This is a genomic window from Brevibacterium luteolum, assembly GCF_013004595.1.
In the GTDB taxonomy this organism is placed as follows: Bacteria; Actinomycetota; Actinomycetes; order Actinomycetales; family Brevibacteriaceae; genus Brevibacterium; species Brevibacterium luteolum.
Map to the genome: position 1 here is coordinate 57,672 of NZ_JABEMC010000008.1, position 49,678 is coordinate 107,349.

A 49,678-nucleotide genomic window follows, 5' to 3' on the forward strand; every position below is an offset into this window, starting at 1 on the left:
AGCACCGACAAGACCAACGGGCGCATCAAGTCCGAAGGCGATTCGCCGGTGGTGCTGCGCGAGAAGAACTTCCCCGCCAACCCGATCGGCATCGAGGAGGCCCTCAACCGGATGGAGATGGTCGGCCACGACTTCTACATCTTCATCGATGAGGAGACCTCCAAGCCCTCGGTCGTCTACCGCCGCCGCGGCTGGAGCTACGGCGTCATCACCCTCGACGAGTCGCTCAACGACACCGCCGAGGCGCCGGCCGAGCAGCCGGCAGCAGCGGAGGGATGATCGAGCAGAGCTGAGACCCCGATGAGGGTTCCGACACTCAGCCCGGAAGCGGCCAGGCGATGCGCCCTGGCCGCTTCCGGCTTCTCCAAGCCCCGCCCGTTCACCGTCAACGCCGGGCACCTCAGACGCACCTTCGAACGCCTCGGCGTCGTGCAGATCGACTCGGTCGCGCGGCTCGTGCGCGCCCACTACCTGCCGTTCTTCTCCCGGCTCGGGCCCTATGACACGACCCGGCTCGACCGGCTCTTCAACTCCGCTCCGCGGATGGGCGTCGAATACTGGAGCCACGAAGCCGCCTACGCACCGATCGAGATCGTCAACGGCTGGCACCGCAGGCGCGCCGAATGGTTCCGCCGCGACCTCGGCCAGCGGCACCCGGACACCGGCGCGGACTTCGTCGCACTCATGCACGACGTCGAAGACGCGCTGCAGGCCGGACCGGCGACCGCCCGGCAGCTGGCTGAGCGCGTCGACCACGCGATCCCCGAACGCCCCAAGGACCACTGGGGGTGGAACCACAGCCACACGAAGCGGGCGGCCGAGGCGCTCTTCCACGCCGGGCGGATCTCGGCGGCCGGGCGCAACCAGCACTTCGAGCGCCTCTACGCCCTGCCCTCATACGTCGACCCGAGACTGACCCGGCCGCCGCTGCGCTTCGGCCCCGACGACGACCCCACCCTCGGGCTGCGTCCGGGCACCGGACGGATCCCGCGCGGCATCACCGGCATCAGCGATGACATGCTCACCCCGATGCGCACCGCCGCCCGGGCGCTGGGCGTCGGCACGCTCGACTGCTTCGCCGACTACTACCGCGCCGGCCGCGCCGACACGGCCGCCGCGATCGCCGCGCTGACCGGCGCCGGGGAGCTCATCGAGGTCGAGGTCGCCGGGCAGCGCGCCTACCGCTGGCACAAGGCCCCGGTCCCGAGGCGGGTCGAGGCCTGTGCACTGCTGGCGCCCTTCGACCCGCTGGTGTTCAACCGCCGGCGGATCAGCTGGCTGTTCGACTTCGACTACCGCATCGAGATCTACACACCTGCCGATAAGCGCATCTACGGCTACTACGTGCTGCCGTTCCTGTGCGGCGACCGGCTGGTCGGCCGCGTCGACGTGGCCGCAGACCGGCAGCGCGGCGAGCTCAACGTCCACGCCGTGCACTGGGAGGACTGGCTTGAGGTGGGCCAGCGTGCTGCGTGCCGGCAGGCGCTGGAGGCCGAACTGGAGCAGATGCGGCACTGGCTGGGCCTCACACGCACGGTGTTCGGCGTCAGCGAACAGGAAAGCGCCTGAGGTTTGCGCCGCCGTTGAGCTCTCAGGCGCTAAGCTAATGGACGGACGACAGTCAGAAGCAAGAACCACACCCCCTGCACACCGGGTGGGTGACAAGGAGAATCGTGGCCAATTTCCTGGAAAAGCTGCTGCGCACCGGCGAGGGCCGGACGCTGAAGAAGCTGCGCACCTACGTCACGGCGATCAACAATCTCGAAGACGAGTTCAAGGAGATGACCGACGCCGAGATCCGGGAGGAGACCGACCGCTTCAAGGAGCGGATTGCCGATGGCGCCACGCTCGACTCGCTGCTGCCTGAGGCGTTCGCGGCAGTCCGCGAAGCCTCTGTGCGCACCCTGGGCATGCGCCACTTCGATGTCCAGCTCATGGGCGGCGGCGCCCTGCACCTGGGCAACATCGCTGAGATGAAGACCGGTGAGGGCAAGACGCTTGTCGCCACCGCGCCGGCCTATCTCAATGCGCTGACCGGCAAGGGCGTCCACGTCGTCACCGTCAACGACTACCTCGCCAGCTACCAGTCCGAGCTCATGGGCCGGGTGTTCCGGTTCCTCGGCATGGAGACCGGCTGCATCATGGCGCAGATGTCGAACACCGCCCGCCGTGAGCAGTATGCCGCCGACATCACCTACGGCACGAACAACGAGTTCGGCTTCGACTATCTGCGCGACAACATGGCCTGGAGTGCTGAGGAGATGGTCCAGCGCGGCCACAACTTCGTCATCGTCGATGAGGTCGACTCGATCCTCATCGATGAGGCGCGCACCCCGCTCATCATCTCCGGCCCAGCCGAAGGCGATGCTGACCGCTGGTACGGCGAGTTCGCCAATGTCGTCAAGCGGCTCAAGTCTGAGCGCGACTACGAGGTCGATGAGAAGAAGCGCACCATCGGCATCCTCGAATCCGGCATCGAGAAGGTCGAGAACTACCTCGGCATCCAGAACCTCTACGACCCGGACAACACCCCGCTCATCAGCTTCCTCAACAACGCCATCCGCGCCAAGGAGCTGTTCAAGCGCGACAAGGACTACGTCATCCTCGACGGCGAGATCCTCATCGTCGACGAGCACACCGGCCGCATCCTGCGCGGGCGGCGCTACAACGAGGGCCTGCACCAGGCGATCGAGGCCAAGGAGAACGTCGACGTCAAGCCGGAGAACCAGACCCTGGCGACGATCACGCTGCAGAACTACTTCCGGCTCTACGACAAGCTCTCCGGCATGACCGGCACCGCCGAGACCGAGGCTGCGGAATTCATGTCGACCTACAAGCTCGGCGTCGTCCCGATCCCGACGAACAAGCCGATGCAGCGCGTCGACCAGTCCGACCTCGTCTACAAGACCGTCGAGGCGAAGTTCGATGCCGTCGTCGACGACATCGTCGAACGGCACGCCGACGGCCAGCCGGTGCTCATCGGCACCACGAGTGTGGAGAAGAGCGAATACCTCTCCAAGCAGCTGTCGAAGCAGGGTGTGCGCCACGAGGTGCTCAACGCCAAGAACCATGAGCGTGAGGCTGCGATCGTCGCCCTGGCCGGACGCAAGGGTGCGGTCACCGTCGCCACCAACATGGCCGGCCGCGGTACCGACATCATGCTCGGCGGCAATGCCGAGCACATCGCCGTTGCCGAGATGGCTGAGAAGGGCCTCGACCCGAAGGAGAACGAGGAGGAGTACGAGGCGCTGTGGCCGGAGGTGCTCGCTGCTGCCGAGGAACGCGTCGAGGCCGAGGCCGAGGAGGTCCGGGAGGCCGGTGGCCTCTACGTGCTCGGCACCGAACGTCACGAATCGCGCCGCATCGACAACCAGCTGCGCGGCCGCTCCGGCCGTCAGGGCGATCCTGGTGAGTCCCGCTTCTACCTGTCGCTGCAGGATGACCTCATGCGCCTGTTCGGCTCCGGGGCCGCCGAGCGGATCATGTCGATCGCCGATGTGCCCGACGACGTGCCGCTGGAGTCGAAGATGGTTACCCGTGCCATCCTGTCGGCTCAGACGCAGATCGAACAGCGCAACGCCGAACAGCGCAAGAACGTCCTGAAGTACGACGACGTCCTCAACCGCCAGCGCACCGTCATCTACGGTGAGCGCCGCCGCGTGCTCGATGGCGCGGACCTGGCCGAGCAGGTGCAGCTGTTCCGCGACGACGTCATCGACGCCTATGTCTCCGGCGCCACGAACGGTCCTCCTGAGAAGTGGGAGATCGACAAGCTCTTCGAGGCCCTTGAAGAGCTCTACGACCCCTCCATCACTCCTGAAGACCTGGCCGATGACGCCGGCGGCAAGGAGAACCTCACCCGCGAGAAGATGCTCAAGGAGATTCGCGCCGACGCCGACCTCGCTTACGACAACCGCGAGGAGGAGCTCGGCGAGGAGGCGATGCGCGAGCTCGAGCGCCGCGTCGTGCTCTCGGTCATCGACAAGCGGTGGCGTGAGCACCTCTACGAGATGGACTACCTCAAGAACGGCATCGGCCTGCGTGCGATGGCCCAGCGCGACCCGCTGGTCGAGTACCAGCGCGAGGGCTTCGAGATGTTCAACACCATGCAGGAGGGCATCAAGGAAGACGTTGTCCGCCTGACGAACAAGCTCGAAGTCCAGGTCCGCATCAACCCGGGCGAGGACCCTGAGGATCCCAGCGACGACTTCGTCGAGGTCGAAGCCGAAGAGCTCAAGCCGAAGAAGCCGAAGATGCAGCTCTCCGCCCCGAGCGAGACCGGCGACGCCCAGGTCATGCGCTCCAACGGCCAGACCAGCGGCGGCTCTGCCGCCGGATCCGACGAAGACTCCGCACCGGCCCCGGCCAACCGGGCTGAGCGCCGCAAGGCCAAGAAGAAGCGCTGATCACCAGCTCGTGATGGCGGTCTGTCGGCAGCATCTGCTGCCGCAGGCCGCCATCAGCATTCACGGACGAATCGACGGTTGCCTCAGGCGGTCTCCAGCGGTTCAGGCGGTTTCCAGCTGGGTGACGAGCCACCGGTTGCGGATGTGCTCCAACCGCAGGGCGACCGCACGGTGGCGCCGGCCGGTGTTGACGACGACCGCCGCCTCGGCCACGCGCGGGCCGACAAGGCACACCCGCGGGTTGCCAGCAGAGAGCATCGCAGGACGCGGTGGTGCCGCCTTGGCCAGCTGCTGCCGGTATGCGGCATGCGCGCGGATCCGCTCGAAGAGATCCGGGGCCACCCATTTGCCGACCGATGACGGGGCACGCGTGCCGCCGAAGATTTCGATGATCGCCACCGACAGTGACGACGCGGCCGCCTGCAGCGCTTCGATGAGGTCCTGTTGCTCGGCCTCCGCTGCGCGGCTGGTCTCGGGTTCCGGTCGCCGCGTGGCAGCCGGAACTGGCGACGGTGCCTGTCTCGGTGCAGTCTCGGCGCGCGGCCTGGGGCGGGTGAGGGTCAGTTCGCCGGGTGCGGCGTCGGTCATCATCGTGGTCATGGCATCTCCAATCGCTGTCCAGGCATGATGAGGTTCGGGTCGGCACCGATGATGTGCCGGTTGGCGTCGTGGATCGCATCAACGCGATCAATGAGCTCTGCGCTCTCGGCCCCGGCGTAGTGCTCGGCGGCGATCGTCCAGAGGGAATCTCCTGCGCTCACCGTTGCAACGTCAGGCGAGGCCGGGGTTCTGTGATCATCTGAGTCCCTGCCGTGGTCCGTTCCCGAGGTGCCGGGCTGCTGCGTGGGAGCGTCCGGATAGGGAGTGGTCGGGTCCTCGTCATCGGCAGTCGGTGACGTCGATTCCTCCGATGGCGGAGCCGGGCTGTCAGTCGGGCCGGCGGACGGTGAGTCCGGCGACCGGGTCGGCCAGCCAGGGGAGGAGGGCGCTGTCGTGCTCGACTCTGCAGGGCGGGTCGGCCAGCCGGGAGACGGCGCATCGGGTGCTGCCGCGGCGGCCGTCGCGAAGCCGGTGCCTGTCAGGATGAGGCCGGCACACGAGGCGGCGACAACACGCCGGAACCTGGCCGGGCTCATCGCAATCGCCGCCTGGGCGCAGCGGTCGGCAGCCACGTGACCGAACAGCCGAGCCGCATGGGCGAGACCACTGAGCACCGTGGCGCACGTGAGACGCGCACCGGCGAGGACTGCTGCACTGCCGGCGATGAGCACCAGACCGGCGCCGATGTCACCTTGACCGAGCGCCACCATCAGCTCCGGGGCGCTGGCACACAGCCACAGGGTCATGACGATGTGTGTGAGGCTCAGCAGCCGTGTCAGCCAGATCAGCATTTCAACTCCTATCAATGTGCTTATAAGAATGACAAAGAACAGCAAACGAAGTCAATAGATACTAAAAAGTAGTATTGAGATTCGACTGGATTCGAATGACAGAGATTGAGCTGAGGTGTGTGCGGAACCCGTGCCCGGCGTTCGCTGTTCTGCGATCATGGGCTCATGACTGAGCCGACATCACCGCGCGGAGACGACACCTCAGGTGCCGATCGCGTCGAGGCGCTCTTCGCCGACCTCGCCGCTGAGGAACAGGGGCGCACCGCTCATGAGCGGATGGGTGAGCTCGGGGATCTTGTCGCAGGAGAGTTCGCCGATCACGGTCTCGCCCACCGGCTCGCCGGTGCTGTCGGCGCTCCGGTCGAGGTGCATGTCGCGCGCACATGGTTCGACGGCATCATCGATGCAGTGGGGCAGCAGTGGGTGCTGCTGCGCGGACGGGTGCCCGGCGCCCCACGGGCGCTGGTGAACCTGGCTCGGGTCGACCATCTGCGCATGCGCCGGGTCGCTCACGGCTCTGATGCCGTCATCTCCCGGCTGTCGATCCGCTCCCCGCTGCGCAGGTTCGGCGAAGGCCGACGCGAATGCCGGGTGTTCTGCGGATCCGACGGCCAGGTGTTGGAGGGAATGGTCGATGCCGTCGGCGCTGACTACCTGCAGATCCGCCGCGGAGCCGCCGTCGATCTTGTGCCGCTGCATGCGCTGGCAGCAGTGCAGGACCTCACGCCAGGTGACAGTGTCTGACGCTCAGACGTCGACGCGGCCTTCCCGGATCTCCTGCTGAGTCTGGGAGTACATCCGCTGAATGTAGTCCTCCAGCTCAGCCTTCTCGATCCGCCACTGCCCGCGGCCACCGACCTTGATGGCGCGCAGCTCACCGGAGCGCACAAGAGCGCGCGCCTGCGTGACGGTGACATTCAGGATCTCCGCGACGTCGGTGAGGGGGAGGAAGCGGACTTCGGCAACCATGATCGGCACTCCTTTGCAGCTGCGCACGCAGGCGCTCGCGCCCGGTGCTCTGCAGCTCATTGTGATCGCCTCCATCATAGACGACTTTGCTGTCAGATCGTGGCGTTCGCTGTGACTTGTGGACAGTGGTGTTGTCCACAGCCCTGTTCCCATGCGTCGCCTTATATGTAAGGTAGTCGGAGATGGCGGGCCGGCATCGACCGACCCGCCACTGCAGTCCCCTCGAGCAAAGGAGCTCCATGTCCTTCCGCGAACCCAAGCGCGCCGAACGGCTGCGCCCACCGCGCTGGCGCGACCCCAAGCTCATCATCGGAGCGCTCATCGTCGCCGCCTCGATCCTCGGCACCTGGTTCATCGTCAACCAGGCAGCCAACACGATGACCGTCTGGACCGCCTCCCGCCCGCTCGTGCCCGGCCACGCCATCACCGCCGATGACCTCAGCGCCACAGAAGTGCGGATGACCGAGGCGGAGGAGCACTACCTGCCGACCAGCGCAGAGATCCCCGCCGGAGCGACCGTGCTCTCCAGCATCGCCCCCGGCGAACTCATCCCGGCCTCCCAGGTCGGCACGGCCGACCAGCTGGCCGGCCGCGTCATCGCCCTCGATGTGCCAGGCGGACTGCCCGGTCAGGTCGACGCCGGGTCGACGATCGACCTGTGGGGCACCGACACCCGCATCGAAGACTCAGCACCCGAGCTCATCCTCAGCAGTGTCGCCGTCATCTCCGTCGATCGCGACAGCGGCGGGTTCGCCGGTGCGAACACCAACCGGATCGAGGTCTTCGTCCCCACCGAGGACATCGACGCCGTGCTCACGGCCCTGGCCGGTGAGCATCACATCTCCGTCGCGGCAGTCCCGGAGCATGGATGAGCGCCCATCCGCCTGTGCCCACCGGCGTCATCGTCGCCGTCGACCGGGACCACGAACCGACCGTGACCGCACGGCTGAGCGACGCACCCGATTTCACGATCGTGCGCCGCCCGGCCGATGAGGTCGAGCTGCTCGCCGCAGCCAGTGCGGGGATGGGCGCTGTTGTCGTGCTCGGCCGCGAATTCCCGGGTCTCGACGCCGAGGTGGTCCGCCGCCTCCATGGCACCGGCGCCCGCCTGCTGGGCCTCGGGGACGACGAGGAGCAGTTCCGCGCCTGGGGTGTGCGCAGCCACGTCTCCCCGTGGGACCCGCCCGAGGTGTTCCTCGCCGCGGTGCGCGACTGCGCCCAGTCGGTGGCCGTCCCGCCCAGGCCTGCCGAACCACCGCGGGCTGCCCAGACCCGCGAACCCGGACCGGTCATCGCCGTGTGGGGAACCGGCTCAGCCCCGGGCCGCTCGACCGTAGCTGCCGGACTTGCGCATCTGCTCAGCAGCCAGGGCACCTCCGTCGTCCTCATCGACGCCGACACCGTCACCGCCGGACAGGCGGCCATGCTCGGCATCGTCGACGATGCCCCGCAGCTGGCAGCACTGTGCCGCCGCGCAGCCAGCGGCGTCCTGACCCCGGAACTGTTCAGCCGGCACCTGACGGCGATCAGCCCGCGCCTGCATCTCGTCACCGGTCTCAGCCGCGCCAGCCGCTGGCCGGAAGTCCGCCCAGCGCTGCTGAGCACGATCCTCGATGCCGCAGCCGCCACCGCCGATGTCGTCATCGTCGACATCACCGATCGCATCGACCCCGATGACGAATTCGCCGACCCGCACTACGACCGGCACGCCGCCACCCGGGCGGTCCTCGACCGCGCCGACCACACGCTGCTCATCGCCCAGGCCGACCCGCTGGGCATTCAGCGGCTGGTGCGGCTGCTGGAGACCGAGCGCGGTGAGGAGCTGCGCGAGACCGCCACGATCGTCATGAACAAGGCCCGCGCCTCAGCGGTCGGTGCTGACCCGCAGACGGCGATCGACGCGACACTGTCCCGGTTCCTCGGACTCGACGGCTGCCACTACCTGCCCGATGACCGAGCGAATGTCGACGCTGCGGTGCTGGCCGGGCAGGCGATCACCGAACACTCCCCGCGCAGCCCGCTCAGCCGCGCGCTCGGTCAGCTTGCCGCAGCCCTGCCCGGGCTGCCCGAACCGCAGCTGCGCCGCCGCGACCGCAGCTCCAAGCCGGCGGCCGCGCGTCGGGTTCGCCTTCCGCGGCTGCGCCGGAGGACAATGGCCACATGAGCTCATATGTGCGCGCATACGTCCCCGTGACCTCTCACCATCTCGTCTCCGCCTGGCCGGCGATCACCGATGTGCTCGCCTTCGCCCCTGACGCCAATGGGCGCGCACTGCGCTCTGATGCCGGTGAAGAAGCCGAATTCACCGCACAGATGACAGCCGCCGAAGCCTGCCTCGACGAGGCGTTGCGCACCGGCGGCTCCCGCGTCGTCATCGCCTGCGACATCCCGATACTCGGCACCCAGGTTCGCTCCGTCGGCGCCGGCCTGGAGGCCTTCGGCCCGTTCAGCGTCGACCGGAGCCGGGTTGTGAGCTTCCACATCGACGACCCCGAAGTCGTCGCGGCCCTGCCGGACGATCAGGAGGCGGCTGCTGCGCTGCTGCGGTCCTCGCCGCTGCTGTGGTTCGACGCCTCAGAGGTCGGCGATCTCCTCGAGGCGTTCGCCCAGCAGCCGTTCGACGGTCGGGACGATCGCGGCCTCGACAGCTGAGCCGAACAGCGGAATCGACGAGGTCACCTCGGCGACAACGGAGATCTCGGTGCCCGAACCGCTGATATCGGCAGGATCGGCGGCAGCGAAGTCGATGACGGCGCTGACCGCGACCGGCACCCCGGGCACCTCGGTCGACTGCTGAGCCCGCGCTGAGGACGCATCGGCAGCGGTCGCCGGGAGTGAGAAGTCCTGTTCGATGCGCGCCGTGTCCGGCAGGAACCGGCGCGCGGAGTCCGGCACTTCGTCAGCCGGCAGCGGAGCCGAAGTGCGCACCTGCAGACCCTCGGCGACCGAACCGGTGACCGTCGCCTCGGCGGTGGCATGCTCCCATATCTCACGTGATTCCAGGCGAGCGAGAATACGGTGCAGCGGGGCGGTCGAACGGCGCTGTGCGGTGATCGTCTTCATGGTGTCAGTCTGCCATGTCGGGTACTGGCGAGCCGACCCGGCTGCGGGCATGAAAACCGCCTCATTCGCGGTTAGGGTAGAGGCGGGCGGCGAGGACGCTGCCCATCGCCTCATGTACTGACCAATGAGAAGGTGACATAGTGACCGAGGTCCGCTCGACCGAGATTGCACAAGCGTGGACAGACCTGACGGGATCCATTCCTCCCGCCGACCTCATCCCCGCGTACTTCCCCCGCATCAGCGACGCCGAGTATGAGACCTACGGGCCCAAAGCCCTCGCCGCGTCCGCCGCCCGGCACTACGACGTCGCCCGCGGCTTCGACGGCACCACCCCCGTCGTCTCCCTGACCAACCTCTCAGCCAGCGATGACGACTACGCCGGCAACCGCACCGTCATCAACATCGTGCTGCCCGACACCCGCTACACGCTGTCGTCGATCATCTCCGAGCTCACCGGCGCCGGACACAACATCCGCGCAGTGCGCCACCCGATCATCGTCACCGAGCGCGCCGGCGACCAGCTGCAGATCGTGCCCTCGGCCGAACTGTCCCGGACCACCACCTCGACCTCGGCGCTGCCGACCATCACCCCGGGGATGTCGTCGACGACCCGGGCGAAGGAGTCCTGGGTACACCTGGAGATCGACCAGGTGCCCGAGGAGCAGTTCGACGAGCTGCGCGCCCAGATCGCCCGCGTCCTCGAATACGTCATCGCCGCCGAAGCCGACCGCGAGCAGATGCGCTCACGCGCCCATGAACTGGCCGAACAGCTGCGCAGCACCCCACCGCGGCCCGAGCTGGCCGACGAAGCCGCCGAATCCGCCGAGCTGCTCGACTGGCTCTCCGGCCGGTTCGCCTTCCTCGGCTACCGGGAGTACTCGCTCGACACCACCGGCGAGCAACTCGCCCTGCACCCGATCGAGGGCACCGCGATGGGCATCTCCGCGCTGCGCCCGGCCCGGTCCTCGCAGCTGTCGAAGAACGTCGCCGCCCGCGCCGAAGAGTCGCGTGTGCTCGTGCTGACGAAGGCGAACTCGCGCTCGCACGTCATCCGCCGCAGCTACCTCGACTACCTCGGCGTCAAGACCTACGACGAGAACGGGGCGGTCATCGGTGAGCGCCGCTTCGTCGGCCTCTACACCTCGGGCATGTACAACGCCTCCGTCCTCGACATCCCGGTCATCCGGCAGAAGGTCGCCTGGGTTCTGCGCGAATCCGGCGTCGAACGCGACACCCACTCCGGTGACGAGCTGCTCTCGATCCTGGAGACCTACCCGCGCGATGATCTCTTCCACGCCGATGTCGAGGAGATCTTCGAGGTCGTCATGCAGGTCCTCGACCTGAAGGAGAAGCGCGAGTCCCGCGTCTTCATCCGCCGCGACCCCTACGCCCGTTACGTCTCCGTGCTCGTCTACGTCCCCCGCGACCTCTACGACACCGACTCGCGCCTGCGGGTGGAGAAGGTGCTGCGCGACGCCTACCAAGCCGACACCGTCGATTTCGATGTGCTGCTCAGTGAGTCGGCGCTCGCCCGCCTGCACTTCGTCGCCCGGGTCCCGCGCAACATCAGCCTGCCCGAGGTCGACGCGCACACCGTGTCCGAGCGGATCACCAGCGCGCTGCGCTCCTGGTCCGAGGACGTGTGGGAGTACCTCGCCCCGCACAACGCCCGCCACACCGCAGCAGAGCTCGACCGGGCGCGCACCTGGTCCGAGGCGTTCCCGCCGTCCTACATCGAATACAACACGCCGCAGGACGCCGTCGAGGACATCGCGCTGTTCGAAAAGCACGACAGCGATGACGAACCGCTTGTCAAGATGGCCCGGCCCAGGGGAGTGCCGCGCAACCAGGCCCGCCTGTCGTTCTACCGGCTCAACCCGGCCGGGCTGTCGGAGATCCTGCCGTTCCTGTCGAACCTCGGCGCCTCCGTGATCGACGAGCGGCCCTACGTGATCGACCTGCCTGATGGCAGCTGCCGCTACATCTACGACTTCGGTCTCGAGTTCGAAGACGAGATCTCCTCCCAGGACTTCGAGCGGATCGAAGAGGCCTTCGCCGCCGGCTGGAAGGGGCTGCGCGAGACCGGCAGCATGGACCGGCTCATCGTCGCCGGCTTGCCGTGGCAGGACCTCGCCGTGCTGCGCGCCTTCACCCACTACCTGCGCCAGGCCGGCTTCTCCTACTCCGACAAGTACCTCGGCTCCGTGTTCACCTCGAACCCGGACCTCTCGGCGCTGCTGCTGGGCTACTTCCACGCGAAGTTCGACCCGGACCTGACCCCGGCCGTCGGCACGCGCGACGAGCACATCTCCCAGATCCACGACCGCATCGAGCAGGCGCTGTCCGAGGTCACCAGCCTCGACGCCGACCGCGTGCTGCGCGCAGTGCTCTCACTCATCGACGCCACCGTGCGCACCAACGTCTTCCAGCCCGAAGACGGCTCGCTGCCGCGGGCGGCGGTGTACAAGATCCTGCCCCCGCAGCTCGACTTCGTGCCCAAGCCGAAGCCGGCCTACGAGATGTGGGTGTACTCACCCGAGGTCGAAGGTGTGCACCTGCGCTTCGGCAAGGTCGCCCGCGGCGGCCTGCGCTGGTCGGATCGCCGCGATGACTTCCGCACCGAGGTGCTCGGACTCGTCAAGGCGCAGATGGTGAAGAACGCACTCATCGTGCCCACCGGCGCCAAGGGCGGATTCGTGCCCAAGCAGCTGCCGGACCCGGCGCAGGACCGCGATGCGTGGCAGGCTGCCGGACAGGCCGCCTACGAGGTGTTCATCAACGCTCTGCTCGATGTCACCGACAACCTCGAATACACCCCCGAAGGCAATGTCGTCGTCCAACCCGAGCGCACCGTCATCCACGATGACGACGACTCCTACCTCGTCGTCGCCGCCGACAAGGGCACCGCCCGGTTCTCCGACGTCGCCAACGGGATCGCCGCCAGCCGCGGCTTCTGGCTCGGCGACGCGTTCGCCTCCGGCGGCTCGGTCGGCTACGACCACAAGGCGATGGCGATCACCTCCCGTGGTGCCTGGAAGTCCGTCGAACGGCACTTCCGCGAACTCGGCGTCAACACCGCCACCGACGACTTCACCGTCGTGGGTATCGGCGATATGAGCGGTGACGTGTTCGGCAACGGCATGCAGCGCAGCGAGCACATCAATCTCGTCGCCGCCTTCGACCACCGCGACATCTTCATCGATCCGGACCCGGATCCAGCCCAGTCGTTCGCCGAGCGGCGGCGGCTCTTCGAGCTGCCGCGCTCCTCCTGGCAGGACTACGACCCGGAGCTCATCTCCGCAGGCGGCGGCGTCTACCCCCGCTCTGCGAAGTCGGTGAAGCTCAGCGAGCAGGCCGCCAAGCGTCTCGGCATGAGCCCCGGCCAGTACCGGCCCAACGACCTCATCCGCGGCATCCTTTGTGCCCCGGTCGACCTGCTGTACAACGGCGGCATCGGCACCTACATCAAATCTTCGCAGGAGACGGCCGCTGACGTCGGCGACAAGGCCAATGACGCCATCCGCGTCGATGGTGCTGAGCTGCGCGTGCGCGTCGTCGGAGAGGGCGGCAACCTCGGCGCCACCCAGCTCGGCCGCGTCGAGGCGGCACTCGGCGGCGTCAAGATCAACACCGATGCCGTCGACAACTCCGCCGGAGTCGACTCCTCTGACCAGGAAGTCAACATCAAGCTGCTGCTCGACACCCTCATCAAGAACGGGGCGTTCAGCTCCGATGAGCGCGTCGACGTGCTGCTGTCGATGACCGACGAGGTCGCCGACAAGGTGCTGGCGAACAACTACAGCCAGAACGTCCTGCTCGGCGAGGCCCGCGACGGAGCCGACGTCATGTCCGGCACCCACCGGCGCCTCATGCGCTACCTGGAGAGGAACGCCGACCTCGACCGGGCTGTCGAGTTCCTGCCGACGACCAAGCAGCTGGCCAACCGCACCTCGACCGGCGGGGGCCTGACCTCGCCGGAACTGGCCGTGCTGCTGGCCTACGTCAAGATGAACGCCGCTGATGCGATCCTCGACAGCGACGTGCCGGGCGAGGAGTGGATGAACGAGCACCTGCTCGCTTACTTCCCGGCCAGCCTCGCCGAGCGCTTCGGCGAGCACTTCGCCGAACATCCGCTGCGCCGCCAGATCGCCACCGCACGCCTCGTCAACCGGATGGTCGACCGCGGCGGACTGACGTACATCTTCCGGATGGTCGAGGAGACTGGTGCGACGATCCCGCAGATCGCCCGCGTCTTCACCGTCGTCAGCGAAATCTTCGACCTCGACAGCCACTTCGACGACATCTGCGCACTCGACAACGTCGTCGACTCCAGCGTCCAGGTCAAACTCCAGCACGGCTACGTGCGGCTGCTCGACCGCGCCTCCCGGTGGCTCGTCCACCAGGCGCCGACGCACCTCGACGTGCCCTCGGGCATCGAGCGCTACGGCTCGATCCTCGAACAGCTGCGCCCGCAGGTCCCGCAGCTGCTCGAAGGCACCGACGCCCGCGAGCTGGAGTCCAACGCCCAGGCGTTCATCGCCGAAGGCGTGCCGGAATCGGTCGCCTACCGGGCGGCGGCGCTGCTCGACGAGTTCGCGCTGCTCGACGTCGCCCAGATCGCCAACCGGCTCAGCATCCACGGCGAGGACGTCGCCGAGGTGTACTACCAGGTCACCGACCTGCTCTCCGGTGCCGAGCTGCTGCAGCTCATCGGCGAACTCGACCGCTCCGACCGCTGGTCGGCGCTGGCTCGCGGTGCGATGCGCGATGACTACTACCAGGCCGTCTTCGCCGTCGTGCTCACCGTGCTCTCGGCGACCGAGGCGGAGGGGGCGACCCCAGCCGAGCGCGCCCAGCACCGCATCGCCCAGTGGCGTGAGAACAACGAGGCATCGCTGGGCCAGGTGCTCGAGACGATCGATGAGATCCGTCAGCTCGACACCGTCACCCAGACGCCGCTGTCGGTGCTGCTGCGCATGATGCGCGGCATCGTCCGCTCGACTGTCTGGCAGTCAGAGGAGAGCTGAGACCGGGGAGAAGACGATGCACCCGCACAGCGACATCGACGCCACTGAGCACTTCACCGACCAGCGGGATTTTGAGTGGCTCAGCACCCTCGTCGGCGACTGGCAGCTGTTGGCTGACCTGTCGTTCGCCGACCTGCTGCTGTGGGTTCCCGCCACCGAGGCGCCGGGCAGGTTCCGGGTGGCCGCCCACTGCCGGCCGACCACCGGGGCGACAGCCTACCCCGAGGACGTCGTCGGGCTCATCAGCGTCGGCATCGAAACAGAGCTCATGCAGCGGGCGTGGGACAGCCAGGAGATCATCATCGCTCCCGGCCAGGACGAGATCCACGATTCCAGCGCTCCGATCGCCGGTGCCGAGGTGGTGCCGGTCGTGCGCGAGGGCCGGGTCATCGCCGTGCTCACCCGGCACACTGAGGAGCTGCGCCGCAGCGTGTCCTCGCGGCTGGAACGCAACTACCGGGCATGCGCTTCGATGCTGCTGACGATGATCGCCGAGGGCGACTACCCCAACCTCGACGACGATGCCGCCGGCCACCACGGCGACTCCCGCGTCGGCGACGGGATAGTCGTGCTCAACCGCGAGGGGCGGGTGCGCTATGCCTCGCCCAACGGCATCTCCGTCCTCCACCGCCTCGGCCACGATGACGAACTGGAGGGCCGTTACCTCAACGAGGTCGTCGCCGGCCTCGTCGAGCAGCTCCGGCCGGTCGATGAGACCCTCCCGGTTGTGCTGACCGGTCGCGCACCGTGGAGCACCGAAGTCGAATCCGGCAGCGTTATCGTGACCCTGCGCGCAATCCCGTTCACCCGTGCCGGCAACCGGATCGGGGCGGCGATCCTGCTGCGCGATGTGTCCGAGATCCGCCGGCGGGACCGGCAGCTGCTCAGCCGTGACGCGATGATCCGTGAGATGCACCACCGGGTGAAGAACAATCTGCAGACGGTTGCGGCGCTCCTGCGCCTGCAGACCCGCCGCATCTCGTCGGCCGAGGCGAAGGGTGCGCTGGAGGAGGCGACGCGCCGCGTGTCGATCATCGCCGTCGTCCACGATGTGCTCAGTCAGGGCCTTGACAGCGAGGTCGATTTCGATGAGATCGTCGACAAGGGCCTCAAACTCACTCCCGAGCTCGCCAGCCCGCACGTCGAAATCACCCTGCAGCGCACCGGCAGCTTCGGCAAGATCTCCTCGGTCGATGCGACGTCCCTGGCACTGGCGCTCACCGAGCTGGTGACCAATGCCGTCGAGCACGGCTTCCCGCTCGATCTCAAGAAGCCCGCCACCGATGAGCGTCTGCAGGCCACCGTGTGGGTCGAACCCGAACGCGTCGGCAACCGGCTGCGTGTCACCGTCGCCGATGACGGCGTCGGCCTGCCGGAGGAACAGGGGCCCGGCAGCGGACTCGGCACCCAGATCGTCAAGACGCTCGTCTCCACCGATCTGGGCGGGGAGATCACCTGGCAGGCTCGCAAAGGAGGCGGCACCGCCGTCATCATCGACGTGCCGCTCGGCCGCGACCGCTGAGTGAACATACAGCAGCGCCCGCCGTCGATGAACGGCGGGCGCTGCTGTCATGTCTGTCGAGGTGGCGGTTCTGACCGGCGGGCTGCGTGTCAGCCGGCGCGGCGGGCGCGAGCGGCACGGCGCTTGAGGGCGCGGCGCTCATCTTCGCTCATGCCGCCCCAGACTCCGGCATCCTGGCCGGATTCGAGTGCCCACTGCAGGCAGATCTCGGCGACTTCGCAGCGGCGGCAGACACTTTTGGCCTCTTCGATCTGCAGGAGCGCAGGGCCGGTGTTGCCGATGGGGAAGAAGAGTTCGGGATCCTCATTGAGGCAAGCCGCGCGATGGCGCCAATCCATGGTGTCCTTTCCTGGAGCGGAGGTCGCCGGAGCCCGGGGAGCTGGTGGGCCCAGATCGGCACACAGCAGGCTGGCGACAGCAAGTGGTCGCTATGTCAACCAGATTCACATATGAGACAGGACAGCACAAGAGGGTCGAAGTGTGAAATCACCGACAATCTTTTATTCTGCGGGGTCTGCCGCAGCATCGCAAATCGATCCTCAGCCTTGCCCGCTTCGCACCGTTCTGCTTGGCTGAGGACATGGAGAACATCAGCGACCTGCGCGACGTGCGCATCATTGCCATCGGCGATCTCAAGCCGCAGATCCACACCACTGCCTTCGTCGCACCCGGCGTCACGCTCATCGGCGACGTCCGCCTCGGGGCCGGCAGCAGCATCTTCTACGGCACCGTGCTGCGCGCCGAATCGAGCCCTATCACGATCGGTGAGGGGACCAATGTGCAGGACAACTCGGTCATGCACTCCGATCCCGGCCGTCCGGTCACTGTCGGCGCCCGCGTGTCGGTCGGCCACCGCGCGCTCGTGCACGGCTGCACGGTCGGCGACGACTGCCTCATCGGCATGGGCGCAACCCTGCTCAACGAATGCGTCATCGGCTCCGAGACCCTCGTGGCAGCCGGCGCTCTCGTCCTCGAAGGGATGGAGGTCCCCTCCGGCTCCCTGGTGGCAGGGATGCCGGCGAAGGTGCGCCGCGAGCTGACCGCGGAGAATATCGAGCACATCCGCACCAACGCCGCCTCCTACTCCGAACTGTCGGCCGCGCACCGACAACAGGGCCGCATCGTAGGTCCCGCAGACGTGCTCACCGAGGCGATCGGCTGAACCAGCCTCCCCCTTTTCCGGCGAACGAAGGTTGTCCACGCCTTCCTAGCCGCCCGCGGCGCCGTTGGGCATGATGGCCGTATGGCTTTCATCCGTGCTCTGCGCCGCTACCCGCTCGCGGGGCTGGCCGTCGTCGCCTTGGCGACGACGCTCATCCTGCTCGCCTCAGGGTTGCCCGGCGTCGCCCAGATCCTGGCGACGAGCGTCATCGGCATCGTCGTCCTCCTCACCGTCTGGGACATGATCAAGGACATCATGGCCGGCAAGTGGGGTCTCGACATCCTGGCCGTCGTCGCGATGGTCGCCACCGTGCTCGTCGGCGAATACGTCGCCGGCCTCATCATCGTGCTCATGCTCACCGGCGGCGAAGCGCTCGAGGAGATGGCCGCAGGCCGGGCCGGGCGCGAACTCGATGCGCTCATCAGCCGCGCCCCGCAGTTCGCCCACCGGGAGGGCGCTGACGGCCAGCTGACCCAGATCCCGGTCGACGAGGTGGCCATCGGCGACATCCTCGCCGTCCGGCCGAATGAGACGCTGCCGGTCGACGGAACCCTGCTCGACGCATCGGCGACCATCGATGCCTCGGCGATGACCGGCGAACCGCTGCCGGTGACCTTCAGGACCGGGGACACCCTCGCCTCGGGCACGGTCAACGAGACCCGCGCCTTCCGCATGCAGGCGACCGCCACCTCGGCGGACTCCCAGTACGGCTCGATCGTCAAGCTCGTGCGCGAGGCCGTCGAATCCCAGGCCCCGATGGTGCGCCTCGCCGACCGCTATGCGGTGCCGTTCACGATCGTGTCCCTGGCGATCGCCGCCTTCGCCTGGTTCATCAGCGGCAACCCCACCCGGTTCGCCGAGGTCCTCGTCGTCGCCACCCCCTGCCCGCTGCTCATCGCCGCCCCGGTCGCATTCATGGGCGGGATGAGCCGGGCTGCGCAGATCGGCGTCATCATCAAGAACGGCGGCGCGCTCGAAACGCTCGCCCGCGTCCAGTCCGCCGCCCTCGACAAGACCGGCACGCTCACCCGCGGCAATCCTGAGGTCCGCCGCGTCATCCCCGGCACACACAGTGAAGACGAGCTCATCGCCCTGGCTGCCGCGGCCGAGCAATTCTCGCTGCACGCCTTCGCCCAGTCGATCGGCGCGGTGGCCAGCGAGCGCGGGCTGACCCTGCCCGAGGTGGCAGGCGCCGACGAGACAGCGACCAACGGCGTGCGCGCCTACCTGGCCGACGGCACCGAGGTGCGGGTCGGCAAGATCACCTACATCGAAGAGGTCGCAGGCCCCCTCGAACCGGCCGAGCTGGCACCCGGGGAGACCTTCGTCTACGTCTCCCACGGCAGCGACCTGGCCGGCATCATCATCCTCGCCGATGAGCTGCGCGCCACCGCCGCCGGCACCGTCGCCCGGCTGCACGAGCTCGGCGTCACCGACATCGCGATGCTCACCGGCGACAACGCCGCCACCGCCCGGGCGATCGCCGGTGAGGTCGGCATCGACGAGATCGAAGCCGGCTGCACCCCGCAGACGAAGGTCGAGCACCTGGCCTCGATGCGCAACCGGCCGGTGCTCATGGTCGGCGACGGCGTCAACGACGCCCCGGTGCTCGCCGCCGCAGATGTCGGCATCGCGCTCGGTGCGCGCGGGGCGAGTGCGGCCAGCGAATCGGCCTCGGCGGTCATCACCCAGGACGATATCGCCAACGTCGCCTATGTCATCGAGATCTCCCAGCGCACCGTGCGCATCGCGCTGCAGAGCATCTGGCTGGGCATCGCGATCTCGATCGGGCTCATGATCGTCGCAGCCCTCGGCTACCTGCCCGCGGTCGTCGGCGCGATCCTGCAGGAGGGCGTCGACCTCGTCGCGATCCTCGGGGCCCTGCGGGCACTGCGTGTCAGCCACACGCCCGTGCCCGAGGCGGTCGAGACTGCCGCGGGCCGCCAGGCCGCTTAGGGCAGCCGGTGGCCCAGCCACTAGGATGGGAAGCGAACGACAGGGCGGCCGCAGCGCCGCCGCTGTCATGCCATCGACTTGCCTGCCGCTGAGAGAATGAGACTGTGAAGAACGTACTTGATCCCTCCCAGAACCGCGTCGTCATCATCGGCGGTGGTCCCGGCGGCTACGAGGCCGCACTCGTCGCCGGCCAGCTCGGCGCCGATGTCATGCTCATCGAACGCAACCGCTGCGGCGGATCTGCGGTGCTCACCGATGTCGTGCCGTCGAAGACCCTCATCGCCACCGCCGAGCTCATGGGCCAGATCGAGGTCTCCGGGCCGCTGGGCATCCGCCTGCGCGGCACCGAGGACGGTGAGCCCGCTGCGATCGAACGCGGCGCCGCCCGCGCCGACCTCGACACCATCAATAAGCGGATCAAGCACCTGGCCAACGCTCAGGCGACCGACATCTACGACGGGCTTGTGGCCGCCGGCGTCAAGGCGATCAAGGGAACGGCCCGGATGTCGGGCCGGCACACCGTCCACGTCGTCGAGGAGGAGGGCAACGAGTACGAACTCGAAGCCGATGTCGTCCTCATCTGCGTCGGCGCGCACCCGCGCGAGCTGCCGAGCGCCCAGCCCGACGGTGAGCGGATCCTGACGTGGACGCAGCTCTACGACCTCGACGAGCTGCCTGAGCACCTCGTCGTCGTCGGCTCCGGTGTCACCGGTGCTGAGTTCGCCTCCGCCTACCATGCTCTCGGTTCGAAGGTCACGCTCGTATCCTCCCGGGACCGGGTGCTGCCCGGCGAGGACAAGGATGCTGCCGATGTGCTGGAGAAGGCGTTCCGCTCCCGCGGCATGAACGTGCTCTCCCGTTCGCGTGCCGAATCGGTCACGCGCACCGACGATGGTGTGCTCGTCACCCTTGACGACGGGCGCAAGGTCAATGCCAGCCACTGCCTCATGGCCGTCGGCTCGATCCCGAACACCAAGGACCTCGGTCTCGAATCGGCCGGCGTGCAGCTGGAGGACTCCGGGCACGTCGTCGTCGACGGCGTCTCGCGCACCTCCCGGCCGGGCATCTACGCCGCCGGTGACTGCACCTCGGTCATGCCGCTGGCCTCGGTGGCCGCGATGCAGGGCCGAATCGCGATGTGGCACGCCCTCGGCGATGCCGTTGCTCCCCTCAAGCTGCGCAATGTCGCCTCGAACATCTTCACCAGCCCGGAGATCGCCACCGTCGGCTTCTCCCAGAAGGACTTCGAGGAGGACCGCAAGGAGATCGACTGCGTCACCCAGCCGCTGAGCACGAACGCACGGGCGAAGATGCAGGAGATCAGCGACGGCTTCGTCAAGATCTTCTCCCGCCGCGGCTCCGGTTCGATCCTCGGCGGTGTTGTCGTCGGTCCGAAGGCCAGTGAGCTCATCCTGCCGATCACCCTGGCCGTGGAGAACCGGCTGACCGTCGACCAGCTGGCCTCCAGCTTCACCGTCTACCCCTCGCTGTCGGGCTCCATCACCGAGGCGGCGCGCAAGCTGCATCACCACGCCAGCTGAGCCAGCCGGCGCAGCCGGTGCCTGCCGGGCAGGACCGGCGGCTGAATACACGACTGCGGGTGCACTCGATTCGAGTGCACCCGCAGCTGTGTTTCGGGGGATCGGGAGCTGGCGTCACCGGCAGACTCACTGTCTCATGCGCACCGAGTCGGCACAATTGGACTTTGGTGCAGTCGACTACGACTTTCGTCTAGGTCTGCCTGAAGCCGGCCCGCTGACCTGCGGCTGTGCGCGGCTCAGTCCTCGAACTCGATGAGCACGGTGCCGGCCTTGACGGCCGAGCCGGCCTCGACGGCGATCTTCGACACGGTGGCGGGACGCGACGCCTTGAGCGGCTGCTCCATCTTCATCGCCTCGATGACCGCCAGCGTGTCACCGGTCTCGACGACAGCACCGGGCTCGACATCGACGGACACGATCGTGCCCTGCATCGGTGCGGTCAGCGCTGAGGCGTTGTCGGTGCGGCTGGAGCCGCGGCGGCGCAGCCGGCCCTTGCGGGGGCGGGCGCCGGCTTGCGCCGGGCGGGCCAGCTCGGCCGGCACCTTGACCGTCAGCCGGTGGCCTTCGACCTCGACGACGATGTCGATGACGTCGCTGCCGTCCTGCGTCTGCTGTGCCATGGGATCCTCCGGATCGTCGAATGTCGGCATGTATGTCTGCTGCAGCCAGTGGGTGGAGACGCTGAATTCCTCGGCGAAGGCCGGTTCGTTCACCAGCCGCCGGTGCAGCGGCAGCAGCGTCTTAACACCGTCGAGGGTGTACTCGCCGAGCGCACGGCGGGCGCGGGCGAGTGCGTGTGCGCGGTCCTCTCCGGTGACGATGAGCTTGGCGAGCATCGGGTCGAAGTCGACTCCGACCTCAATGCCGTGGTGCACGCCGGAGTCGACGCGCACGCCGGGACCGGCCGGCTCGATGTAGCGGCCGATCCGCCCGGTGGCCGGGAAGAAGTTCAGGCGCGCGTCCTCAGCGTTGATGCGGAACTGGATCGAGTGACCGCGCGGAGCCGGGAACTCCTCAGGCAGGCTCTCGCCGGCGGCGATGCGCAGCTGCCAGGCGAGCAGATCGACACCGGTGACCTCTTCGGTCACGGTGTGCTCGACCTGGATGCGGGCGTTGACCTCCATGAAGGTCAGCGTCCCGCCCTCGCCGAGCAGGAACTCACACGTCGCGGCCCCGACGTAGCCGACCTCGCTGAGGATGTCCTTCGAGGCCTGAGTGACCGTGGCGATCTGCTCGTCGGTGAGGAACGGCGCCGGGGCCTCTTCGATGATCTTCTGGTTGCGGCGCTGCAGCGTGCAGTCACGGGTCGAGGCGACGAGCACGCGGCCGTTGCCGTCGACCATGCACTGGGTCTCGATGTGGCGCGGATTGACGATCTGCTGCTCGAGCAGGCACTCACCGCGCCCGAACGCCGAGAGCGCCTCACGGGAAGCACCGGCGAGCGCATCGGGCAGCTCGGCCGCGCTGGCCGCCGTGCGGAAGCCGCGCCCGCCGCCGCCGTAGACGGCCTTGACCGCGATCGGGTAGCCGATCTTCTCAGCGATCGCCAGCGCGTCGTCGATGTCGTCGACGGCACCGTCGGAGCCCTTCGTGATCGGCGCGCCTGCCGCCTCGGCGACGGCACGGGCACCGGACTTGTCACCGAGCCGGTCGATGGCCTGCGGGGGAGGACCGACCCACACGAGACCGGCATCGAGCACCGCCTGCGCGAAGTCCGGGCTCTCGGCGAGGTAACCGTAGCCGGGGTGGATGGCGTCGGCGCCGGCGCGTTGGGCGGCGTCGATCATCTTCTCGATGCTGAGGTACGTTTCGGCCGGGCCGGCGCCGTCGAGGGCCCAGGCGTCGTCGGCCAGGCGGACGAAATCGGCGTTGGCATCGGGCTTGGTGTACACGGCGACGGCTTCGAGTCCGAGGTCGTGACAGGCGCGGATGATGCGCAGCGCGATCTCACCGCGGTTGGCGATGAAGACCCGCTCGATGGGGCGGTGCTCCACGGTTGCGGAGTACTGCCGCATGGGCTCGGTCATCTGGTCTCCTGGGCATGAAACGGGTGAACGATATCAATCTAGAGACCAGTGCCAAAGCGTTGTGGACTATCGACAAAATCGGTGGGCGAAATTCTCAACCGGCACCGGGCGCGTCGTCACCGGTGTGACCTGCGGCATCGGCGCTGACATCCCACAGCTCATGCCAGGCCAGCCCGAGCTCGCCGACAAGCGTGCGCGCCAAAGGGAGGCTGAGCCCGATGACGTTGTGGTGATCGCCTTCGATGCCGGTGACGAAGGCGCCGCCGAAACCGTCGATCGTCAGCGCGCCGGCGACCTCGAAAGGTTCGGCGGTGGCGATGTAGGCGTCGATCTCCGCATCGGACAGCGCTGCGGTGTGGATCGTCGTCGACGCCGTCTGTGCCCGTGTGCCGGCGACCTGCCAGCCGTCACCGGTCGGGTCGAGGCGGGCGAGGAAATGGCCGGTGTGCAGGTGCGCGGTGCGCCCGCCCATCTGCTGCCACACCTCGCGGGTGCGCTCAGGTGTGTGGGGCTTGCCGACCGGCTGGCCGTCGAGTTCGAGTATCGAATCGGCAGCGATGAGCACCCGCGGCCGATCCGGCGCACCGGCGAGCAGCCCGGCGTTGCGTGCGGTGATGCGGCCCAGGACGTCACGGCCCTTGGCCTCGGCGAGCACGCCGGCCAGCTCCGCGACCGAGGCAGTGGGGTGCTGGTCCTGGACGGCCGCCTCGTCGACGTGGGAGACGATGACCTGCGGGGTGATGCCGGCCGTCGTCAGGGTCGCATACCGCGACGGGGATCCGGAGGCGAGAATGACAGCGCTCACGGGCGGTTCTCCTCGGTATTCGGGTTGGCAGCACTGGGCACAGCAGTCGGGGCAGCAGGCTGCTGCGGCTCGGTCTCCTCGTCCTCAGGACGCGGGTCGCCGTCGGTCAGCTCCGCCGGCCAGTGCGGGCGGGTCTCAGGATTCTCCTCGACATCATGGGGCAGGTCGAGGTCGACGGTGATGCGCTGGATGACAGCGGTGGCCAGCTGCGCGTAGCCGAGCGGGGTGGGGAAGCGGCCGTCGGAGCGGATGAGGGACTGCTTCGTCGTGCCCGACAGCACCGTGTTGAGCGACACCGGGATCGCCCCGGCGGAGACGGCGAGCATCCACTGCGAGCCGGCGAGCACGCGTGAGGAGCGGCGCAGCTGGGTGCGCAGCGGCTGCGGGATGCCTGGCAGGCTGCCGAGGTTGGGGCACGTGAGCACGATGACGGTGTAACCGCCTTCGCGCTGCAGCCGGTTGAGCGCGGTGGTGAGCACCGGCAGGCCGATCGAACCGGTGATCGGGTGGATGACATCGGCGCTGCCCATCGCGATGACGGCAAACCGCGGCGGCTGTTCGCCGATGCGTGAGCGGCGCAGCAGCGGATCGGCCAGGATCGAGTTGACCTGGGTGAGGATGTCATCGGCTCGCGCACCGGCCTGCGCGGTCGAGCGCAGCCGCACCGGCCGGCCGGTCAGGGCCGCCAGCCCGCGGGCGATGAGCATCGCTGGGGTGCGGCGGCGCCGGCCGACGGCAATGCCGGCCAGCCAGGAGTCGCCGATGACGGCCAGAGCCGGCAGATGCTCGGTGTCACCGTCGACGTCTTCGAGCGCCCGGCTGTGCGGAGCGCTCAGCTCGACGAGCCGGGACTGCTGGGGGACAGCGGCCGCGGCGACGTCGTCGTCGAAGGCCTGGCGCAGCCGCATCGACTGCAGCCGCATGAGTCCGTAGACACCGGCGGCGAAAGCCGTGGGCATGGCCAATCCAAACCCCAGTGCGGTCGCGGTTCGTCGCTGCATGAACTTCCTTCCCTCGTCCCGGACGAGTCTAGTGCCTCGAACCGATGGCAGAACTTCGGCCCAGATGCGCGCTGATTCAGCTGGTGAAGCGCTAAGCTGGCCTCATGCCAGAGAACTCTCAGCAACGCATCCCCGGGCGGCTGCGCAACGCCTGGCAGGGATTCCGGTCCCGCCGCGAGCAGGCCGCGCAGACCCCGACGGGGTCCTTCACCGCGTCGCCGCCTGTCCCCGCCTACATCGAGGTGCCAGCCCACGAGCCCACCGAGGAGGAGAAGGGGCGCGGAGCGTACGAGCCGTTCGTGTCTCTGCCGATGCGCCTGGCCGCCGCCTGGTCGTGGCGGTTCCTCATCGTGCTGGCCGCGATCGGCGTCGCCTACTGGCTGCTGTCGAAGATCTCCGTCATCCTGCTGCCAGCCCTCATCGCGCTGCTCATCACCGCACTCATCTCGCCGTTGTCGAACTTCCTCATGCGCCACGGCTGGAAGCGCGGGGCGGCAGCTGGTGTCACGTTCGTCGGCTTCATCGTCCTGGTGCTCGGCCTGCTGACGCTTGTCGGCCAGCAGATCGTCGTCGGCATGGGCGAGCTGACCGGGCAGGTCGTGGCCGGTATCCGCGCGATCGCCGACTGGCTGCAGCACAACCCGTTCGGCATCGACTCCTCGCGGATCTCTGTGGCCATCGACGACACCCTGAACAAGGGCATGGCGATGCTCGAAGAGCGCTCCGGCCAGATCCTCGGCGGCGTCGCCGGTGCCGCGATGTCGGTCGGCAGCTTCTTCACCGGCCTCATCCTCACCCTGTTCACCGCCTTCTTCTTCCTCTACGACGGCCGCAAGATCTTCTCCTGGTTCATTGGGATGCTCCCGCGCCGCGCCCGCGGCCGCGCTGAGGGCGCCGGCCTGCGCGGCTGGCAGTCGCTCGTGCAGTACGTCCGGGTGCAGGTGATCGTCGCCGGCGTCGACGCGATCGGCATCGGCATCGGTGCCTTCTTCATCGGCATCCCGCTCGTCTTCCCGCTCACGGTGCTCGTCTTCCTCGGCTCCTTCGTGCCGATCGTCGGTGCGGTCGTGACCGGCATCATCGCCGTCATCGTCGCACTCGTCTCCAAGGGCCTGGTCGCGGCGATCATCATGACGCTCGTCGTGCTGGCCGTCCAGCAGCTGGAGGGCAATGTGCTCCAGCCGTTCATCATGGGCAAGGCCGTCTCCGTCCACCCGCTGGCCGTCGTGCTCGCGGTGGCCGCCGGTGCGGCCCTGTACGGCATCGTCGGGGCGCTCTTCGCCGTGCCGGTCATCGCCGTGCTCAACACGATCGTCCTCTACCTCGCAGGAGAAGACGTCTACGCCAAAGACGGCAAGGCCAAACAGGAACACCAACCCGACGATGAGGACGGCAGGACCTCCCCGCAGCTCGAACACGACGAAGAAGATTCGCCGCTGGCTCCCGACGTCTCCGAGGGCGACCCGACCGAGACCGCCGAGCCCTCCGGCCAGGCCAACGGGTCGACCGCCTCGGGCGCGGGCAATGAGCGGCGCACCGACGACTGAGCCTCCCGGCGCGGCACGGCTGCGGACATGAAGAAGGGGCGGGCCCGCTGCATGCGGGCCCGCCCCTTTGCATCAGCCGGGGTGGCTCAGCCGGTGTAGGCCTCCACACCGGTGACCTTGACGGTCATCTCCTTGCCGTTGGGCGCTTCGTAGGTGGCCTCGTCACCGACCTTGCAGCCGTTGACGGCAGCGCCGAGCGGGGACTGCTCGGAGAAGACGTTGATCGAGTCGTCCATCGCGATCTCGCGTGAGCCGAGCAGGAAGCGCATCTCCTTGCCGTTCATCTTCACGACGACGATCTTGCCGGGGGCCACCTTCGTCGTGTCGGTGTCGGCCTCGCCGACCTTGGCATGGCGCAGCAGGTGCTCGAGCTGGCGGATGCGGGCCTCGTTCTTGCCCTGCTCCTCGCGAGCGGCGTGGTAACCGCCGTTCTCGCGCAGGTCGCCCTCATCGCGGGCAGCTTCGATGCGCTCGGCGATCTCGGCGCGACCGGGCCCGCTGAGGTGCTCGAGCTCCTCCGTCAGCCGGTCGAATGCCTCCTGGCTGAGCCAGGTCTCTTCGGCTGTGGTCTCCTCGGTCATATTCATCTCCTCAACACGATGCCGCAGACGAACCGGATGCCGTCAGCGGCGGATGCGTGCCCAACCGGGCACCGGACAATGAGAATTCCCGGACACCCGCAGGTGACCGGGAATCAGATTGACTGCCTATTTTAACTCACATACCAGCAGGATTCCACGTGTCCGCTGGCAGCAAGCTGGGTTGTGCGAATATCGACGTCGAGCTGCACCGGCTCCGAGGTCGAGGTCCCGGCGCGTGCCGGGATGGTCACCTCGCGGAACCCGACGACCGCTTCCTGCAGGTTCGTCGCCTGGACTGCGCATTCGATGTCACGGGACTCATCGGGCACGATCGAGAACCGGGTGACGGTCAGGGAGGCGTCGACGACGTCGTAGCTGACGGTCTTCGGCGTGTCGGGCACACGGGCCGGGGCGAAGGCGAACCAGGCGGCCAGGCCGATCATGATGACGAGCGCTGCGGCCAGTGCGGCGATGATCCACGGCCGCTTCCCCCGGCCCGAGGCGGTGGCCGCGTGAGTGCCGTTGTGCGGCAGGCGTGAACGGGAACCGTAGCGGTCGGCGACGGCGGTGCGGCGGCCGACGGCGCCGGCTGGGCTGCCGGTGCCTCGGTGGTCCTGGGGCATGCGGTCCTTTCTGGCGGCCGGATTCGTCCCGAGCGGTCAGGGCTACTAACCTATAGTCTAGTCCGCACCCTGCCCGCGGCAGTGCCCCGGGCTGTCCTGTGAGAGGTTCCCACGTCTATGTCCGTTTCGTCCGGTCGGCCCTTCCACGGCCTGCGCATGCTCGCCGTGCACGCGCATCCCGATGATGAGTCATCGAAGGGCGCTGCCACCACCGCGCTGTACACCTCGCTCGGCGCCCGGGTGATGATCGCGACGATGACCGGCGGTGAAGCCGGCGACATCCTCAACCCCGCCCTGCTCAACAGCCCGGCCGCCCGCCGCGACATCGCCGGGCTGCGCCGCGATGAGATGGCCGCCGCCGCCGAGGAGCTGGGTGCTGAGCACCGCTGGATCGGGTTCGTCGACTCCGGCCTGCCCGAAGGCGACCCGGCCACCGAGACTCCGCACGGGTCGTTCTATCAGGTGCCCACCGATGTTGCGGCCCGTCCGCTCGTGCACCTCATCCGCAGCTTCCGCCCGCACGTGCTCACCACCTATGACGAGCGGGGCGGCTACCCGCATCCGGACCACATCAAGAACCACATCGTGTCGATGACTGCTGTCGAGCAGGCCGCCGACGCGGCGGTCAACCCCGAGCTCGGGGAGCCGTGGCAGGTGCAGAAGGTCTACTACAACATGGACCTCTCGCCGCGGAAGTGGCTGGCCATCCACGAGAAGATGACCGCCGAGGGTCATGATTCGCCGTTTGCGGACATGCTGGAGAAGTACCGCTCCCGCGATGGGGAGCGCAACAGCTGGCTGACCGCCCGGATCGCATGCGGGCAGATGCTGGAGCGCTCGGACCGGGCGCTGCTGTCGCATGCCACCCAGATCGACCCGAAGGGCGGCTTCTTCTCCGAGGCCCGGAAGATCGCCAAGACCTTCTGGCCGACCGAGGAGTTCGAACTCGCCATCGACAACACCGGCCGCGAGCCGCTGGACCGCGGCAGCGACTTCCTCGAATCCGACCTGTTCGCAGGTGTCACCCGCGACGACGGCCGCCGCATCCCGGATGCGGGACTGCTGGAGCCCTACGTCGAAACCCGCGCAGCGGTGCCCAGTGCCGGGCAGACCCCGGCTGAGAAGGAGAACGTCTGATGCTCATGCTGCTGGCTGCCAGCCCCGCCCCGACCGAGGACGTCCGCTACCCGGATCCCTCGATCGTCACCCCGGGCACGATCGGCTTCCTGGCGGTCTTCGCCCTGGCAGTCGTGACGATCTTTCTCATCCGCGATGCGCTGCGCCGCGTGCGCCGGGTGCGTGCCAAGGACCGGGCCGTGGACGCGTACCCGATCCCGATGGCCACGGACCAGAAGCGCCGCTACCAGCCGGAGACCCATACCGCAGAGGCCAATGACTCCTTCGTCACCGAGGAGCCGGCCGCCGGTGAGACCGGCACCGCAGAGCCGGGAGCAGAGATGCCCGGCGAGGACACGTCACGCCCCTGACCTGAACTCCGCCCGTGCCCCCGGCGCCAGAGCCCACCTCGGGAACGGGACCCGCACCTCGGGAACGGGACCCGCGCCTCGGCAGCGGGTGCGTGACCTCGCATCAGCGGCTGTTCAGCTGTGCAGTTCGGGGCTGGCGTTGACCGCGGCGATGAGCAGGGCGGCCAGGTGGCTGCCGAAGCCGAGCACCGTGAAGGTGTGGAAGATCTCGTGGAAGCCGAAAATGTGCGGCAGCGGGTTCGGCCGCTTGAGTGCGTAGATGATCGCCCCGGCGATGTAGCACAGGCCGCCGGAGACGATGAGGATGCCGACGGCCAGGTTGTGCTCCCAGATCGCCGGGATGTAGCCGATGCCGGCGACGCCGATGCCGATGTAGACCGGCACGAACAGCCAGCGCGGGGCCGTCGTCCACAGCACCCTGAACAGCACGCCGATGAGCGCACCGGACCACATGATCGACAGCAGGAGCACCCATTGGCGGGTCTCCAGGGTCAGAATCGCCAAGGGCGTGTAGGTGCCGGCGATGATGAGGAAGATGTTGGCGTGGTCGATGCGGCGCAGGATCAGGCGGATGCGCATCCGCCAACGGCCGCGATGGTAGAGCGCTGAGGTGCCGAAGAGCATCATGCCGGTGAGTGCGAAGATCGCTCCGCCTAAGCGCGAGACGATCGTCGGGGAGATGATGACCAGCGTCAGTCCGCCGAGCACGGCGAGCGGGAAGGCGCCTGCGTGGATCCAGCCGCGCCACGACGGGCGCACCTGGCCGGCGAGCTTGCCCAGTTCGTGGCGCAGCGCGCGGCCGCGACGGGAGAGGGCGAGCCGGTAGGCCCGTGACATCGGGTGGCTCGGGTCGAGACTGGTCGGCTGGGCTGTGCGCTTCGATGCATGACGGCGCGCCCCAGCATCGTGGTGCGGCTGGTCAGGTTCGGCAAGGCGTGACGTCATGCCTCAATGATAGTTCCCGCGGTTGGGAATTCGCCGGGCGGGAGCAGGCGAGGGCGGCGCGGGCAGACAGTTATGCTGGTGGCACGCGGGGGTGCCTGTCAGACACCGCCGCGCTGCCCCGACTGCGGGCAGCTGACCCCACGCAACACCTCAGGAGAGTCGATGGCCGGATCCCCGCTCGGGTGGCTCTACCGCCTGTACGACCGCCGGGTCAAACGGCAGCTCGAGCACGGCGATGACGCTGCCGCGATCCCGCGTCACGTCGGGGTCATCACCGACGGCAACCGACGCTGGGCCAAGGAGTTCGGCAAGACCACCGCTGACGGACACCGGATGGGCGCAGGCAAGATCGTCGAATTCCTCGGCTGGTGCGAAGAGCTCGGCGTCGAGGTCGTCACTCTCTACGTGCTCTCGAAGGAGAACCTCGCCCGGTCTGCCGACGAGGTCGCGGCGCTGACCGAGATCATCTCCGACCTCGTCGACCAGATCGCCGGCAAGCCGAGCGTATCCGTCCAGCTCGTCGGCGACCTCGCCACCATCCCCGAACCCCTGCGCACCCGCCTGGCCGACGCGCAGGAGCGCTCAAACGCCGAGGGCCGCGACAAGCGCATGACCGTCAACGTCGCCGTCGGCTACGGTGGCCGGCAGGAGATCGTCAACGCCGTCAAGTGCCTGCTGCGCGAACACGCCGCAGCAGGGGAGAGCATCGAGGAGATCATCGAGGCGCTGAGCGAAGAGGAGATCTCCAAGCACCTCTACACCAAGGGCCAGCCGGACCCCGACCTCATCATCCGCTCCTCAGGCGAACAGCGGCTGTCGGGCTTCATGATGTGGCAGTCGGCGTACTCGGAGTTCTACTTCTGCGAGGCCTACTGGCCCGACTTCCGCCGCACCGACTTCCTGCGCGCCGTGCGCGCCTACGGCAACCGCAACCGGCGCTTCGGGCGCTGAGCTTCCACGCCGGGCCAACCACCGCCTCGGGCTCGGTGGCGACACCCGGCAGGTGGATTCATCTGAGATTCACCTCCGTATCATGAGACGTCCGAGTGTCGGAGCGCACATCAGCGGCATCGGGTTCATAGATTGGAACCAGTTGGCTGACACCAACCCGGAGTGTTCGACTCGTCGGGGAAGGATTGAGCTGGGGCACTTCGGCACACGATGCATAGGGGAGCCCCATGGCCGAGATAAGCGACACCCACACGTACGTGCTCGACACGTCGGTCCTGCTGTCTGACCCGCACGCAATGATGCGGTTCGCCGAGCACGAGGTGGTGATTCCGCTCATCGTCGTCAGCGAGCTCGAGGCCAAGCGCCATCACCCCGAACTCGGTGTCACTGCCCGGCGCGCGCTCAGCGTCCTCGATGAGCTGCGCGAGGACTTCGGGCGCCTCGACGAACCGCTGCCGATCGGCGATGACGGCGGATCGATCCGGGTCGAGCTCAACCACATCGACGCCTCGACGATGCCGGTGGGCTTCGACCGCACCGAGAACGACACCCGCATCCTCGCCGTCGCCCGGAACCTGCAGGCCGAAGGCGATGACGTCATCGTCATCACCAAGGACGTGCCGATGCGCGTCAAAGCCGCAGCGGTCGGGCTCAAGACCGAGGAGTACCTTGCCGAGCAGGCCACCGAATCCGGGTTCACCGGGCTGAGCACGCTCGATCTTGACGAAGCGCAGATGAACGAGCTGTTCGACTCCGGCGTCGTGCACACCGACGCGGTCGCCGACGAGATCGTCAACACCGGGCTTGTCATCTCCTCACCGCGCGGATCCGGGCTCGGGCGGGTCTCTGCGCCGAACACCGTCAAGCTCGTCCGCGGTGACCGCGATGCCTTCGGTCTGCACGGCCGTTCGGCTGAGCAGCGCATCGCCTTGGACATGCTGCTTGACCCCGATGTCGGGATCGTGTCGCTGGGCGGCCGGGCCGGGACGGGCAAGTCGGCGATGGCGCTCATGGCCGGTCTGCAGTCGGTGATGGAGGAGCGCACGCATAAGAAGATCATGGTCTTCAGGCCGCTGTATGCCGTCGGCGGGCAGAACCTCGGCTACCTGCCCGGCGCCGAGGCGGAGAAGATGAATCCGTGGGCCGAGGCGGTCTTCGACACGCTCGGGGCGCTTGTCTCCAAGCACGTCATCGACGAGGTCATCGACCGCGGCATGCTGGAGATCCTGCCGCTGACGCACATCCGCGGCCGGTCGCTGCACGACGCATTCGTCATCGTCGATGAGGCGCAGTCGCTGGAGCGCACGGTGCTGCTGACCGTGCTCTCACGCATCGGGCAGAACTCCCGTGTCGTCCTCACCCACGACGTCGCCCAGCGCGACAACCTGCGCGTCGGCCGCCATGACGGCATCGCCGCAGTCATCGAGCAGCTCAAGGGCCACCCGCTCTTCGGCCACATCACGCTCACCCGCGCTGAGCGCTCGGCGATCGCCGACCTCGTCACCGGAGTCCTGGAGGACTCCTACGTCGCCTGAGCGACACACCCGAACGCGAGGGCCCGTCTCCTACCGCTGATTGCGGTGGAAGACGGGCCCGCGTTTGTGTCAGGTGGATGCGGGTTCCCGGCTCAGGTGTAGGAGCCGATCATCGTCGAGACGTCAAGCGCCTTGTCGAGGTCCTCTTCGCTGATCGAACCGTCCTTGACGAAGCCGAGGTCGATGGTGGCCTCCTTGACGGTCATCTTGTTGGCCACGGCGTGCTTGGCGATCTTGGCGGCGGCCTCGTAGCCGATGACCTTGTTCAGCGGGGTCACGATCGACGGGGAGGCCTCGGCGAGGAACCGGCAGCGCTCTTCGTTGGCGGTCAGCCCGTCGATCATCTTCTCGGCCATGACGGTCGAGATGTTGGCGATGAGGCGGATCGACTCGAGCAGGTTGGCGGCCATGACCGGGATGCCGACGTTGAGCTCGAAGGCACCGTTGGTGCTCGACAGGGCAACGGTCGTGTCGTTGCCGATGACCTGGGCCATCGCCTGGATCGCGGCTTCGCAGATGACCGGGTTGACCTTGCCGGGCATGATCGACGAACCGGGCTGCAGGTCCGGGATGTGCAGCTCGCCCAGGCCGGTGTTCGGCCCCGAGCCCATCCAGCGCAGATCGTTGTTGATCTTCATGTAGGAGTAGGCGATCGTGCGCAGCTGACCGGAGACCTCGACGAGCCCGTCGCGGTTGGCCTGGGCCTCGAAGTGGTTGCGCGCCTCGGTGATCGGCAGGCCGGTCTGCTCAGCCAGCAGCTCGACGACCCGCGAGGAGAACCCGTCGGGGGTGTTGATGCCAGTGCCCACGGCGGTGCCGCCCTGCGGGACCTCGGCCACGCGCGGCAGTGAGGCCTCGATGCGCTCGATGCCGTAGCGCACCTGCGCCGCATAGCCGCCGAACTCCTGGCCCAGGGTCACCGGGGTGGCGTCCATGAGGTGGGTGCGGCCGGACTTGACGATGTCCTTGAACTCCTTCGCCTTGGCCTCGATGCTCGCGGCGAGCTTCTCCATCGCCGGCTTGAGTTCGTGGACCAGAGCGGAGGTTACAGCGACGTGGACGGAGGTGGGGAAGACGTCGTTGGAGGACTGCGAGGCGTTGACGTGGTCGTTGGGGTGGACCTCGACCCCGTCGCCCTTGAGCGCATTCGTCGCCAGGGTGGCGAGCACCTCGTTGGTGTTCATGTTCGATGAGGTGCCCGAACCGGTCTGGAACACGTCGATGGGGAAGTGGTCGTCATGGTCGCCTGCGATGACCTCATCGGCAGCGGCCTGGATGGCCTTCGAGCGGGTCGCGTCGAGGACGTCGAGCTCCTCGTTGGCGCGCGCGGCGGCCTTCTTCACCTGCGCCAGGGCGGCGATGTGCTGGCGCTCAAGCGTCTTGCCCGAGATCGGGAAGTTCTCCACTGCCCGCTGGGTCTGGGCGCGGTAGAGGGCGTCGGCGGGAACCTTGACCTCACCCATGGTGTCGTGTTCGATGCGGAACTCTTGTGCCATCGTGTCTCCTTGTCTCATGTGCGCCCCTGGGCGGGGCTGGTCGGCCGTTCCCGAGGCGGTGGGCGCCCGGGCGGCGGCAGGTGCAGAATGCTGGCGGTTACTGGTTGTCGGCGTGGGCAGGGTCGGCGCGCGGGATGCGCGGGGGATGGGACCCCATGCGGCTGACGACTTTCACCCGTCCGTCGGCGAGGTGGTAGGTCAGGCCGAGCATGACGAGCCGGCCCTCTTCGACGGCGGTGCGCAGGATCGCCGAGCGCTGGTAGAGGCGCTTGACGGTGTCGACGGTGTTCTGCGCAACCGTGCTGTTGACGTCGGTGCGCCCGGCCGCGCGGGCGTGGACGACGGCGGGCAGCAGGCGGGCGACGACATCGGAGATGAACCCGTCTGGGGTCTGCCCTGAGTCGAAGGACTCGATCGTGGCGGTGATCGCCCCGCAGTTGTCGTGACCGAGTACGACGAGCAGGGGAGTGCCGAGGACTTCGACGCCGTATTCGAGGCTGCCGAGGGTGACCGAGTCGGTGACCTGGCCGGCGGTGCGCACGACGAACATGTCGCCGAGACCGACGTCGAAGATCATCTCGGCGGCCACACGCGAGTCCGAGCACCCGAACAGGGTGGCGAACGGCGCCTGGGCGGTCTTGAGGTCCTCACGGCGCACAACGTCCTGATTCGGGTGCTGCGGGGTGCCGGCAACGAAGCGCTCGTTGCCGTCCATGAGTCTGAGGAACGCGGCGGCCGGTGAGTTGTATTCGCTCTGGGGCATCAGACCAGCCCCCGGCGTGCTGCCTCTTCGGCGGCCTCCACGTAGGAGTCCATCTTCGCCATCTTGTGCTCGGCGTTGACGGTGCGCACGGTGCCGGAGCGTGAGCGCATGACGAGTGAGTGGGTCAGCACGTGCTGGCCGGTGTAGCGCACACCGTCGAGCAGGTCGCCTTCGGTGATGCCGGTGGCGACGAAGTAGGTGTTGTCACCGGTGACGAGCTCGTCGGTGTTGAGCACCGCATCGGGGTCGAGGCCGGCGGCGACGGCGTTCTGCCGCTCCTGTTCGGACTGCGGCCACAGGCGGCCCTGGATGACACCTCCCATCGCCTTGATCGCACACGCGGTGATGATGCCCTCGGGGGTGCCGCCGATGCCCATGAGCATGTCGATGCCGGTGCCCGGGCGGGAGGCGGCGATGGCGCCGGCGACGTCGCCGTCGCTGATGAGGCGGATGCGCGCGCCTGCCTGGCGGACCTCTTCGATGAGGCGCTCGTGGCGGGGCCGGTCGAGGATGACGACGGTGACCGAGGAGTTGTCCTTGCCTTTGCCCTTGGCCTTGGCCACACGGCGGATGTTCTCGGCCACCGGCAGGCGCAGGTCAACGAAGTCAGCGGCCTCAGGTCCGGTGACGAGCTTCTCCATGTAGAAGACGGCAGACGGGTCGTACATGGCTCCGCCTTCGCTGACGGCCATGACGGAGATGGCATTCGGCATGCCCTTGGCGGTCAGGGTGGTGCCGTCGATCGGGTCGACGGCGACATCGACGCGCGGCCCCCGGCCGCTGCCGACGGGTTCGCCGTTGTAGAGCATCGGCGCTTCGTCCTTCTCGCCCTCGCCGATGACGACGGTGCCGGTCATCGAGACGGTGGAGATGACATTGCGCATCGCGGCCACGGCTGCACCGTCGGCTGCGTTCTTGTCCCCGCGGCCCACCCACGGGGCGGCAGCGAGAGCGGCTGCCTCGGTGACGCGGACGAGCTCAAGGGCGAGGTTGCGGTCGGGGCCGCCCTCATCCTGCTGGAGCCGGCGGGACCATTCATCGGTCACAGCCACCGGCGGGGTCTCTGCCCGGCCTCCGGAGTGGTGGGCTTTTTCCTCTGTCGGATTCTCAGACGGGGTCTCAGTCATGTCTTCATTGTGCCATTAGTGGCCGCGCACAGAAGGCGCGGGTAACGGGCTGTCTGCGGTTTTGTCCCCGGGCGCGGGCCGGGGGACAATGGATCGGCTGACAATCGTGTTCGACATCAGGTGAGGCAGTGACACAGCAACAGACGCAACCACCCCGCAGCGAGAACGTCCGGGCTCTCAAGCTCAGTTCGAACTGGGTCAATATGGTCATTGCGCTCGGGGCCTGCCTCGCCGTCGTTCTCATCGGCCTGGCATTCGTGCCCGAGCCCAAAGAGGGTCAGTTCGAACGCGAAGTCGACTACGAGACGATCGCCGAATCGGTCAAGACTCGTGCTGAGTTCCCTGTCGTCGTGCCGAAGCTGCCAGAGGGCTGGGTGGCCAATGAGGCGATGTTCAAGCCGATGGGTGCACCTGCCTATGACACCTGGTACCTCTCCTCGGTCGGACCGCAGCGGGGCTGGATGACCCTGCGCCAGGCCGATGGCGACGAGCGCTGGGTGGAATCAGAGCTCGATGACTTCGTCGAGGTCAGCACCAATGACATCGACGGTGTCACCTTCACCTCCTATGACGGGTCTGACGGCAAGCAGGCGATGGTCGGCCAGCTCGATGGCAGCACCGCGGTGCTCATCGGCCGTGCCGATCCGCAGACGTATGAGTTCTTCGCCAAGCAGGCCGTCGAACAGGCCGGCAAGCAGGGCTGACTTACCCAGACCAGTCCGGGATCTTCCCGAGCAGCCGGGGCTTATTCCTCGGCTTTCTCCTCACGGGCGGCCTGTGCCTGCTCCAGCTTCTTGCGGGCTCCATCGAGCCACGCCTGGCAGTGATCGGCCAGCGCTTCTCCGCGCTCCCACAGTCGCAGCGACTCCTCCAGCGGCAGGTTTCCCGCTTCCAGTGAGCGCACCGTGGTGACGAGCTCTTCGCGCGCCTGCTCATAGGACAGCCCGGAAACGTCGAGGTGCTCGGCGGTGGCCTCTGCGGTGGTCGTCTTCTTCTCTGCCATTGCGGTCCTTTCAGGATGCTTCGTCAGTCAGGGTGCGGTCTGCCGCACGAGGGTCATCTCAGTCGAGGGTGTCGGGTCCGGGTGCGTCTGCGTGGATGGTGGTGACATCGGCGTCGAAGCGGCCGCGGGCCAGGCGCACATGGACGCCGTCGCCGGTGGATAGCTCAGCGGCATCACGCACAGCCGAACCGTCTGCGGTCTGCACGACGGCGTAGCCGCGCTCCAGGGTGCTCAAAGGTGAGAGCGCGCGCACCTGGGCGCGCAGGTGCTCGACTTGGGCGGCGCCATGGGTCAGGGCGCTGCGCTGGGCCTGCCGGGCGCGGGTGATGAGGGCCGTGAGCTCCTCCTCACGCGCACTCACCATCGTCATCGGCTGGGCCATGACCGGCCGGGAGCGGACACTGTCGAGCCCTGCCTGCTCGCTGCGCAGCAGGCGGTCGAGCGCGCCGTCGAGGCTGGCGCGCGCCTGGAGTAAGTCCATGCGCTCTTCGTGGATATCGGGCACCAGGCGCTTGGCCGCGTCGGTCGGGGTGGAGGCGCGCAGATCGGCGACATCGTCGAGGATCGGCCGGTCGGCCTCATGCCCGATCGCGGAGACCACTGGGGTGCGGGCGGCGAACACGGCGCGGATGAGCGACTCGTTCGAAAACGGCAGCAGATCCTCCAGGCTGCCGCCGCCGCGGGCGATGACGATGACATCGACAGCCGGGTCGGCATCGAGCTCAGCCAGGGCGGCACGCACCTGCGGGACCGCGTCCGGGCCCTGGACTGCGGTGTTGCGGATCTCGAACTCGGCAGCCGGCCAGCGCAGGTGGGCGTTGCGTACCACGTCCTTCTCCGCATCGGAATTGCGGCCGGTGATGAGCCCGATCCGGTTCGGCAGGAACGGCAACGGCTGCTTGAGGTCCGGGTCGAAGAGCCCCTCCTCAGCCAGGGTGCGGCGCAGCTTCTCCAGCCGGGCGAGCAGCTCACCGAGGCCGACGGGCCTGATGTCATTGGCGCGCATCATCATCCGTCCGGCCTTGAGCCAGAAGTCGGCCTTGACGTTGACGACGACGCGCGAGCCCTCGCTCAGGGGTGTCTCGACCCGGTCGAGGACGTTGCTGAACACCTGGACCGGCAGCGACATCTCCTCATCGGTGTCGCGCAGGGTGAGGTAGCTGGCCTTGCCGCGGCGGTTGAACTCGATGACCTGCGCCTCGATCCACACCGCCGACATCCGGTCGATGTAGCTCTTGATGTTGCGGCTGAGCAGGCTGAGCGGCCACGGGTTGTCCGGGGTCGTCTCGGCTGCCTTGCGCGGCAGCTCCTCGATCGGTTTCTGGCCGAGGGTGCCGGGGGTGCCGCTGATCCGCTGTGCCACGCCGGGACTCCTTCCATGTACTGCTGTGCAGTCTAACGGGAGGGACGGACACCGCCTCAGGTGAAGGGCAGTGCGGCCTTTGTGGTGGTGTTCAGCCAAGCCGCCTACCATGGGAGACGTGACTACTGCAGTGAATCTCCCGGTCCCGTCCGTTCCTCGTGTGCGCAAGGATCCGTCTGAGATCCGCCAGCCGGCAGGCGAGAAGAAGGTGCTGCTGGCCGCCCCGCGCGGCTACTGCGCCGGCGTCGATCGCGCCGTCATCGCCGTCGAACGCGCCCTCGAGCACTACGGTGCCCCGATCTACGTGCGCAAGGAGATCGTGCACAACCGCCACGTCGTCGACACGCTCGCCGAACGCGGCGCGATCTTCGTTGACGAGACCTCCGAGGTGCCCGAGGGCGCGCGTGTCGTGTTCTCCGCTCACGGCGTGTCCCCGCAGGTCCACGCTGAGGCCGCCGAACGCAGCCTCGACACCATCGATGCGACCTGCCCACTGGTGACCAAGGTCCACCGCGAGGCGATCCGGTTCGCCCGCGACGGCTACTCGATCCTGCTCGTCGGCCACGCCGGGCACGAAGAGGTCGAGGGCACGATGGGCGAGGCACCTGATCACATCACCCTCATCCAGAATCCCGAGGAGGCCCGCACCCTCGACATCCCGGAATCGGACAAGATGGTGTGGATCTCGCAGACCACGCTCAGCGTCGACGAGACGATGGAGACCGTCGACATCCTCAAGGAGCGCTTCCCGCAGCTCATCGCGCCCCCGAGCGACGACATCTGCTACGCCACCCAGAACCGCCAGGTCGCGGTCAAGAAGATCGCCCCGGACGCTGACCTCGTCATCGTCGTCGGCTCGGCGAACTCCTCGAACTCCGTGCGTCTTGTCGAAGTCGCCCTCGAGCACGGCGCGAAGGCCGCCTACCGCGTCGACTTCGCCCGCGAGGTCGACGAGGAGTGGTTCAACGACGTCGCCACCGTCGGCGTCACCTCCGGCGCCTCGGTTCCGGAGACACTGGTCGAGGACGTGCTCAAGCTCCTGGCCGAATACGGCTACGGCGAGGTCGACGAGGTCCGCACCGCAGAGGAGGACCTGATGTTCTCGCTGCCGCGCGAGCTGCGCAAGGACCTCAAGGCCGCCGGACAGAAGACCTCGAACAAGCGCGACGGCGCTGACCGCCAGCACGAGATCGTCTGACCCGTCTGCGCCCTCGGCTCAGCCGAGATAGCCCGGTGCGAAGATCCCCACGAGGATGAGCAGCGCACCGATGAACGCGAACACCGCCGCCGAGGCGGCCAGCCCCTTGGCAGGCTTCCGCTCGCCTCTGTCTGGGCGCACCTGATCGACCTGCGTCGGTGCGAATCCCGGGGCGGGGCCGCTGCCGAGCACCGGAGCCGCGTGCGCTGCCTGCGCAGCGGGCTGACTGCCCGGCTGGCTGCCCGGCTGCGGTGGCCCACCTGAAGGGGAGCGCCGGAAGTCGACCTGCGTCGGATCGGCCTGGGGCACGAGAATGAGTGTGGGTGCCGGATCCTGGGGAAGGGCCGGTGAAGCGATCTCACGCTGCGGATGCCACGGCGTGCCATCAGCGAAATGGAACGGCCCGCGCAGACCCAGCCGGCTGAGTGCTGCCGCCGCGATCTCCGGACTCGGCCGCTTGCGGGCATCAGCGGCAGTGAGGTCATCGAGCAGGTGGACGAGGCCCTGGGTGAGCGGATCAGCGCTGGCGCGCACCGCCTCGGCGACGGCGTCATCGTCCATCCCGAGCATCCGCTTGCCGATCTGCCCGGTCGCCCACACATCCTGAGCAGGGGAGATGTCCCCGCCCATCATGATCTCCGGGGCGACGAAGCCCGGCGTGCCGTGGACGATGCCCGACTGCGTCAGGCGCGGGGCGTTCGTGTCGACGGCGATGCCGAAGTCGGCGAGCAGCAGGTGCAGATCCGGCTGCTCAGCATCGATCATGATGTTCGCCGGTTTGATGTCACGGTGGATCCAGCCGGCGGCATGCACGGCGGTGAGTCCGTCGAGGATCTGGCGGACCGCCTCGGCCGTGGCTGCAGCTGAGAACCGGCGCCCCGAGCGCAGGATGTCAGCCAGCGTCCCGCCGGTCACCAGCGGCATCGCGATGACGACGTGGGCATCCTCAGCCGCCCACGCATACGGGGCGAGCACGTGCGGATGATTCAGGCGCACCGTGTTCTCGCGCACGAAGCGCAGCAGGTCACCCGAATCGCGCTGGCGCAGCACCTTGGCCGCGCACAGATTGCCGAAGCGCTCATCGCGGGCGATCCACACAGTGCCCGAACCACCGCTGGCGATGGGATCGAGCAGCGTGAACCGGCCTGCGATAGTGTCACTCATGGTGCCTACTGTAGCCAGAACCCGGCCGGCCAGTCGTGTCCTGCTCAGGGCGCCAGCTGAGACGACGGACACCTGCCGCCAGGAGCACCGAGTAGGGGACAGGCATGACACGCGCACCGCTGGCACAGCGGCTGGCAGCAGGCATCGCCAGCGCCGGCCTCGTCGCCGTGCTCGCCCTGGCAGGCGGGACGACCCTGCCGGCCCCGGCGCTCGCCACTGAGCGTGGTGAGCCCGGCGGCACCGAGGTCACCGGCGGCAACAGTGTCGATGATGCCGCTGAGATCGAACCGGGCAGCTACGCCGATGAGATCAGCTACGAAGACGTGGACTTCGGGGAGAACCATCCGGCCAGCACCTACCGGATCAGCCTCGAAGACGGCCAGTCCGGTTATGTGTCAGCGAGCATGCTCCGGCCCGAGGACGCAGGCAGCGACGCCTTCGGTGCTGCGGAGCTGGAGATCACGGTTGCCGCGCCGGCGGACCCGTCCTGCTCGGTCAGCCAGAGCAGCCGGGTCTCCGGCAATGAGACCGGCCCGGTGTCGGTGTCCATCAGCACTGGAGTGCTCGATGGCAACAACCCCAACGACTCCTGCTTCCAGCGCGGCGGCAGCTTCATCGTCTCCGTCGCCTGGTCCGAGACCTATGACGGGCTGCCTCAGACCCTGCCGCTGGAGCTGCAGTACGTGCGCCAGGCAGCGACTGTTTGGTCGCAGCTGCCTGAACCCGAGGAGAATCCGGCGCTCGCTGAGTTCCTTCCCGAATCCCGCGGAGAGGCCGAAACGCTCAGTCCCGGCTGGAGCTTCAACACCGCCACCGAACTCACCGAAGCCGACGCCATCGTCGACGCCGAGGTCGGCCGGCCGCTGTTCTTCCGCGCCCCGCTGTCGACCGGCCAGCAGCTGAGCCTGCGCGCCCGCGCTGCCAGCCCGGCAGACCACACGCTCACCCTGCGGGTCTTCGACCCGAACCTGCGCCCGGTCGCAGTCGCCCGGCCCGGTGATGAAGGTGCACCAGCCTCGGATATGCCCGATACCAACGGCACCGGCACGGATGCCTCCATCTCGATCGCCGACAGCGGCGGCACGACTGCGCTCACGACCCGCTACCCGGTCAACCCGCGCCACGAGTTCGTCGAGTTCGACGACGCCAAGGCCTCCTCGATCGCAGGCGACTACTACATTGTCGTCACCATCGAGCCACCCCTCATCGACGCCCCTGCCACGGGAACGCACCAGGTGCGCCTGTCCTGGGAGTCCCAAGGCGAGCCCTTCGACTCCGCGCCCGAGGTGGAAGGCGCCGGGGCAGCCCCGTCCTACCTGGGCATGGAGCTCGGGACGTGGGTGCGCATCGGCGGTCTGGGCCTGGGTTCGGTGTTCCTCGCGATCGCCGGGCTGCTTGCGATTCTGGCCATCCGCCGCGCCCGTCGCTGACCTGTCACGTGTCCCGTCGCTGCACCTCCTGGAACTCGGGTGCCGTCAGACTGCGGGCATAGGCATCGAGCGGTTCGGCGACGGGGATCTCCGTGGCGCCGGCGCCCATGTCGGTCAGCCGGCGGGCGGTGACGAGCAGGCGGCTCTCAACAGAGCCGACGAACCGGTTGTAGTCCTCCACACTGCGATTCATCGACTTGCCCAGCTGCACGATATGACCGGCCATCGTGCCGATGCGCCCATGCAGCTCCTGCGCGGTGGCCAGCAGCTCACGTGCTGAGCGGGCGAGCTCGTACTGACGCCAGCCAAGAGCGACTGTGCGCAGCAGAGCGACAAGGGTGGCCGGGGAAGCCGGGATGACGTCGACGGCGAAAGCCTCATCGAACAACCGCGGGTCCTCCTGCAGTGCCGCTGAGAGCGCGCCCTCATTCGGGACGAAGCAGACAACGAAGTCCGGTGTCTGTTCGAAGGCGTTCCAGTATGCCTTCGAGGCCAGCGTGCGGATGTGGGAGCGCAGCCGTCCTGCCGGACCGGAGCCGTTGCCGGCACTGGTGTCCTGGCCGGGGTCGAGCGGGGCCTTGGCGTCGATGACGATCTGCCGGTCACCGGGGAGATGGACGACCATATCCGGGCGCAACCGCTCGCCGTTGCGGCCCTGGACGGTGACCTGGGAGTCGAAGTCGACGTGTTCGAGCATCCCGGCGGCCTCGACGACGCGTGTGAGCTGCAGCTCACCCCACGACCCGCGGGTGCCTGAGGCATTGAGCGCGGTCAGCAGGTTCGACGTCGAGGCCTGCAGCTGCGCATCGACCTGGCTCATATGCCCGAGCCGGGCATCGAGACGGGCGAACTGGTCGGTGCGCTCGCGCTCGAAGCCGGTGACATCGCTGTGCAGGCGATTCACCTGGGCGGCCAAGGGACCCATGAGTTCGGCGAGCTCATGCGTCATCCCGGCATCGGCCTCCAGGGCCTGGACGCGCTCGGAGTGCAGCCGCTCAGCCGTCTGCGCCTGCGCGAGGGCTGCTGCCATGCGCGAACGCGCCACTGTCGCACCGAGGAAGAAGCCTGCGACCGCTCCGATGAGGAGGACGAGGACGGTGATGAAGATCGTGGGTGCATCCATGCTCACAGTCAACCAGGAGCCACGGACAACGGTGCCCGGTCACGGCTGCCGGCCACCGCCTCGGGCACGGGGGACTGGCCGGCATGCTGGCACCCAGGCCAGCGGCTACACTGGGGGATCGTGGCTTTAACTATCGGAATCGTCGGACTGCCCAATGTCGGCAAGTCGACCATGTTCAATGCATTGACCAAGAACCAGGTGCTGGCAGCGAACTACCCGTTCGCGACGATCGAGCCGAACATCGGCGTCGTCGAACTGCCCGACGAGCGGCTGACCCGGCTGGCCGAGATCTTCGGCTCAGCGAAGATCCTGCCGGCAACGGTGAACTTCGTCGACATCGCCGGCATCGTCCGCGGCGCCTCGGAGGGTGAGGGACTGGGCAACCAGTTCCTGGCCAACATCCGCGAAGCCGACGCGATCTGCCAGGTGATCCGCGGATTCAGTGATTCCGACGTCGTCCACGTTGACGGCAAGGTCAACCCGGCTGATGACATCGACACGATCAACACCGAGCTCATCCTCGCTGACCTGCAGACCCTGGAGAAGGCGCTGCCGCGCATCGAGAAGGAGGTCAAGCAGAAGCGGGCTGAACCCGAGGTGCTGGCCGCGATGCAGGGGGCACACGGGATCCTGGAGGAAGGGCGCACCCTCTACCAGGCGATGCAGGCCGATGGGTTCGACGCCGCGCCGCTGCGCGAGCTGCAGCTCATGACGACCAAACCGTTCCTCTACGTCTTCAACGTCGATGACGATGTGCTGGCCGATGAGGCGAAGAAGGACGAGATGCGCGCACTCGTCGCCCCGGTCGAAGCGATCTTCCTCGATGCGAAGTTCGAGTCCGAGCTCGCGGAGCTCGACGACGAGGAAGCCGCAGAGATGCTCGAGATGAGCGGACAGGACGAGGCCGGCCTCGACCAGCTCGCCCGCGTCGGCTTCAACACGCTCGGTCTGCAGACCTACCTGACTGCCGGGCCGAAGGAGGCGCGCGCGTGGACGATCCGCAAGGGTTGGACCGCGCCCGAGGCCGCCGGCGTCATCCACACTGATTTCCAGAAGGGCTTCATCAAGGCTGAGATCGTCTCCTTCGAGGACCTCGATGCGCTCGGTTCGATGGCCGAAGCGCGCGCGGCCGGCAAGGTGCGCATGGAGGGCAAGGACTATGTCATGGCCGACGGCGACGTCGTCGAGTTCCGAACTGGGCTAACGTCTGGAGGTAAAAAGTGACAAAATCACGCAACCTGCACGCCAGGGTCCGCAACTTCATCGACGGAGAGGTCAGCCACATATGGGCGTGTGAGCTGGGGGCTCCTCGATGATCAAATCTGCCAACCAGTATCCGGTGCACACGCTGTTCAGTCACGAAGGCAACGTGCTTTACCGGATCCCGCCCTACCAGCGCGAGTACTCCTGGTATAAGTCCCACTGGGAAGACCTGTTCGAAGATCTCATCGAGGCCGAGGGCGCGCACTTCCTGGGCACCATCATCACGCTCGACCAGACCACGGACACGCTCGAGGGCAACATCCTGCAGGTCATCGATGGGCAGCAGCGACTGACGACGCTCACCTTGTTGTTGGCCGCCGTCTATTCGGTACTCAAGGAACACTTCGACGATCTCGACGAGGACACACGAACGGACGTCATCAACCTCGGTCGGCAGTTGGTGCGGAAAGCAGACCAGCAGCCGAGGGTGACACCGCAGAAACAGGGCCACAACCTCTCCGACTTCCGCAAGGTGCTCGAGGAAGCCGGCTTGCCGGTGGAGGGAGAATGGAAGCCGTACTTCCCCAGCCGCAGGATTGCCAAGTGCTACCGCTACTTCCGCTCCGCGATCCAGAGGCTCGCCGAGACTGAGGAGATCACACAGCCGGAGGCGGCCCTGCGGGTGCATGAGGCGGCCCTACAGGCGGTGATCGTGAAGATTGAGGTGGCCAACCACGCCGACGCCTTCGTGCTGTTCGAGTCCCTGAACAACCGCGGGATGCCCCTCTCGCCGGTGGACCTGATCAAGAACCACCTTCTCGCCGAGTCGGAGAAGAAGCAGATCATGGACGTCGACGAGGCGTTCAAACACTGGAACGACATGCTGACCAGCCTCGGTGACAGCTACTCCACCCAGGAGCGCTTCCTCCGCCAGTACTACAACGCGTTCAAGTCAGAGCTGCCCGAAGTCTCAAACGCCTCGGTCGCCACGAAGTCCAACCTGATCAGGGTCTACGAGAAGATTCTCGAGCAGGGCCTCAAACGCGTCGTCGATTCGCTGGTGACGGCGAGCAAGATCTACGGGCGAATCAACTGCGTCGTTGAACTCGATCAGCCGACAACCCTTGACAGGTCGTTCCAGCGCCTGATGCGCGCTCAGGGCGCGCCGTCCTACGTGCTCCTCATGTGGCTGATATCGAAGCAGTCCGATCTGGCTCTGACAGATGCACACATCGAGACGGTCGTAGACCGCCTCACGAGCTTCTTTGTCCGACGCAACCTAACGGGATACCCGCAGACGTATGCACTGGCGAAGCTGTTTATGACGACCATCGACGCTGTGGGTGATGCCCGAGGTGACGAGGTGGTGGTGATCGTCGAGGAGAAGCTAAGTGCGGCCTCAGTGTCCGACGAGGAGTTCCGCACCCGCCTCCTGGGGCGAATCTACGAGGAGAACAGCGACGTCGCCCGGTTCGTCCTCGCGACGCTGGCCGAGGACGCCATGACCAAGGAGACGCGCATCGACCTGTGGCGCCAGGAAAAGAACCGTTTCGTTTGGACGATCGAGCACATCCTCCCGCAGGGCGAGAACCTTCCGGCTGAGTGGCAGGAGATGCTCGGGGGTGAGGAGGTCGCTGCCCAGGTTCAGGAGGAGCACAAGCATAGGCTCGGCAACCTCACCATTACCGCGTATAACAGCAACCTCAGCAACAAGTCTTTCCTTGAGAAGCGCGACCGCCAGGACTCGAAGGGCAGGCGTATCGGCTATCGAAACGGCCTGTCACTGAACGCTGACCTGGCCACGAGGGAGTCTTGGACCCCTAATGACATCGAGAATCGCACCGAAGAATTGGCGGAACGGGTGATACAGCGCTTCCCACTGGCCATTGTCAGATAAAGTATCAATGGTGACGCGGTTGAGTTCAGGTTTAACGTGTAGCGTTATTGACGCTGTGCGTTATTGGTGGGTATGGTTAAGTTGTGATCCAGTCATTCGCCGACAAGGACACCGAGCGACTTTGGAATCGAGAGCGGGCGCGTTCAATCGATTCCCGAATCCACTCAGTGGCGTTGAGGAAACTGCGCCAGCTCGGTTACGCGCAGAGTCTCGAAGATTTGCGGATTCCGCCAGGTAACCGTCTCGAAACACTTAAGGGCGATCGCGCGGGTCAGCACAGTATCCGTATCAACGACCAGTGGCGGATTTGCTTTCGGTGGACCGTTGCTGGGCCAGAGGAGGTTGAGATCGTTGACTACCACTGACAAGCTCCCTCCGGTTCATCCCGGAGAAGTCCTCATGGAGGACTTTCTTAAAGACATGGGTATTACACAGCACAAGCTCGCCGTCTCCATCGGAGTTCCGCCTCGCAGGATCAACGAGATCGTCCATGGTAAGCGTGCGATCACCGCTGACACTGCACTTCGGTTGGCGAAGTTCTTTGGTATAAGCCCGCAGTTCTGGCTTGGGCTGCAGACTCAGTACGACCTTGATGTGGCAGAAGACAAGATCTTTCCCGAAATCGAGCAGATTCAAACCATCGAAGTTGCCTGAATAAGAAACAGGCGATCCCACTCGGCGAGATCGAGGAGTTGACGGAGGTGCCGAGAATGTCAAACTTGGCGACTACCACTGAAGCCGATGTGATCGAGCCGATTCATCCGGGCGAGGTCCTCATGGCGGACTTCATCAAGGGGCTCGGAATCACGCAGAACAGGCTTGCCGTCTCGATCGGTGTTCCGCCTCGTCGAATCAATGAGATCGTGCACGGAAAGCGTGGAATCACTGCCGATACTGCAATTCGTTTGGCGCGATACTTCAGGACTTCCGACGAATTCTGGATGAACCTGCAGTTGAACTACGAGTTGAGGCGCGGGCGTCTTGCGCTGCGTGATCAGGTTGCCGAGACCAAACCCCTTGAACTTGCCTGACGATAGGTTCGAGTGAGATCGTTCGACGATGGTCGTGGTCGCTTTGCCAGAACTGCGAGTCATCATGCTCATTGCAGTGTCAGCTGCTCGGTCTGATACTTGAGCCATGACGATCGGGAAAGTGTCCGACGACCGGTTTGATCGGCACACGACTCAAGACCTTGCTTACCGCGTCCGAGTGCGCGTCATCACGCCGAACGCGCTGGACTGCGTGGGCGCGCATCGTTGAAGAATACGGTTCTGACGGTGAGGGCGTTGTGCCCATCGGCGGGGCCGCGCTCATTCGAGTGAATGACTGCGAGGCCGAAGCCATCAGCGGGGGAGAAGACGCTCTTGACTCGCTCGAGTGGGCGGTCAATGACGTCCTCGGGGAACCCCACCCTTCGACTAAACCCCTCAGAAGGTCCTGTGGGTGTTGAGATCACAGCGGTAGACCACCTCGTGTTCAAACTGCTCCGACGTCCGTTCCACTGCCGAGTGGTACCAACGCGCCCTCGGCGTCGAGGTTGAAACTCACGATGACCCTTGCCTCCAGCTGGGTCGGTGGCTGACTGCTCTCTAAGTTGGGCGCGAAGGTCGTCATCATCTCCGGTGCCGCGGTCACGACCGCAGGCCTCCTCTTTCTCCAGGGGCTGGCAGTGGACTCGTCTTACACCGCCGTACTCTTTCCCGCGCTGATCCTTGTCGGTTTCGGCATGGGTACAGTCTTCACAGCGGCAATCGCGACGGCAACGACGGGTGTCGACCTCGCCGACGTCGGCGTCGCCTCAGCGACCGTCAACATGGTCCAGCAGATCGGCGGCTCTATCGGCATCGCCCTATTCATTGGCCTTTATGCCTCCGCCGTGGCGCGACGCATCGCAGCGACGGGAGCCGGCGCCGCAGAGGCAACTGTCCATGGCTACTATTTCCCGCCCTGCGGGGAGACGCCGAATACAACGCGATCAGCAACATCATGGACCCGCTCATGGGGCCTGCGGCTATTTCACTGGCCACAAGCAACATCGGGTTCGTGGCTGAGCGATTTCCGTCTCTTTCCACATGGTCAAAATAGACCTCATCAGCCGGTCAGAACCAAGGCTCTGAAAATGAACGCAGTGTCAAGCCCCGGGTTTCGTAGAGGCTCCTTTTCTTGGTTTCCTAAGCGGCCGCGAGTTCTGTCGTGGACTGGTTGATCCATTCGGAATGGACCTCGAACGGTGGTCGGTGCCCGATCGCTGAGTGCAGTCGGGTCTGGTTGTACCAAGCCACCCACTTCGACGTCTCCGCCATCACCTCAATCAACCCCGACCACGCTTTCCGGTCGATAAGCTCGGCCTTGTAGACCGAGTTCAGCGCCTCCGCCATGGCGTTGTCATACGAGTCCCCACGCGACCCCACAGATGCCACGACCTTGGACTCCGCCAGGGTCTCGCCATAGCGAATCGACCGGAATTGCACCCCGCGATCCGAGTGGTGGACGAGCCCGGAGACGTCTTCGCCGGCCCGGTATTTCGCAGCCAGAGCCATGGTGAGTGCGTCCCGGGCCAGGGACTCTCGCATATGGTTCGTCACCTGCCAGCCGACGATCTCCCGGTGGAAGACATCGAGGATGAATGTCGTGTACACCCACCCAGCAGACGTCGGAACATAGGTGATGTCCGCGACCCATAAGCAATTGGGTGCCGGTGCCGCGAACTCACGCTCGACAAGATCATCCGGACACTCCTCAGCCCTAGCCGAAGCCGTCTTCGGGCGCTTCCTCCTGCGTCGGATCCCGTCGATGCCTAACAGGCGCATCAACCGCTCCACCGTGCAGCGGGCCACCGGACCGAACTGATCGGCGTACTCGCGGTTGATCGCCTTCCACATCTTCCGCACCCCATAACAGGAATAGTTCGCCTCATAGACATCCTGGATGATCACCATCAGCGCCTGGTCCCGGCGGGCTCTGGCTGATGGTTGACGCTTCTTGTAGGCGTAATACGAGCTCACAGCAATCCGTGCCGCAGTCCCGGACAGGGCGCGCACGATTGGCTCGACTCCGAACTCGTGACGATTGTCATCAATGAAGGCGACAATCACTTCGATGGGCGGTCGAGCTCCGCCGCGAAGAAAGCCGACGCTCTCTTCAAGATCTCGTTGGCCCGTTTCGCTTCGGCCAGCTCAGCCCGCAAACGGCGATTCTCCGCTTCCAAATCCACGGATTCAGTCGGTGTGGCCTTACCGGAGTCCGGGACTGCTGAAGGTTTGGTTGACTCTGGGGTTTATGCCGCCAGGGCGACGGCCTTGTGGTGAACCAGCTCGTATTCGATCGGGGTCAGTTTACCTAAGCGCCGTTGCCGACGCTTCTGGTGATAGG

44 protein-coding genes and 1 other annotated feature (1 of these 45 running past the window's edge) are annotated in these 49,678 nt (G+C 66.9%); of the genes, 25 read left to right on the forward strand and 19 right to left on the reverse strand.

Annotation, left to right across the window (positions count from 1 at the left end):
- The 3 genes from hpf to secA form a co-directional block, all read left to right on the forward strand.
- Window positions 1–279 carry the 3' end of a ribosome hibernation-promoting factor, HPF/YfiA family gene (gene hpf, locus HLA91_RS11355; protein WP_102162870.1) on the forward strand. 411 nt of this gene lie to the left of the window's left edge, so 279 of the gene's 690 nt are visible here — the last part of the coding sequence; its start codon lies off the left edge, out of view; it ends in the stop codon at window positions 277–279.
- Window positions 280–300: 21 nt separating this feature from the next.
- The gene (locus HLA91_RS11360; RefSeq protein WP_170274762.1) at window positions 301–1,569 is read left to right on the forward strand and encodes a winged helix-turn-helix domain-containing protein; all 1,269 of its coding nucleotides are present in this window, start codon (window positions 301–303) and stop codon (window positions 1,567–1,569) included.
- Between the two features lie 104 nt (window positions 1,570–1,673).
- Window positions 1,674–4,406, forward strand: a complete 2,733-nt coding sequence (gene secA / locus HLA91_RS11365) for a preprotein translocase subunit SecA (protein WP_170274763.1) — start codon at window positions 1,674–1,676, stop codon at window positions 4,404–4,406.
- A gap of 102 nt (window positions 4,407–4,508) precedes the next feature.
- On the opposite strand, the gene HLA91_RS11370 is transcribed toward secA, so the two are convergent.
- Window positions 4,509–5,006: an Rv3235 family protein gene (locus HLA91_RS11370; RefSeq protein ID WP_165883295.1), complete on the reverse strand. Its 498-nt coding sequence runs from the start codon at window positions 5,004–5,006 to the stop codon at window positions 4,509–4,511.
- Window positions 5,003–5,797, reverse strand: coding sequence for a LysM peptidoglycan-binding domain-containing protein (locus HLA91_RS11375; protein WP_170274764.1), 795 nt, complete (start codon window positions 5,795–5,797; stop codon window positions 5,003–5,005). The genes HLA91_RS11370 and HLA91_RS11375 overlap by 4 nt, the downstream gene beginning before the upstream one ends.
- 165 nt (window positions 5,798–5,962) lie before the next feature.
- Between HLA91_RS11375 and HLA91_RS11380 the strand changes: the two genes are divergently transcribed.
- Entirely contained in the window at window positions 5,963–6,541 is a 579-nt protein-coding gene (locus HLA91_RS11380; protein WP_102162875.1) for a hypothetical protein, read from the forward strand.
- A gap of 3 nt (window positions 6,542–6,544) precedes the next feature.
- Here the strand turns inward: HLA91_RS11380 and HLA91_RS11385 are convergent, their stop codons facing one another.
- Entirely contained in the window at window positions 6,545–6,766 is a 222-nt protein-coding gene (locus HLA91_RS11385; RefSeq protein ID WP_102162876.1) for a helix-turn-helix domain-containing protein, read from the reverse strand.
- Window positions 6,767–7,005: 239 nt separating this feature from the next.
- Here HLA91_RS11385 and HLA91_RS11390 point away from each other — a divergent pair, with 239 nt between their 5' ends.
- The 3 genes from HLA91_RS11390 to HLA91_RS11400 are packed head-to-tail and all read left to right on the forward strand — an operon-like array spanning window position 7,006 to window position 9,418.
- Complete coding sequence (locus HLA91_RS11390) at window positions 7,006–7,638, forward strand: CpaB family protein (protein ID WP_170274765.1); 633 nt, start codon at window positions 7,006–7,008, stop codon at window positions 7,636–7,638.
- The gene (locus tag HLA91_RS11395; RefSeq protein WP_102162878.1) at window positions 7,635–8,930 is read left to right on the forward strand and encodes a CpaE/TadZ family protein; all 1,296 of its coding nucleotides are present in this window, start codon (window positions 7,635–7,637) and stop codon (window positions 8,928–8,930) included. Before HLA91_RS11390 ends, HLA91_RS11395 begins: the two co-directional genes overlap by 4 nt.
- On the forward strand, window positions 8,927–9,418 hold the full coding sequence (locus HLA91_RS11400) for a DUF6912 family protein (RefSeq protein ID WP_170274766.1): 492 nt from the start codon (window positions 8,927–8,929) through the stop codon (window positions 9,416–9,418). Before HLA91_RS11395 ends, HLA91_RS11400 begins: the two co-directional genes overlap by 4 nt.
- Here HLA91_RS11400 and HLA91_RS11405 read toward each other — a convergent pair.
- Window positions 9,341–9,829 (reverse strand): DUF2505 domain-containing protein, encoded by a 489-nt coding sequence (locus HLA91_RS11405; protein ID WP_170274767.1) that lies wholly within the window; start codon window positions 9,827–9,829, stop codon window positions 9,341–9,343. The two genes, HLA91_RS11400 and HLA91_RS11405, sit on opposite strands and share 78 nt — an antisense overlap.
- A gap of 140 nt (window positions 9,830–9,969) precedes the next feature.
- Between HLA91_RS11405 and HLA91_RS11410 the strand changes: the two genes are divergently transcribed.
- Both HLA91_RS11410 and HLA91_RS11415 read left to right on the forward strand, forming a co-directional pair.
- Window positions 9,970–14,856: an NAD-glutamate dehydrogenase gene (locus tag HLA91_RS11410; protein ID WP_338076745.1), complete on the forward strand. Its 4,887-nt coding sequence runs from the start codon at window positions 9,970–9,972 to the stop codon at window positions 14,854–14,856.
- 16 nt (window positions 14,857–14,872) lie between these two features.
- Window positions 14,873–16,378, forward strand: coding sequence for a sensor histidine kinase (locus tag HLA91_RS11415; RefSeq protein WP_170274768.1), 1,506 nt, complete (start codon window positions 14,873–14,875; stop codon window positions 16,376–16,378).
- An 89-nt stretch (window positions 16,379–16,467) separates the two neighbouring features.
- On the opposite strand, the gene HLA91_RS11420 is transcribed toward HLA91_RS11415, so the two are convergent.
- Window positions 16,468–16,716: a WhiB family transcriptional regulator gene (locus HLA91_RS11420; protein ID WP_102162883.1), complete on the reverse strand. Its 249-nt coding sequence runs from the start codon at window positions 16,714–16,716 to the stop codon at window positions 16,468–16,470.
- 242 nt (window positions 16,717–16,958) lie between these two features.
- On the opposite strand from HLA91_RS11420, the gene HLA91_RS11425 reads away from it, so the two are divergent.
- The 3 genes from HLA91_RS11425 to HLA91_RS11435 all read left to right on the forward strand — a co-directional run bounded on the left by HLA91_RS11425 (window position 16,959) and on the right by HLA91_RS11435 (window position 21,037).
- Window positions 16,959–17,540, forward strand: coding sequence for a gamma carbonic anhydrase family protein (locus HLA91_RS11425; protein WP_170274769.1), 582 nt, complete (start codon window positions 16,959–16,961; stop codon window positions 17,538–17,540).
- An 81-nt stretch (window positions 17,541–17,621) separates the two neighbouring features.
- Complete coding sequence (locus tag HLA91_RS11430; protein WP_170274770.1) at window positions 17,622–19,496, forward strand: heavy metal translocating P-type ATPase; 1,875 nt, start codon at window positions 17,622–17,624, stop codon at window positions 19,494–19,496.
- A gap of 104 nt (window positions 19,497–19,600) precedes the next feature.
- Complete coding sequence (locus HLA91_RS11435) at window positions 19,601–21,037, forward strand: NAD(P)H-quinone dehydrogenase (RefSeq protein ID WP_102162886.1); 1,437 nt, start codon at window positions 19,601–19,603, stop codon at window positions 21,035–21,037.
- A 236-nt stretch (window positions 21,038–21,273) separates the two neighbouring features.
- Here the strand turns inward: HLA91_RS11435 and HLA91_RS11440 are convergent, their stop codons facing one another.
- The 3 genes from HLA91_RS11440 to HLA91_RS11450 form a co-directional block, all read right to left on the reverse strand.
- Window positions 21,274–23,064: an acetyl/propionyl/methylcrotonyl-CoA carboxylase subunit alpha gene (locus HLA91_RS11440; RefSeq protein WP_204514195.1), complete on the reverse strand. Its 1,791-nt coding sequence runs from the start codon at window positions 23,062–23,064 to the stop codon at window positions 21,274–21,276.
- Between the two features lie 94 nt (window positions 23,065–23,158).
- Entirely contained in the window at window positions 23,159–23,869 is a 711-nt protein-coding gene (locus tag HLA91_RS11445; RefSeq protein WP_170274771.1) for a Maf family protein, read from the reverse strand.
- Window positions 23,866–24,870, reverse strand: coding sequence for an SGNH/GDSL hydrolase family protein (locus HLA91_RS11450; RefSeq protein WP_170274772.1), 1,005 nt, complete (start codon window positions 24,868–24,870; stop codon window positions 23,866–23,868). The genes HLA91_RS11445 and HLA91_RS11450 overlap by 4 nt, the downstream gene beginning before the upstream one ends.
- A gap of 104 nt (window positions 24,871–24,974) precedes the next feature.
- On the opposite strand from HLA91_RS11450, the gene HLA91_RS11455 reads away from it, so the two are divergent.
- Window positions 24,975–26,417: an AI-2E family transporter gene (locus tag HLA91_RS11455; RefSeq protein ID WP_170274773.1), complete on the forward strand. Its 1,443-nt coding sequence runs from the start codon at window positions 24,975–24,977 to the stop codon at window positions 26,415–26,417.
- Between the two features lie 86 nt (window positions 26,418–26,503).
- Here the strand turns inward: HLA91_RS11455 and greA are convergent, their stop codons facing one another.
- Together greA and HLA91_RS11465 are read right to left on the reverse strand one after the other, a co-directional pair.
- Window positions 26,504–26,998, reverse strand: a complete 495-nt coding sequence (gene greA / locus HLA91_RS11460) for a transcription elongation factor GreA (RefSeq protein WP_170274774.1) — start codon at window positions 26,996–26,998, stop codon at window positions 26,504–26,506.
- A gap of 131 nt (window positions 26,999–27,129) precedes the next feature.
- Entirely contained in the window at window positions 27,130–27,621 is a 492-nt protein-coding gene (locus HLA91_RS11465) for a DUF4307 domain-containing protein (protein WP_102162892.1), read from the reverse strand.
- A 117-nt stretch (window positions 27,622–27,738) separates the two neighbouring features.
- Between HLA91_RS11465 and mca the strand changes: the two genes are divergently transcribed.
- Together mca and HLA91_RS11475 are read left to right on the forward strand one after the other, a co-directional pair.
- Window positions 27,739–28,758, forward strand: coding sequence for a mycothiol conjugate amidase Mca (gene mca / locus HLA91_RS11470; protein WP_170274775.1), 1,020 nt, complete (start codon window positions 27,739–27,741; stop codon window positions 28,756–28,758).
- On the forward strand, window positions 28,758–29,108 hold the full coding sequence (locus HLA91_RS11475) for a hypothetical protein (protein WP_170274723.1): 351 nt from the start codon (window positions 28,758–28,760) through the stop codon (window positions 29,106–29,108). The genes mca and HLA91_RS11475 overlap by 1 nt, the downstream gene beginning before the upstream one ends.
- A 114-nt stretch (window positions 29,109–29,222) precedes the next feature.
- Here the strand turns inward: HLA91_RS11475 and trhA are convergent, their stop codons facing one another.
- Window positions 29,223–30,053, reverse strand: a complete 831-nt coding sequence (gene trhA / locus HLA91_RS11480) for a PAQR family membrane homeostasis protein TrhA (protein WP_311200545.1) — start codon at window positions 30,051–30,053, stop codon at window positions 29,223–29,225.
- 162 nt (window positions 30,054–30,215) lie between these two features.
- Between trhA and HLA91_RS11485 the strand changes: the two genes are divergently transcribed.
- Both HLA91_RS11485 and phoH2 read left to right on the forward strand, forming a co-directional pair.
- Window positions 30,216–31,004 carry an isoprenyl transferase gene (locus HLA91_RS11485; RefSeq protein ID WP_170274776.1) on the forward strand — a complete coding sequence of 263 codons (789 nt, stop codon included), beginning with the start codon at window positions 30,216–30,218 and terminating at the stop codon, window positions 31,002–31,004.
- 227 nt (window positions 31,005–31,231) lie between these two features.
- The gene (phoH2, locus tag HLA91_RS11490; protein ID WP_170274777.1) at window positions 31,232–32,539 is read left to right on the forward strand and encodes an RNA 5'-3' helicase PhoH2; all 1,308 of its coding nucleotides are present in this window, start codon (window positions 31,232–31,234) and stop codon (window positions 32,537–32,539) included.
- A gap of 92 nt (window positions 32,540–32,631) precedes the next feature.
- Here the strand turns inward: phoH2 and HLA91_RS11495 are convergent, their stop codons facing one another.
- The 3 genes from HLA91_RS11495 to glpX form a co-directional block, all read right to left on the reverse strand.
- Complete coding sequence (locus tag HLA91_RS11495; protein ID WP_170274778.1) at window positions 32,632–34,035, reverse strand: class II fumarate hydratase; 1,404 nt, start codon at window positions 34,033–34,035, stop codon at window positions 32,632–32,634.
- Window positions 34,036–34,132: 97 nt separating this feature from the next.
- The gene (locus HLA91_RS11500; protein WP_170274779.1) at window positions 34,133–34,798 is read right to left on the reverse strand and encodes a carbonic anhydrase; all 666 of its coding nucleotides are present in this window, start codon (window positions 34,796–34,798) and stop codon (window positions 34,133–34,135) included.
- The gene (gene glpX / locus HLA91_RS11505; RefSeq protein WP_170274780.1) at window positions 34,798–35,925 is read right to left on the reverse strand and encodes a class II fructose-bisphosphatase; all 1,128 of its coding nucleotides are present in this window, start codon (window positions 35,923–35,925) and stop codon (window positions 34,798–34,800) included. Before glpX ends, HLA91_RS11500 begins: the two co-directional genes overlap by 1 nt.
- 128 nt (window positions 35,926–36,053) lie before the next feature.
- Between glpX and HLA91_RS11510 the strand changes: the two genes are divergently transcribed.
- Window positions 36,054–36,629, forward strand: a complete 576-nt coding sequence (locus HLA91_RS11510; RefSeq protein ID WP_170274781.1) for a DUF4245 domain-containing protein — start codon at window positions 36,054–36,056, stop codon at window positions 36,627–36,629.
- A 41-nt stretch (window positions 36,630–36,670) separates the two neighbouring features.
- Here HLA91_RS11510 and HLA91_RS11515 read toward each other — a convergent pair whose 3' ends face one another.
- Both HLA91_RS11515 and xseA read right to left on the reverse strand, forming a co-directional pair.
- On the reverse strand, window positions 36,671–36,928 hold the full coding sequence (locus HLA91_RS11515; protein ID WP_170274782.1) for an exodeoxyribonuclease VII small subunit: 258 nt from the start codon (window positions 36,926–36,928) through the stop codon (window positions 36,671–36,673).
- A 58-nt stretch (window positions 36,929–36,986) separates the two neighbouring features.
- Entirely contained in the window at window positions 36,987–38,291 is a 1,305-nt protein-coding gene (xseA, locus tag HLA91_RS11520; RefSeq protein WP_170274783.1) for an exodeoxyribonuclease VII large subunit, read from the reverse strand.
- 109 nt (window positions 38,292–38,400) lie between these two features.
- Between xseA and HLA91_RS11525 the strand changes: the two genes are divergently transcribed.
- Entirely contained in the window at window positions 38,401–39,489 is a 1,089-nt protein-coding gene (locus tag HLA91_RS11525; protein ID WP_165883271.1) for a 4-hydroxy-3-methylbut-2-enyl diphosphate reductase, read from the forward strand.
- 18 nt (window positions 39,490–39,507) lie between these two features.
- Here the strand turns inward: HLA91_RS11525 and HLA91_RS11530 are convergent, their stop codons facing one another.
- Complete coding sequence (locus HLA91_RS11530) at window positions 39,508–40,653, reverse strand: serine/threonine protein kinase (protein WP_170274784.1); 1,146 nt, start codon at window positions 40,651–40,653, stop codon at window positions 39,508–39,510.
- A gap of 104 nt (window positions 40,654–40,757) precedes the next feature.
- Here HLA91_RS11530 and HLA91_RS11535 point away from each other — a divergent pair, with 104 nt between their 5' ends.
- Window positions 40,758–42,083, forward strand: a complete 1,326-nt coding sequence (locus HLA91_RS11535; RefSeq protein ID WP_170274785.1) for a hypothetical protein — start codon at window positions 40,758–40,760, stop codon at window positions 42,081–42,083.
- A 4-nt stretch (window positions 42,084–42,087) separates the two neighbouring features.
- Here the strand turns inward: HLA91_RS11535 and HLA91_RS11540 are convergent, their stop codons facing one another.
- A complete protein-coding gene (locus HLA91_RS11540) occupies window positions 42,088–43,206 on the reverse strand; it encodes a DNA recombination protein RmuC (RefSeq protein ID WP_170274786.1) in 1,119 nt (372 codons plus the stop codon).
- A 120-nt stretch (window positions 43,207–43,326) separates the two neighbouring features.
- On the opposite strand from HLA91_RS11540, the gene ychF reads away from it, so the two are divergent.
- From ychF to HLA91_RS11565, 5 genes are all read left to right on the forward strand, one after another.
- Window positions 43,327–44,430 carry a redox-regulated ATPase YchF gene (ychF, locus tag HLA91_RS11545; RefSeq protein ID WP_170274787.1) on the forward strand — a complete coding sequence of 368 codons (1,104 nt, stop codon included), beginning with the start codon at window positions 43,327–43,329 and terminating at the stop codon, window positions 44,428–44,430.
- Window positions 44,431–44,518: 88 nt separating this feature from the next.
- Complete coding sequence (locus HLA91_RS11550) at window positions 44,519–46,306, forward strand: DUF262 domain-containing protein (RefSeq protein ID WP_170274788.1); 1,788 nt, start codon at window positions 44,519–44,521, stop codon at window positions 46,304–46,306.
- Between the two features lie 83 nt (window positions 46,307–46,389).
- Entirely contained in the window at window positions 46,390–46,671 is a 282-nt protein-coding gene (locus HLA91_RS11555; RefSeq protein WP_170274789.1) for a type II toxin-antitoxin system RelE/ParE family toxin, read from the forward strand.
- Window positions 46,658–46,960: a HigA family addiction module antitoxin gene (locus HLA91_RS11560; protein ID WP_170274790.1), complete on the forward strand. Its 303-nt coding sequence runs from the start codon at window positions 46,658–46,660 to the stop codon at window positions 46,958–46,960. The genes HLA91_RS11555 and HLA91_RS11560 overlap by 14 nt, the downstream gene beginning before the upstream one ends.
- A 56-nt stretch (window positions 46,961–47,016) precedes the next feature.
- A complete protein-coding gene (locus tag HLA91_RS11565; RefSeq protein ID WP_170274791.1) occupies window positions 47,017–47,337 on the forward strand; it encodes a HigA family addiction module antitoxin in 321 nt (106 codons plus the stop codon).
- A 1,140-nt stretch (window positions 47,338–48,477) separates the two neighbouring features.
- Here the strand turns inward: HLA91_RS11565 and HLA91_RS11570 are convergent.
- Window positions 48,478–49,401, reverse strand: coding sequence for an IS3 family transposase (locus tag HLA91_RS11570; RefSeq protein WP_165883863.1), 924 nt, complete (start codon window positions 49,399–49,401; stop codon window positions 48,478–48,480).
- Window positions 49,309–49,437: a sequence feature (AL1L pseudoknot), on the reverse strand. (Overlaps the previous gene by 93 nt.)
- Between the last annotated feature and the right edge of the window lie 241 nt (window positions 49,438–49,678).

Coding starts and splice junctions, on each gene's coding strand:
- HLA91_RS11500 (WP_170274779.1), bottom strand. CDS start 34,798: ATGCCCCAGAGCGAATACAACTCACCGGCCGCCGCGTTCCTCAGACTC.
- HLA91_RS11515 (WP_170274782.1), bottom strand. CDS start 36,928: ATGGCAGAGAAGAAGACGACCACCGCAGAGGCCACCGCCGAGCACCTC.
- HLA91_RS11425 (WP_170274769.1), top strand. CDS start 16,959: ATGGAGAACATCAGCGACCTGCGCGACGTGCGCATCATTGCCATCGGC.
- trhA (WP_311200545.1), bottom strand. CDS start 30,053: ATGACGTCACGCCTTGCCGAACCTGACCAGCCGCACCACGATGCTGGG.
- mca (WP_170274775.1), top strand. CDS start 27,739: ATGTCCGTTTCGTCCGGTCGGCCCTTCCACGGCCTGCGCATGCTCGCC.
- HLA91_RS11440 (WP_204514195.1), bottom strand. CDS start 23,064: ATGACCGAGCCCATGCGGCAGTACTCCGCAACCGTGGAGCACCGCCCC.
- HLA91_RS11535 (WP_170274785.1), top strand. CDS start 40,758: ATGACACGCGCACCGCTGGCACAGCGGCTGGCAGCAGGCATCGCCAGC.
- HLA91_RS11540 (WP_170274786.1), bottom strand. CDS start 43,206: ATGGATGCACCCACGATCTTCATCACCGTCCTCGTCCTCCTCATCGGA.
- HLA91_RS11530 (WP_170274784.1), bottom strand. CDS start 40,653: ATGAGTGACACTATCGCAGGCCGGTTCACGCTGCTCGATCCCATCGCC.
- HLA91_RS11420 (WP_102162883.1), bottom strand. CDS start 16,716: ATGGATTGGCGCCATCGCGCGGCTTGCCTCAATGAGGATCCCGAACTC.
- HLA91_RS11360 (WP_170274762.1), top strand. CDS start 301: ATGAGGGTTCCGACACTCAGCCCGGAAGCGGCCAGGCGATGCGCCCTG.
- phoH2 (WP_170274777.1), top strand. CDS start 31,232: ATGGCCGAGATAAGCGACACCCACACGTACGTGCTCGACACGTCGGTC.
- glpX (WP_170274780.1), bottom strand. CDS start 35,925: ATGACTGAGACCCCGTCTGAGAATCCGACAGAGGAAAAAGCCCACCAC.
- HLA91_RS11565 (WP_170274791.1), top strand. CDS start 47,017: ATGTCAAACTTGGCGACTACCACTGAAGCCGATGTGATCGAGCCGATT.
- HLA91_RS11385 (WP_102162876.1), bottom strand. CDS start 6,766: ATGGTTGCCGAAGTCCGCTTCCTCCCCCTCACCGACGTCGCGGAGATC.
- HLA91_RS11450 (WP_170274772.1), bottom strand. CDS start 24,870: ATGCAGCGACGAACCGCGACCGCACTGGGGTTTGGATTGGCCATGCCC.
- HLA91_RS11485 (WP_170274776.1), top strand. CDS start 30,216: ATGGCCGGATCCCCGCTCGGGTGGCTCTACCGCCTGTACGACCGCCGG.
- HLA91_RS11495 (WP_170274778.1), bottom strand. CDS start 34,035: ATGGCACAAGAGTTCCGCATCGAACACGACACCATGGGTGAGGTCAAG.
- HLA91_RS11525 (WP_165883271.1), top strand. CDS start 38,401: ATGGGAGACGTGACTACTGCAGTGAATCTCCCGGTCCCGTCCGTTCCT.
- HLA91_RS11380 (WP_102162875.1), top strand. CDS start 5,963: ATGACTGAGCCGACATCACCGCGCGGAGACGACACCTCAGGTGCCGAT.
- HLA91_RS11400 (WP_170274766.1), top strand. CDS start 8,927: ATGAGCTCATATGTGCGCGCATACGTCCCCGTGACCTCTCACCATCTC.
- HLA91_RS11465 (WP_102162892.1), bottom strand. CDS start 27,621: ATGCCCCAGGACCACCGAGGCACCGGCAGCCCAGCCGGCGCCGTCGGC.
- HLA91_RS11415 (WP_170274768.1), top strand. CDS start 14,873: ATGCACCCGCACAGCGACATCGACGCCACTGAGCACTTCACCGACCAG.
- HLA91_RS11550 (WP_170274788.1), top strand. CDS start 44,519: ATGATCAAATCTGCCAACCAGTATCCGGTGCACACGCTGTTCAGTCAC.
- HLA91_RS11405 (WP_170274767.1), bottom strand. CDS start 9,829: ATGAAGACGATCACCGCACAGCGCCGTTCGACCGCCCCGCTGCACCGT.
- HLA91_RS11375 (WP_170274764.1), bottom strand. CDS start 5,797: ATGCTGATCTGGCTGACACGGCTGCTGAGCCTCACACACATCGTCATG.
- HLA91_RS11455 (WP_170274773.1), top strand. CDS start 24,975: ATGCCAGAGAACTCTCAGCAACGCATCCCCGGGCGGCTGCGCAACGCC.
- HLA91_RS11370 (WP_165883295.1), bottom strand. CDS start 5,006: ATGACCACGATGATGACCGACGCCGCACCCGGCGAACTGACCCTCACC.
- HLA91_RS11430 (WP_170274770.1), top strand. CDS start 17,622: ATGGCTTTCATCCGTGCTCTGCGCCGCTACCCGCTCGCGGGGCTGGCC.
- HLA91_RS11395 (WP_102162878.1), top strand. CDS start 7,635: ATGAGCGCCCATCCGCCTGTGCCCACCGGCGTCATCGTCGCCGTCGAC.
- greA (WP_170274774.1), bottom strand. CDS start 26,998: ATGACCGAGGAGACCACAGCCGAAGAGACCTGGCTCAGCCAGGAGGCA.
- HLA91_RS11390 (WP_170274765.1), top strand. CDS start 7,006: ATGTCCTTCCGCGAACCCAAGCGCGCCGAACGGCTGCGCCCACCGCGC.
- HLA91_RS11475 (WP_170274723.1), top strand. CDS start 28,758: ATGCTCATGCTGCTGGCTGCCAGCCCCGCCCCGACCGAGGACGTCCGC.